At 52.5% G+C, this 57,671-nt stretch carries 46 protein-coding genes, 2 pseudogenes and 1 other annotated feature (2 of these 49 only partly in view); of the genes and pseudogenes, 32 read left to right on the top strand and 16 right to left on the bottom strand.

The window, feature by feature from the left end; genetic code table 11:
- The 3 genes from deoA to deoD all read left to right on the top strand — a co-directional run.
- Positions 1–1,200: the 3' portion of a thymidine phosphorylase gene (deoA, locus tag I2123_RS20675; RefSeq protein WP_213051407.1), read on the top strand. 189 nt of this gene lie to the left of the window's left edge; the window shows 1,200 of its 1,389 coding nt (coding positions 190–1,389); its start codon lies beyond the left edge, outside the window; the stop codon is at positions 1,198–1,200.
- Between the two features lie 88 nt (positions 1,201–1,288).
- Positions 1,289–2,512 carry a phosphopentomutase gene (gene deoB, locus I2123_RS20670; RefSeq protein ID WP_213051406.1) on the top strand — a complete coding sequence of 408 codons (1,224 nt, stop codon included), beginning with the start codon at positions 1,289–1,291 and terminating at the stop codon, positions 2,510–2,512.
- 84 nt (positions 2,513–2,596) lie between these two features.
- Positions 2,597–3,316 carry a purine-nucleoside phosphorylase gene (gene deoD / locus I2123_RS20665; protein WP_112168176.1) on the top strand — a complete coding sequence of 240 codons (720 nt, stop codon included), beginning with the start codon at positions 2,597–2,599 and terminating at the stop codon, positions 3,314–3,316.
- 107 nt (positions 3,317–3,423) lie between these two features.
- On the opposite strand, the gene I2123_RS20660 is transcribed toward deoD, so the two are convergent.
- On the bottom strand, positions 3,424–4,215 hold the full coding sequence (locus I2123_RS20660) for a YtjB family periplasmic protein (protein WP_112168177.1): 792 nt from the start codon (positions 4,213–4,215) through the stop codon (positions 3,424–3,426).
- 146 nt (positions 4,216–4,361) lie between these two features.
- On the opposite strand from I2123_RS20660, the gene serB reads away from it, so the two are divergent.
- From serB to I2123_RS20635, 5 genes are all read left to right on the top strand, one after another.
- The gene (gene serB / locus I2123_RS20655; protein ID WP_112168178.1) at positions 4,362–5,327 is read left to right on the top strand and encodes a phosphoserine phosphatase; all 966 of its coding nucleotides are present in this window, start codon (positions 4,362–4,364) and stop codon (positions 5,325–5,327) included.
- Positions 5,328–5,366: 39 nt separating this feature from the next.
- Positions 5,367–6,749: a DNA repair protein RadA gene (radA, locus tag I2123_RS20650; protein ID WP_213051405.1), complete on the top strand. Its 1,383-nt coding sequence runs from the start codon at positions 5,367–5,369 to the stop codon at positions 6,747–6,749.
- Positions 6,750–6,821: 72 nt separating this feature from the next.
- A complete protein-coding gene (gene nadR, locus I2123_RS20645; protein ID WP_112168180.1) occupies positions 6,822–8,081 on the top strand; it encodes a multifunctional transcriptional regulator/nicotinamide-nucleotide adenylyltransferase/ribosylnicotinamide kinase NadR in 1,260 nt (419 codons plus the stop codon).
- Positions 8,082–8,457: 376 nt separating this feature from the next.
- Complete coding sequence (locus I2123_RS20640; RefSeq protein WP_213051404.1) at positions 8,458–10,050, top strand: DUF3300 domain-containing protein; 1,593 nt, start codon at positions 8,458–8,460, stop codon at positions 10,048–10,050.
- 17 nt (positions 10,051–10,067) lie between these two features.
- The gene (locus I2123_RS20635) at positions 10,068–10,925 is read left to right on the top strand and encodes a DUF2950 domain-containing protein (protein ID WP_213051403.1); all 858 of its coding nucleotides are present in this window, start codon (positions 10,068–10,070) and stop codon (positions 10,923–10,925) included.
- 69 nt (positions 10,926–10,994) lie between these two features.
- On the opposite strand, the gene I2123_RS20630 is transcribed toward I2123_RS20635, so the two are convergent.
- Positions 10,995–11,996 carry a zinc-binding alcohol dehydrogenase family protein gene (locus I2123_RS20630; protein WP_112168182.1) on the bottom strand — a complete coding sequence of 334 codons (1,002 nt, stop codon included), beginning with the start codon at positions 11,994–11,996 and terminating at the stop codon, positions 10,995–10,997.
- 108 nt (positions 11,997–12,104) lie between these two features.
- Between I2123_RS20630 and I2123_RS20625 the strand changes: the two genes are divergently transcribed.
- A complete protein-coding gene (locus I2123_RS20625; protein WP_213051402.1) occupies positions 12,105–13,013 on the top strand; it encodes a LysR family transcriptional regulator in 909 nt (302 codons plus the stop codon).
- Positions 13,014–13,072: 59 nt separating this feature from the next.
- Here I2123_RS20625 and ettA read toward each other — a convergent pair whose 3' ends face one another.
- The 3 genes from ettA to I2123_RS20610 all read right to left on the bottom strand — a co-directional run bounded on the left by ettA (position 13,073) and on the right by I2123_RS20610 (position 18,697).
- Positions 13,073–14,740 carry an energy-dependent translational throttle protein EttA gene (ettA, locus tag I2123_RS20620; RefSeq protein ID WP_213051401.1) on the bottom strand — a complete coding sequence of 556 codons (1,668 nt, stop codon included), beginning with the start codon at positions 14,738–14,740 and terminating at the stop codon, positions 13,073–13,075.
- A gap of 218 nt (positions 14,741–14,958) precedes the next feature.
- On the bottom strand, positions 14,959–15,642 hold the full coding sequence (rcsA, locus tag I2123_RS20615) for a transcriptional regulator RcsA (RefSeq protein ID WP_244207756.1): 684 nt from the start codon (positions 15,640–15,642) through the stop codon (positions 14,959–14,961).
- Positions 15,643–15,958: 316 nt separating this feature from the next.
- Entirely contained in the window at positions 15,959–18,697 is a 2,739-nt protein-coding gene (locus tag I2123_RS20610; protein ID WP_112168185.1) for a cation-transporting P-type ATPase, read from the bottom strand.
- A gap of 631 nt (positions 18,698–19,328) precedes the next feature.
- On the opposite strand from I2123_RS20610, the gene sltY reads away from it, so the two are divergent.
- Positions 19,329–21,248 carry a murein transglycosylase gene (gene sltY / locus I2123_RS20605; protein ID WP_213052583.1) on the top strand — a complete coding sequence of 640 codons (1,920 nt, stop codon included), beginning with the start codon at positions 19,329–19,331 and terminating at the stop codon, positions 21,246–21,248.
- 55 nt (positions 21,249–21,303) lie between these two features.
- A complete protein-coding gene (gene trpR, locus I2123_RS20600; RefSeq protein ID WP_112168187.1) occupies positions 21,304–21,654 on the top strand; it encodes a trp operon repressor in 351 nt (116 codons plus the stop codon).
- Positions 21,655–21,676: 22 nt separating this feature from the next.
- Here the strand turns inward: trpR and yjjX are convergent, their stop codons facing one another.
- Entirely contained in the window at positions 21,677–22,210 is a 534-nt protein-coding gene (gene yjjX / locus I2123_RS20595; RefSeq protein WP_112168188.1) for an inosine/xanthosine triphosphatase, read from the bottom strand.
- A 51-nt stretch (positions 22,211–22,261) separates the two neighbouring features.
- Here yjjX and gpmB point away from each other — a divergent pair, with 51 nt between their 5' ends.
- On the top strand, positions 22,262–22,909 hold the full coding sequence (gpmB, locus tag I2123_RS20590) for a 2,3-diphosphoglycerate-dependent phosphoglycerate mutase GpmB (RefSeq protein ID WP_112168189.1): 648 nt from the start codon (positions 22,262–22,264) through the stop codon (positions 22,907–22,909).
- Between the two features lie 12 nt (positions 22,910–22,921).
- Here the strand turns inward: gpmB and robA are convergent, their stop codons facing one another.
- Positions 22,922–23,785 (bottom strand): MDR efflux pump AcrAB transcriptional activator RobA, encoded by an 864-nt coding sequence (gene robA / locus I2123_RS20585; RefSeq protein ID WP_112168190.1) that lies wholly within the window; start codon positions 23,783–23,785, stop codon positions 22,922–22,924.
- Positions 23,786–23,993: 208 nt separating this feature from the next.
- Here robA and creA point away from each other — a divergent pair, with 208 nt between their 5' ends.
- Complete coding sequence (gene creA / locus I2123_RS20580) at positions 23,994–24,476, top strand: protein CreA (protein ID WP_112168191.1); 483 nt, start codon at positions 23,994–23,996, stop codon at positions 24,474–24,476.
- Positions 24,477–24,594: 118 nt separating this feature from the next.
- On the opposite strand, the gene arcA is transcribed toward creA, so the two are convergent.
- Positions 24,595–25,311, bottom strand: a complete 717-nt coding sequence (gene arcA / locus I2123_RS20575) for a two-component system response regulator ArcA (RefSeq protein WP_112168192.1) — start codon at positions 25,309–25,311, stop codon at positions 24,595–24,597.
- A 668-nt stretch (positions 25,312–25,979) separates the two neighbouring features.
- Here arcA and I2123_RS20570 point away from each other — a divergent pair.
- From I2123_RS20570 to thrC, 5 genes are all read left to right on the top strand, one after another.
- A complete protein-coding gene (locus tag I2123_RS20570) occupies positions 25,980–26,666 on the top strand; it encodes a tRNA/rRNA methyltransferase (protein WP_112168193.1) in 687 nt (228 codons plus the stop codon).
- A gap of 216 nt (positions 26,667–26,882) precedes the next feature.
- On the top strand, positions 26,883–26,951 hold the full coding sequence (thrL, locus tag I2123_RS20565; protein ID WP_071823645.1) for a thr operon leader peptide: 69 nt from the start codon (positions 26,883–26,885) through the stop codon (positions 26,949–26,951).
- Positions 26,890–27,007 (top strand) — a sequence feature (Thr leader region). Its footprint overlaps the gene before it by 62 nt.
- Before the next feature lie 37 nt (positions 27,008–27,044).
- The gene (gene thrA / locus I2123_RS20560) at positions 27,045–29,504 is read left to right on the top strand and encodes a bifunctional aspartate kinase/homoserine dehydrogenase I (RefSeq protein WP_112168194.1); all 2,460 of its coding nucleotides are present in this window, start codon (positions 27,045–27,047) and stop codon (positions 29,502–29,504) included.
- A gap of 1 nt (position 29,505) precedes the next feature.
- On the top strand, positions 29,506–30,435 hold the full coding sequence (gene thrB / locus I2123_RS20555; RefSeq protein WP_213051400.1) for a homoserine kinase: 930 nt from the start codon (positions 29,506–29,508) through the stop codon (positions 30,433–30,435).
- Positions 30,436–30,459: 24 nt separating this feature from the next.
- Complete coding sequence (gene thrC / locus I2123_RS20550) at positions 30,460–31,749, top strand: threonine synthase (RefSeq protein WP_112168196.1); 1,290 nt, start codon at positions 30,460–30,462, stop codon at positions 31,747–31,749.
- 69 nt (positions 31,750–31,818) lie between these two features.
- On the opposite strand, the gene yaaA is transcribed toward thrC, so the two are convergent.
- On the bottom strand, positions 31,819–32,592 hold the full coding sequence (gene yaaA, locus I2123_RS20545; protein ID WP_213051399.1) for a peroxide stress protein YaaA: 774 nt from the start codon (positions 32,590–32,592) through the stop codon (positions 31,819–31,821).
- 112 nt (positions 32,593–32,704) lie between these two features.
- Positions 32,705–34,132, bottom strand: coding sequence for an alanine/glycine:cation symporter family protein (locus I2123_RS20540; protein ID WP_213051398.1), 1,428 nt, complete (start codon positions 34,130–34,132; stop codon positions 32,705–32,707).
- 272 nt (positions 34,133–34,404) lie between these two features.
- On the opposite strand from I2123_RS20540, the gene tal reads away from it, so the two are divergent.
- The 3 genes from tal (at position 34,405) to I2123_RS20525 (ending at position 37,579) form a co-directional block, all read left to right on the top strand.
- Positions 34,405–35,358 carry a transaldolase gene (tal, locus tag I2123_RS20535; protein WP_112168232.1) on the top strand — a complete coding sequence of 318 codons (954 nt, stop codon included), beginning with the start codon at positions 34,405–34,407 and terminating at the stop codon, positions 35,356–35,358.
- Positions 35,359–35,527: 169 nt separating this feature from the next.
- Positions 35,528–36,115, top strand: a complete 588-nt coding sequence (gene mog / locus I2123_RS20530) for a molybdopterin adenylyltransferase (RefSeq protein WP_112168199.1) — start codon at positions 35,528–35,530, stop codon at positions 36,113–36,115.
- Positions 36,116–36,256: 141 nt separating this feature from the next.
- Positions 36,257–37,579, top strand: coding sequence for an MFS transporter (locus tag I2123_RS20525; RefSeq protein ID WP_213051397.1), 1,323 nt, complete (start codon positions 36,257–36,259; stop codon positions 37,577–37,579).
- 70 nt (positions 37,580–37,649) lie between these two features.
- Here I2123_RS20525 and satP read toward each other — a convergent pair whose 3' ends face one another.
- Positions 37,650–38,249, bottom strand: a complete 600-nt coding sequence (gene satP, locus I2123_RS20520) for an acetate uptake transporter (RefSeq protein ID WP_112168201.1) — start codon at positions 38,247–38,249, stop codon at positions 37,650–37,652.
- Between the two features lie 331 nt (positions 38,250–38,580).
- Between satP and dnaK the strand changes: the two genes are divergently transcribed.
- The 4 genes from dnaK (at position 38,581) to nhaR (ending at position 44,087) form a co-directional block, all read left to right on the top strand.
- Complete coding sequence (dnaK, locus tag I2123_RS20515) at positions 38,581–40,482, top strand: molecular chaperone DnaK (RefSeq protein ID WP_112168202.1); 1,902 nt, start codon at positions 38,581–38,583, stop codon at positions 40,480–40,482.
- A gap of 100 nt (positions 40,483–40,582) precedes the next feature.
- A complete protein-coding gene (gene dnaJ / locus I2123_RS20510; RefSeq protein ID WP_112168203.1) occupies positions 40,583–41,719 on the top strand; it encodes a molecular chaperone DnaJ in 1,137 nt (378 codons plus the stop codon).
- Positions 41,720–41,954: 235 nt separating this feature from the next.
- Positions 41,955–43,130, top strand: coding sequence for a Na+/H+ antiporter NhaA (gene nhaA / locus I2123_RS20505; protein WP_213051396.1), 1,176 nt, complete (start codon positions 41,955–41,957; stop codon positions 43,128–43,130).
- Positions 43,131–43,196: 66 nt separating this feature from the next.
- Complete coding sequence (gene nhaR / locus I2123_RS20500) at positions 43,197–44,087, top strand: transcriptional activator NhaR (RefSeq protein WP_112168205.1); 891 nt, start codon at positions 43,197–43,199, stop codon at positions 44,085–44,087.
- Between the two features lie 80 nt (positions 44,088–44,167).
- Here nhaR and rpsT read toward each other — a convergent pair whose 3' ends face one another.
- Positions 44,168–44,431, bottom strand: coding sequence for a 30S ribosomal protein S20 (rpsT, locus tag I2123_RS20495; RefSeq protein WP_056776784.1), 264 nt, complete (start codon positions 44,429–44,431; stop codon positions 44,168–44,170).
- 439 nt (positions 44,432–44,870) lie between these two features.
- Here rpsT and ribF point away from each other — a divergent pair, with 439 nt between their 5' ends.
- The 5 genes from ribF (at position 44,871) to ispH (ending at position 50,604) form a co-directional block, all read left to right on the top strand.
- On the top strand, positions 44,871–45,809 hold the full coding sequence (gene ribF, locus I2123_RS20490) for a bifunctional riboflavin kinase/FAD synthetase (RefSeq protein ID WP_213051395.1): 939 nt from the start codon (positions 44,871–44,873) through the stop codon (positions 45,807–45,809).
- A 62-nt stretch (positions 45,810–45,871) separates the two neighbouring features.
- Entirely contained in the window at positions 45,872–48,688 is a 2,817-nt protein-coding gene (ileS, locus tag I2123_RS20485; protein WP_213051394.1) for an isoleucine--tRNA ligase, read from the top strand.
- Complete coding sequence (gene lspA, locus I2123_RS20480; RefSeq protein ID WP_112168208.1) at positions 48,688–49,194, top strand: signal peptidase II; 507 nt, start codon at positions 48,688–48,690, stop codon at positions 49,192–49,194. The genes ileS and lspA overlap by 1 nt, the downstream gene beginning before the upstream one ends.
- Positions 49,195–49,199: 5 nt before the next feature.
- Positions 49,200–49,670 (top strand): FKBP-type peptidyl-prolyl cis-trans isomerase, encoded by a 471-nt coding sequence (fkpB, locus tag I2123_RS20475; protein WP_213051393.1) that lies wholly within the window; start codon positions 49,200–49,202, stop codon positions 49,668–49,670.
- The gene (gene ispH / locus I2123_RS20470) at positions 49,651–50,604 is read left to right on the top strand and encodes a 4-hydroxy-3-methylbut-2-enyl diphosphate reductase (protein WP_112168210.1); all 954 of its coding nucleotides are present in this window, start codon (positions 49,651–49,653) and stop codon (positions 50,602–50,604) included. Before fkpB ends, ispH begins: the two co-directional genes overlap by 20 nt.
- 72 nt (positions 50,605–50,676) lie before the next feature.
- Here ispH and I2123_RS20465 read toward each other — a convergent pair whose 3' ends face one another.
- The 4 genes and pseudogenes from I2123_RS20465 to I2123_RS25830 all read right to left on the bottom strand — a co-directional run.
- On the bottom strand, positions 50,677–51,552 hold the full coding sequence (locus I2123_RS20465; RefSeq protein ID WP_213051392.1) for an SMP-30/gluconolactonase/LRE family protein: 876 nt from the start codon (positions 51,550–51,552) through the stop codon (positions 50,677–50,679).
- 146 nt (positions 51,553–51,698) lie between these two features.
- Positions 51,699–52,850 (bottom strand): annotated as a pseudogene (locus I2123_RS20460) (porin).
- Between the two features lie 368 nt (positions 52,851–53,218).
- Positions 53,219–53,431: a hypothetical protein gene (locus I2123_RS25590; RefSeq protein ID WP_244879862.1), complete on the bottom strand. Its 213-nt coding sequence runs from the start codon at positions 53,429–53,431 to the stop codon at positions 53,219–53,221.
- Positions 53,432–53,593: 162 nt separating this feature from the next.
- Positions 53,594–53,647, bottom strand: a pseudogene (locus tag I2123_RS25830) (hypothetical protein); the annotation flags it as partial.
- 903 nt (positions 53,648–54,550) lie between these two features.
- On the opposite strand from I2123_RS25830, the gene I2123_RS20450 reads away from it, so the two are divergent.
- Together I2123_RS20450 and I2123_RS20445 are read left to right on the top strand one after the other, a co-directional pair.
- A complete protein-coding gene (locus tag I2123_RS20450) occupies positions 54,551–56,695 on the top strand; it encodes a type I secretion system permease/ATPase (RefSeq protein WP_213052582.1) in 2,145 nt (714 codons plus the stop codon).
- A gap of 36 nt (positions 56,696–56,731) precedes the next feature.
- Positions 56,732–57,671, top strand: the 5' portion of a protein-coding gene (locus tag I2123_RS20445) for an HlyD family type I secretion periplasmic adaptor subunit (RefSeq protein ID WP_213051391.1). Its footprint extends 494 nt past the window's final position; only the first 940 of its 1,434 coding nucleotides appear in the window; it begins with the start codon at positions 56,732–56,734; the stop codon falls past the right edge of the window.

Raw genomic sequence — 57,671 nt, 5'->3', positions numbered from 1 at the left:
ATGACTATCTATTTCAACGACATGACCATGAATGAGCGCGTTTCGCTGACCATGGCCATGCGCGATTCCGGTACCGTTTTGAACTGGAAAAGCCTGAACCTGAACGGCCCGATTGTGGATAAACATTCCACCGGCGGCGTGGGTGACGTGACGTCTCTGATGTTAGGCCCGATGGTTGCCGCCTGTGGCGGTTACGTACCGATGATCTCAGGCCGTGGCCTGGGCCATACCGGCGGTACGTTGGATAAACTCGAAGCTATTCCTGGCTTTGATATCTTCCCGGATGACAGCCGTTTTCGCAGCATTATTCAGGACGTCGGCGTGGCGATTATCGGCCAGACCAGCTCGCTGGCACCGGCGGACAAACGGTTCTACGCGACCCGCGACATTACCGCGACCGTGGATTCCATTCCGCTTATCACGGCGTCGATCCTCGCGAAGAAACTGGCTGAAGGTCTGGATGCGCTGGTCATGGACGTCAAAGTCGGTTCCGGTGCATTTATGCCGACCTACCAGCTGTCCGAAGATCTGGCCCAGTCAATTGCCGATGTGGCAAATGGCGCAGGCTGCAAAACCACCGCGCTGCTCACCGACATGAATCAGGTGCTGGCTTCGAGTGCCGGTAATGCAGTCGAAGTGCGCGAAGCCGTGCGCTTCCTGACCGGCGAATACCGCAATCCGCGCCTGCTCGAAGTGACCATGGCGCTTTGCGTAGAAATGCTGATCTCCGGCGGTCTGGCAACAGACGACGCCGACGCCCGCAGCAAACTGCAGGCTGTGCTGGATAACGGCAAAGCGGCAGAAATCTTTGGCCGCATGATTGCGGCACAGAAAGGTCCGGCGGACTTTATCGAGAATTACGATCGCTATCTGCCACAGGCCACACTGAGCAAACCGGTGTTCGCCGAAACCAACGGCATCGTCAGTGCGATGGATACCCGCGCGCTGGGTATGGCGGTGGTGTCACTGGGCGGTGGTCGTCGTCGTGCCAGCGATCCTATCGACTACAGCGTCGGTCTGACCCATATGGCGCAGCTCGGCCAGCAGGTCGATACGCGCCAGCCACTGGCGATGATCCACGCCAACAGCGAAAACGCGTGGCAGCAGGCTGCCGCAGAAGTGCGCGCCGCCATTGTCCTGAGTGATAAAGTGCCGGAAAGCACGCCGGTGGTGTATCGCCGGATCGGCGGCAACGCTTGATTTCAGGCGGTCTCGCCCCCATTTAAGACTGATCAGGTACGCGGCAGTTCCGCGTGACCCAATGCGTAACCATTCGCAGGAGAGAAAAATGAAACGTACATTTATCATGGTGTTAGACTCATTCGGTATCGGTGCCAGTGAAGATGCCGAACGCTTTGGCGATACAGGCTCCGACACCCTGGGCCATATCGCGGCTGCCTGTGCGCGTGGCGACGCCGACAAAGGTCGCAAAGGGCCGCTGAATCTGCCGAACCTGACCCGTCTGGGCCTGGCGAAAGCCGCTGAAGAATCTACCGGTAAAATTCCTGAAGGCATGGACGGTGATTCTGAAATCACCGGTGCGTATGCCTACGCCAGCGAATTGTCTTCCGGTAAAGATACCCCGTCAGGTCACTGGGAAATTGCCGGTGTGCCTGTACTGTTCGAGTGGGGCTATTTCAGCGACACCACCAACAGCTTCCCACAAGAGCTGCTGGACAAACTGGTCGAGCGCGCCAATCTGCCGGGCTACCTTGGCAACTGTCACTCCTCCGGTACCGTTGTGCTGGATGATTTAGGCGAAGAACACATGAAAACCGGTAAGCCGATTTTCTACACTTCTGCCGATTCCGTTTTCCAGATAGCCTGCCACGAAGAAACTTTCGGATTAGATCGTCTGTATCAACTGTGCGAAATCGCCCGTGAAGAGCTGACAGAAGGCGGCTACAACATTGGCCGCGTTATTGCCCGTCCGTTCATCGGCGACAAAGCAGGTAACTTCGAGCGTACCGGTAACCGCCACGACTTAGCGGTGGAACCACCGGCACCGACCATCCTGAAAAAGCTGGTCGATGAGAAAAACGGCCATGTGGTGTCCGTTGGTAAAATCGCCGATATTTACGCGCAGGTCGGTATCACCAAAAAAGTGAAAGCCACCGGTCTGGACGCGCTGTTTGATGCGACCATCAAAGAAATGAAAGAAGCCGGCGATAAGACCATCGTCTTCACCAACTTCGTTGATTTTGATTCCTCTTACGGCCACCGTCGTGATGTTCCGGGCTACGCTGCGGCACTGGAGTTGTTTGACCGTCGCATGCCGGAGTTGCTGGAACTGGTGAAAGAAGATGACATCATCATCTTCACCGCTGACCACGGCTGTGACCCGACATGGCGCGGTACGGATCATACCCGTGAGCACATTCCGGTGTTAATCTACGGCCCGAAAGTGAAACCGGGCTCGCTGGGCCACCGCGAAACCTTCGCGGATATTGGTCAGACGGTCGCGAAATACTTCGACTTGTCACCAATGGACTACGGTAAATCCATGCTGTAAGACTTTGCATACGCGGCCAGTACATTGAATACTGGCCGCGTTTTTATGATGAATGTGATACCTCGCTGATTAAGGAATAAAAAGATGGCAACTCCACACATTAATGCTGAAATGGGCGACTTTGCTGACGTAGTGCTGATGCCAGGAGATCCGCTGCGCGCCAAGCACATCGCGGAAACGTTCCTGCAAGACGTTAAGCAGGTGAACGACGTGCGTGGCATGTTGGGTTTCACCGGCACGTACAAAGGCCGCAGAATTTCAGTTATGGGCCACGGCATGGGCATTCCTTCTTGCTCAATTTATGCCAAAGAGTTGATTACCGAATTCGGCGTGAAAAAAATCATCCGCGTGGGTTCCTGTGGCGCTGTGCGTGCAGACATCAAACTGCGCGATATCGTCATCGGTATGGGTGCCTGCACCGATTCCAAAGTGAACCGCATGCGTTTTAAAGACCACGACTATGCCGCAATCGCTGATTACGACATGGTGCGTAACGCCGCTGATGCCGCTAAAGCGAAAGGTATTCACGCCCGCGTAGGTAACATCTTCTCCGCAGATCTGTTCTATACACCAGACCCGCAAATGTTCGATGTGATGGAAAAATACGGCATCCTGGGCGTAGAAATGGAAGCCGCCGGTATCTACGGCGTGGCAGCAGAATTCGGTGCAAAAGCGCTGACCATCTGTACCGTTTCCGACCATATCCGTACTCATGAGCAAACGACCGCTGCTGAACGCCAGACGACCTTCAACGACATGGTTGAAATCGCGCTGGAATCCGTTCTGCTGGGCGATAAAGAATAAGTTCTGCCGCATTGTCGCAGAATTAAAAACGGGCGCCGGAAGGCGCCCGTTTTGCTATGTAATGAGATATGCATTCCCTGAGGTAACGCGTTATCTGATTATTTGAATCACTTAGGTTTGCTGCGTTTCAGGCTACGGTAGGCGGCCTGCGCGGCTTCTTTGGTTTGCGCTTCGGTGGCCGGTTTCGCTGGCGCCACTTCGGCGTCGGGTTCGGTCAGGTTCAGCGTCGGCGGCGGGCCAAAATCGTCAGGAGCTTCTTCTTCCGGCTCATCATCTTCTTTCACCGGTTTACTGGCCGTCAGCAGGAACGGCGATTGCTGCCAGCGTGAACGGCGCCCCTGCAACAGCGTGCGTGCGAGTATAATGCCGACACCCAACGCGGCCAGCATCATCAGGCGCAGCAGGTTGGTGGTGTTATCCACCTGTTTGGATTCGGTCGCCAGCACGTGCGTATCCAGTGTGATGCGCAAAAAACCGCTCGGCCCGCTCTTGTCTTCGATAGGCACCACAATCTGATGGTTGAAGTAGCTGCCCGCGCGTTTGCCGTCGAGTGAAAGACGATCGCGCACCGGCACCTGTTCACCCGCATGGGCGACCAGCGAGCCGTCCGATTCATAAACGCTGGCGTCGAGAATGCGGCTGCCGTCGGTGAGCTGACTCAAAATAGTGGAAATTTGTGCGATATCCGCGCCATCATTGTCGCTGTCCATTAATGGCGCGAGCGAAAATGCCACCTGTTTGGCGAGCGTTTGGGCGAGTTGCTCGACCTGCGTAGATCGGGCGAGCTGATGCCCCAGGCTGAAGTAGGAAGCGCCTTGCATAAGAATGACTAATAACGCCAGGCTAATCAATACGATAGCAGCGCGGTGCAGGCGAAATTTGAGTTTGGCCTTTGCCATTCCGTTTCCTTGCGTTTTTCGATGACTTTAATGTTGCCAGAAGCGGCAGCGATAAGGTAGCTTGATGCCTTCTTTTATCGGCGACGCCCTGCCTTTTCTACCGTTTTTTCATTGTCGTTTTAACAAACCAATCTACCGGAGTAATCATGCCAAACAGTCTGACCTATTGCGATCTTCCCGCGGAGATCCACCAATGGCCGGGACTTCCCCTTTCATTGAGCGGTGATGAAGTAATGCCGCTGGATTACCGGGCAGGACACACCGGGTGGCTTCTGTACGGTAGAAAACTCGATAAAATCAGCATTACACAGTTCCAGCGCCAGTTAGGGCGCGCTCTGGTGATTGTCAGCGCGTGGGCGGTGGAAGGGTATCAGGTGGTGCGTCTGGCCGGGTCACTGACGGCGGATGCGCAAAAACTGGCGGAATCCTTTGAGTTTGACGTCACGCAGCTCGGTAAAGTGCCTTACCTGCGCACGCCGGGCCTGCTGGTGATGGACATGGATTCTACCGCGATTGAGATTGAATGCATCGATGAAATTGCCAAACTGGCGGGCGTCGGTGAACAGGTGTCAGAAGTGACCGAACGCGCAATGCGCGGCGAGCTGGATTTCTCCGCCAGCCTGCGTCAGCGCGTCGCTACGCTTAAGGACGCCGATGCCAGCATTCTGCAACAGGTGCGTGAAACCCTGCCGCTGATGCCGGGGCTGACGGTCATGGTTCAGCGTTTGCAGGAAGCGGGCTGGCACGTGGCGATTGCGTCCGGCGGCTTTACTTATTACGCCGAATACCTGCGCGATAAGCTGAATCTGGTGGATGTGGCCGCCAACGAGTTGGAAATCCGTAACGGCAAACTGACTGGCCGCGTGATCGGGCCGATTGTCGATGCACAATACAAAGCCGATACGCTGCTGAAACTGGCCGAAAAGCTGGAAATCCCGCATGAACAAACTGTGGCGATTGGCGACGGTGCCAACGATCTGAAAATGATGGCCGTCGCGGGCATGGGCATTGCCTATCACGCCAAACCAAAAGTCTACGAACAGGCGGAAGTGTGCATCCGTCATGCGGATTTGCTGGGGGTTTTGTGTATTCTCAGCGGAAGTCAGTCCTAGTCAGCAAATACAGAACGCTAATAAACAAAGAGGTAAGTTGTGGCTAAAGCTCCAAAACGTGCATTTGTGTGTAATGAATGTGGCGCAGACTATCCGCGCTGGCAAGGGCAGTGTAGTGCCTGTCAGGCCTGGAACAGCATTACTGAAATCCGTTTGGCGGCTTCTCCGACCGTGGCGCGCAACGAACGCCTGACCGGTTATGCGGGCGATGCGGGCGTCAGCCGCGTGCAAAAGCTCTCGGACATCAGCCTCGATGAACTTCCGCGTTTCAGCACCGGTTTTAAAGAGTTTGACCGCGTGCTCGGCGGCGGCGTGGTGCCGGGAAGCGCGATTCTGATCGGCGGGAATCCCGGCGCCGGTAAAAGTACCTTGCTGCTGCAAATTCTGTGTCATCTCAGCGAAAACATGAAAACGCTGTACGTCACCGGGGAAGAATCGCTGCAACAGGTCGCGATGCGCGCCCACCGTCTCGGGTTGCCGACGGCCAACATGAACATGCTTTCGGAAACCAGCATCGAGCAGATTTGTGAAATTGCTGATGTTGAAAAACCGAGACTCATGGTCATCGACTCCATTCAGGTGATGCACATGGCGGATATCCAGTCGTCGCCGGGCACCGTGGCCCAGGTGCGTGAAACGGCGGCTTATCTGACACGCTTCGCCAAAACGCGCGGCGTGGCGATCGTGATGGTCGGTCACGTCACCAAAGACGGTTCACTGGCCGGGCCGAAAGTGCTCGAACACTGTATCGACTGTTCTGTACTGCTCGATGGCGATGCTGATTCCCGTTTCCGCACATTGCGCAGCCATAAAAACCGTTTTGGCGCGGTGAACGAGCTGGGCGTGTTTGCCATGACCGAACAAGGTTTACGCGAAGTCAGCAACCCTTCCGCCATCTTCCTCAGCCGCGGCGATGAAATCACCTCGGGCAGTTCTGTCATGGTGCTGTGGGAAGGCACGCGGCCATTGCTGGTTGAAGTGCAGGCGCTGGTCGATCAGTCGATGATGGGCAATCCGCGCCGCGTAGCCGTGGGCCTTGAGCAGAACCGTCTGGCTATCCTGCTGGCCGTTTTGCATCGTCACGGCGGGCTGCAGATGGCGGATCAGGATGTTTTCGTCAACGTGGTCGGCGGTGTGAAAGTCACTGAAACCAGTGCCGATCTGGCGCTGTTGCTCTCGCTGGTGTCGAGCCTGCGGGACAGGCCGTTGCCGCACGATTTAGTGGTCTTCGGCGAAGTCGGGCTTTCCGGGGAAATCCGTCCGGTGCCGAGCGGTCAGGAGCGTATAACCGAAGCGGCGAAGCACGGCTTTAAACGTGCCATTGTGCCGCACGCTAACGTGCCGAAAAAAGTGCCTGCCGGTATGCAGGTGTTTGGCGTCAAAAAACTGGCTGATGCGCTGGCGATCCTCGACGATTTGTAACGGTTATCCGGTGTTCTTTCGCCCTGAGTTTGTGCTATTTTTTGTTTAGTAAAGCAAACATAAGGACAGGGTATGTCTCAGTTCGATTATCTGAAAACCGCGATTAAGCAGCAGGGAAGAACATTACAGCAGGTGGCAGAGGCCAGCGGGATGACCAAGGGTTATCTGAGCCAGCTGTTGAATGCAAAGATAAAAAGCCCCAGCGCGCAAAAGCTCGAGGCGCTGCATCGCTTCCTCGACCTTGAGTTTCCCCGCCGCGAAAAAAATATCGGCGTAGTGTTCGGCAAGTTTTATCCGCTGCACACCGGCCATATCTATCTGATCCAGCGCGCCTGTAGTCAGGTTGACGAACTGCACATCATCATGGGCTACGACGAGCCACGCGACCGCGAATTGTTCGAGAACAGTTCGATGTCCCAGCAGCCGACGGTGAGCGATCGTCTGCGCTGGCTGCTGCAAACCTTCAAATACCAGAAAAACATCCGTATCCACGCCTTTAACGAGGAGGGCATGGAGCCATATCCGCACGGCTGGGATGTCTGGGGGCGCGGCATCAAAGAGTTCATGGGCCAGAAAGGCATTGAACCGAATACCATTTATTCCAGCGAAGAGGCCGATGCGCCGCAGTACCGCGAGCATCTGGGTATTGAAACTGTTTTGATTGACCCGAAACGATCCTTCATGAACATCAGTGGCCGCCAGATCCGTCACGATCCGTTCCGCTACTGGGATTACATTCCGACCGAAGTGAAGCCGTTCTTTGTGCGTACCGTGGCGGTGTTGGGTGGCGAATCCAGCGGAAAATCGACGCTGGTCAATAAGTTAGCCAACATCTTCAACACCACCAGCGCCTGGGAATATGGCCGCGATTATGTGTTCTCACACCTCGGCGGTGACGAGATGGCACTGCAATATTCTGATTATGATAAAATTGCTCTCGGTCAGGCGCAGTATATTGATTTTGCGGTGAAATATGCCAATAAAGTGGCCTTCATCGATACTGATTTCCTGACCACGCAGGCGTTCTGTAAAAAGTACGAAGGCCGCGAGCATCCGTTCGTGCAGGCGCTGATGGACGAATACAAATTCGATCTGGTGATCCTGTTGGAAAACAACACGCCGTGGGTCGCTGACGGTCTGCGCAGTCTGGGCAGCACCACGGACCGCATGTCTTTCCAGAATCTGTTAATCGATATGCTGAAACAAAACAATGTCGATTACGTTCACGTTGAATCGTCGGATTACGACCAGCGTTTTCTGGAATGTATCGAGCTGGTGCAGAATATGCTGGCCGCCGATACCAGCCGGTTGAACGCGCCGTCCTTGTCCTGACCTTCGCCAGCCAGAAAGACTAAAAGGCGCTTACTCTGCGGAGTCGGCGCTTTTTTTATCACTGTCATTTCGGGTTATATAATCATTCATTACATGAATGATTTGGCTACTTTGCATTTTTTATAATTATTAATGAATTCATCTGATTATACTTTAATGGAATTTTATTAATTCTGTTTGTAACGCGGATAAATAAAAAACCAAACTATTTCATACGGTTGAAAAGATATCATTTTTTTCATCATTAATTACGCATTTTATGTGTAAACCCCATTTACGAAATAAAAATACAGTGACGGCCGTTGAGTTTTATTTGTCAGATTATACTCATTCATTGTGCCTCGCATTCCGGCGGAGGCTTTCTAAGGTGATCAGAATGAATTTATCATTCAAGCCCTGGGGTATTTCAGTGCTGTGCGGCGCGGGTGCTTTTGCGCTGGCCAGCGTAATGTTTATGCAGGGTTGGCTGCCGGTCAGTTCACAGGCAGAAACCACCACTCAGACAGCGCCTCCTGCGCCTGTTGCCGCACCAGCGCCTGTTGCCACACCTGTGCCCGCAACGACCAATACGCCTCCCGCTTTTACGCAAGCACAGCTCGATCAGTGGGTTGCGCCCGTTGCGCTCTATCCTGACAGCCTGCTTTCGCAAGTGCTGATGGCTTCGACCTATCCGACTAACGTGATTCAGGCTGTTCAATGGTCGCGTGACCATCCGCAAAGTCAGGGTGATGCCGCAGTTAGCGCCGTGGCGAATGAGCCGTGGGATCCGAGCGTGAAATCTCTGGTGGCGTTCCCGCAACTGCTGGCGCTGATGGGTGAAGATCCGGCATGGGTACAAAATCTCGGCGACGCGTTTCTGGCGCAGCCTGCCGACGTGATGGATACCGTGCAAAAATTCCGTCAGGTGGCGCAAAAGAGCGGAGCGCTGAAAAGCACGCCGCAGCAAAAAGTGACGGTTAAACCGGCGGCGCAAAGCAGCAGTACCACCGTGGTGAAAAGCGCGCCCGCGCAGCAAACCATCATTATTGAATCCGCCGATCCACAGGTCGTTTACGTACCGAGCTACAACCCGAATGTGGTGTATGGCGCCTGGCCGACTCCGGCTTATCCGCCGGTCTATTTGCCGCCGCCTCCGGGACAGCAGTTTGTGAATGGCGTGGTCTCGGGCATCGGTTTTGGTGTGGGCGTCGCCGCGACCTATGCCATTTTCGGCAGCATCGACTGGGATGACGACCACCATCACGACGACTATGATCACCATGACGATCATCATGATGACGGCCATCATGGCGGGGGACAAAATAATTACGTCAACGTTAACGTCAATAATTACAACCGTATCTCCGGTAATAACAATGCGGTGAATCATGCAGGTTCCGCAAATAGCGCAGGCTGGCAGCACAATGCAGCGTTCAACGCCGGTACGCCAAATCGTCCTGCAAACCTCGGCGGTGCCACGCAAAACCGTGCGCTGAGCAATGCCGCGCAGCGTAATAATTATCGCGGTTTTGACGGCAGCGCCGTCGGGCGTAACAATGGCGGGGTGCAGAATCAGAATCTCGATCAGCGCCGTCAGCAGGCGGCGTCGGTGATGAACAGTCATCCGGGTTTTACGCCGGGGCAATCGCATTTATCACCACGCTCGGTACCTGCCAGCCGTCCTGTATCGGCATCTGACAGCCATCATTTTTCAGGTCGTCAGTTACCGCAGCACGATGGGTTATCTCACCAGGGGCAGCTGTCGCAGCACGATGCGTTATCTCATCAGGGGCAGCTGTCGCACCGTCAGCCGTTTTCTCAGCAGACCCAAGGCAACGTGACGCGCAGCACGGCGTTTAGCGGGAATTCCAGCCGTTCGCCGTCGTGGCAACAGCAGCATGCGCGGGGGGATCAGAGTCGTCGTCAGATGCGTGACTTCCAGCCTGCGAGGAACGCCGGTGCGGAAGGTCATCATTTTCAGCGGCGCTAATTTTATGAGGAAAGGTAATGATTAAGTTTAGCCGTCTTCTGATTTCTGCCGGTGCGCTGGTGCTTCCATTGTGCGCTTTCGCCCAGCAGTCCTTCCCGCAGCCGGAGCTGGCCGCTCAGGCACTGGTAAACGCGGTGAGCGGGCATGACGATGCCGCACTGAAACAATTACTGGGTGATGACTGGCAGGTGTATCTGCCGCCAAAGGATGTCGATCCTGAGGAAGTGGCCCGCTTTTTACGCGACTGGAATGTCAGCCACAGTATCGTGACGCAGGGGGACATGGCGCATCTGAACGTCGGTGCGGAAAACTGGCAGTTACCTCTTCCGATGAAACACACTGCGCAGGGCTGGTCATTTGATATGGCCTCGGGTGCGGCAGAGATCGCCACGCGAACCATCGGGCGCAACGAGCTCTCGACCATTCAGGCGGTCGCGGCGTATGCCGATGCTCAGCACCAATTCCAGCAGGGCGCGGGGCAGTATGCGCAAAAGTTTATCAGTACTGACGGGCAGCACGACGGGTTGTACTGGCCGGTGAAAGAGGGCGAAGCCCCCAGCCCGCTTGGTCCTGCCTTTGGTAATGATCAGCCGGGGTCTGCTTATCACGGCTACTACTTCCGCATTCTGACCGCGCAGGGCGCGAATGCCAGCGGCGGGGCTTACAGTTATATCGACAACGGTAAAATGACTAAGGGCTTTGCGCTCATCGCCTGGCCAGTGGATTACGGTCACACGGGCATCACCAGTTTTATGATAAATCAGCAGGGCGAGGTGTATCAGCAGGATTTAGGTGCCGAAACCGACGCAGCGGCGCGGGCGATTAACACGTTTGACCCGGATGCGAATTGGCAGAAGGTCGACGACGGAGAATAGCCGTCGGAAGCGCAGAAAACAGAAAGCCGCCACGCAAGTGACGGCTTTTTTATTTCCAACGGTGTCTGCTTAGAATGCGACGACCACTTTGCCCTGCATATGACCGTCGAGCACTTTGGCGTGCGCGGCTTCGATGCTTTCAACGCTCAGGCCGTGAAGGGTATCGCTCAGCGTGGTCTGCACTTTGCCTTCATCCACCAGCGCGGCGACCTGTTTGAGGATTTCGCCCTGCTGCGCGATGTCCGGCGTATTGAACATGCTGCGGGTGTACATCAGTTCCCAGTGCAGCGCGGCGCTTTTCAGCTTCAGCTGGTTCATATCCAGCGGATGTTCGTTCTCAACGATGGTACAGATGTGGCCCATCGGCGCGATCAGATCGGAAATCGCTGCCCAGTGACCGTCGGTATCGTTCAGGCACAGAATGAAATCCACCTGTTTGATGTCATGCTTCGCCAGTTCGCCTTTCAGATCTTTGTAGTTCACGGTCAGATCCGCCCCGCGATCCAGACACCACTGCACGGATTCCGGGCGTGACGCCGTCGCAATGACTTTCACTTTGCTGCGCAACGACGCGAATGGGATCGCCAGTGATCCAACGCCACCGGCACCGCCGATGATCAGCAGGGTTTTGTCTTCTGAGGCATTCTGAATGTTCAGATGCTCAAACAGTGCTTCCCACGCGGTAAGCGCCGTCAGAGGCATCGCGGCGGATTCCGCCCAGTTCAGGCTTTTCGGTTTGACCGACACAATGCGTGAGTCGATCAGCTGTTCGGTGGCGTTACTGCCGGAGCGGGTGATATCACCGGCGTACCAGACTTCATCGCCCGCTTTGAAATTTTTGACCGCGCTGCCGACGGATTTGACGATACCGCTCGCATCCCAGCCGAGGACTTTCGGCGCATCCAGACCCTTTTTCTGTACGCCTTTATGCACTTTGGTATCGACCGGGTTGACTGACACGGCTTTCACTTCCACCAGCAGATCGTGTTCACCGGCGGCAGGCTGTGGTAATTCGACAGCGATGAAATGCGCCGGGTCTTTCGGGTTTACTGCGATTGCTTTAACAGACATCAGAATTTCTCCGTTTGCTTCTTAGGGTATACAGACAGTCTAGCCCTCCTGCGGTAAGCTGATAAGATGGACAATATCTAACAAAGTGTTCGGCTGAGGTGAACAATCGTGTTTAAACAATTGCAGGACATGGCGCTGTTTGCGCTGGTGGCAGAATGCGGCAGTTTCACGCAGGCGGCGAAACGCGCGGGTTTGCCGAAATCCAGCGTCAGTCAGCGCATCAGCCAGCTGGAAAAATCCCTCGGCCTGCGGCTGCTCAACCGCACCACGCGCCAGCTGAATCTGACTTTCGCCGGTGAACGCTATTTGATTCATTGTCAGGAAATGATGCAGGCCAGTGAGCGGGCGGAGCTGGCGATACGCCGTCTGCGCGACAATCCGAGCGGGCGGTTGCGCATTACCAGCCCGGCGGGACTGGGCGCGACGCTGCTGGCGCGTGTGAACGTCGAGTTTCAGAAGCGGTACCCCGACGTCTCGCTGGAAGTGTCAGTCTCCGATGCGATGGTCGATCTGGTGCAGGAAGGGTTTGATATCGCACTGCGCACCGGCAAACCGCAGGACTCCTCGCTGATTGGCCGTGATCTTGGCCACAGCCCGCGCTATCTGCTGGCATCTCCGGCGTATCTGGAGCAGCATCCGGCGCTCGAATCGCCGCAGCAGCTGGCGTCGCATCACTGTATCGCGCACCGTGCCTGGTCGGAGTGGGTACTGCACCGCGGCGAATCCTATCATCGCTGGCTGTTGCCTTCGACGCATACCACCGACAATCTGCTGTATGCGCGGGAATGCGCGCTGGCGGGGGCAGGCATCACGCTGTTACCGGCATTTTTGTGTCATGACGAAGTGGCGAAAGGCCTGCTGGTGCGGGTGCTGCCTGAGTGGGAAGCAGAGGGCAACGATCTGTATCTGGTCTATCCGGGGAGGAAACTGAATTCTCCGGCGCTGGCCTGTTTTATCGATTTTATGCTGGAAGAGTACGGCTTTGCGAAGAGCTACAATGAGACGCTTGCGGGGTAACCGACAGACATAAAAAAGGCCCGTTTCCGGGCCTTCGCTGAAAAGCATAAGTAAGAAGATTACTTGATGATTTTCTTGTACTTGATGCGTTTTGGCTCTAACGCTTCGGCACCTAAAGTCCGTTTTTTGTATTCTTCGTATTCGGTGAAGTTACCTTCGAAGAATTCCACTTTGCCTTCATCCTGATAATCGAGGATGTGGGTCGCGATGCGGTCGAGGAACCAGCGGTCATGGGAAATGACCATGGCGCAGCCTGGGAATTCCAGCAAGGCGTTTTCCAGCGCGCGGAGGGTTTCGATATCCAGGTCGTTGGTCGGTTCATCGAGCAGCAACATGTTACCGCCAACCTGCAGCAGTTTAGCCAGATGCAGACGACCACGCTCACCACCGGACAGTTCGCCAACGCGTTTGCCCTGATCAACACCTTTGAAGTTAAAGCGGCCAACGTAGGCGCGGCTTGGCATTTCAGTGGTACCGACGCGCATGATGTCCTGACCACCGGACACTTCTTCCCACACGGTTTTGCTGTTGTCCATGGAATCACGGAACTGATCGACGGACGCCAGTTTCACCGTATCACCCAGCTCGATGGTACCGGCGTTCGGTGCTTCCTGACCTGACATCATGCGGAACAGCGTGGATTTACCCGCGCCGTTCGGACCGATGATCCCGACAATCGCGCCTTTTGGCACGGTGAAGGATAAATCATCGATCAGCACACGGTCGCCGTAAGACTTGCTCAGGTTTTTCACTTCAACGACTTTGTCGCCAAGGCGTGGACCCGGTGGAATGAACAGTTCGTTGGTTTCGTTACGTTTCTGGTATTCGGTGCTGTTCAGTTCTTCAAAGCGTGCCAGACGGGCCTTGCCTTTAGACTGACGGCCTTTTGCGCCCTGACGTACCCATTCCAGCTCTTTCTCGATAGATTTACGACGAGCCGCTTCAGAAGAAGCTTCCTGCGCCAGACGTTCATCTTTCTGTTCCAGCCAGCTGGAATAGTTACCTTCCCACGGAATACCTTCACCGCGGTCAAGCTCCAGGATCCATCCGGCTACGTTATCGAGGAAGTAACGGTCATGGGTGATCGCCACAACGGTGCCTTCGAAATCGTGCAGGAAACGTTCCAGCCATGCCACGGATTCTGCATCCAGGTGGTTGGTAGGTTCGTCGAGAAGCAGCATGTCTGGTTTTTCCAGCAACAGGCGGCACAGTGCCACACGGCGGCGTTCGCCCCCTGAGAGGGTCGCGACTTTCGCGTCCCAGTCGGCCAGACGCAGCGCATCGGCGGCGCGTTCCAGCTGGCTGTTAAGGTTGTGGCCGTCATGCGCCTGAATGATCTCTTCCAGACGGCCCTGTTCGGCGGCCAGTTTGTCGAAATCAGCGTCAGGATCGGCATACAGTGTATAGACCTCATCGAGACGTTTTAACGCGCCAACGACTTCGGAAACGGCTTCTTCCACGGACTCACGCACGGTGTGTTCCATGTTCAGCTGCGGTTCCTGCGGCAGATAGCCGATTTTAAGATCCGGTTGTGGGCGCGCTTCACCTTCGATGTCGGTATCAATACCCGCCATGATGCGCAGCAGCGTAGATTTACCTGAGCCATTCAGACCCAGAACACCGATTTTGGCGCCAGGGAAGAAACTCAGGGAGATGTTCTTAAGAATATGACGCTTCGGCGGAACAACTTTGCCGAGGCGGTGCATGGAATATACGTATTGAGCCACGTTGTTTTGAGCCTCTTTCTCTGCGGACCGCGCGTGTGTGCCAGACCAGAGTTCCTGATCCAACGGGCGCTGCGGCGAAATAAGCCAGCCCCGCCTGACTGCGGCATGACTGATAAGGGTTCCGACCGGCAAGTTTAGCGTGTTTCAGTCGTGTTCCCAACCATCAGCTTCACAGTAAGGCGAGAATGTTACCGGAGAAGGGGGAGGCTTAACGTTTTTCACCAACAGGAACCCATGATTTCCCCGGATTCACTGGCAGGGCGCAGCGGGCGGGGGCGGCCAACAAACATGCCGGAAGTCAGGATGTCAGTGAGTTTAACAACATGATAAATCGCCTGTTTATTTTGGGTTTTGACTTTGCGTTTGATATTGCCTTTGTGCGAGGCCACGGTCTTTTGCTTGATATTCAGATGCTGCGAAATGTTCTGCGTATCCAGACCTGACATCCACATTTTCAGAATGCTGAACTCGGTGCGGCTCAGGCTGACCGGCGTAAGATCTAACGGCACGCCGATTTCGATCGCGCGGGAGAGTTGCAGGTTATGGGCGATCAGCTGGTAAATCGTCGTGGTGCGGATCGATTTCGACACAATGATCACGTTGCGCCGGATTGGCACATAGTTCTGATAGTTGAGGTTATCTTTGGAAATGAACACAAAAAACAGCGTATCGGGACGGGCATTGATGACGGCTTTCAGCGCCTGCCCCGACCGCACATCCGACATAAAGCAGTCTTCATTTACAAAGATGATTTCAGGTGTGAGTGACTTGCAGGCGGTTTGCAGCTCGCTGATGTCCTTAAGCGAAAGAATATCTTTCTGGTGTTGTCCGTTCAGTTGCAATAGCGACTGCAATGCCAGTTGCGTGTAATAGCATTTATCTACAATGAGCGATGACATCATGCGTTACCTATTTTTGGCTCCCTGAATCTGCTGGTGCAGAAAGAGCTCGTTGTTATGTGACCGGCTTTGAATCTGTGGGGCGTACCCTGAAAATTGCCGGTAAGCGGCAATACTGAAAAAACTGTGTGCGGGAATACCCTTGGGCAGAGTAATAAGTCGGGGGCGGGTTGATGTAAATCAGTTGTGCGGGCTTTGGGATGTTTTGTGAGAAATTTGAGACGAAATGAGCCTGTGTGACCGTAATGTTTCAGAATTTGTCATATTTTTGAGAAAAAAAACCGGGCTACAGAACATAGCCCGGCAGTTTGCGTAAACGTCAGACTTTCTTGCGGATAAAGCGGTTCACCAGCCATTTCTCCATTTCGACGATGACGAAAATCATCGCCCCGACCACCAGCGTAATACCCCAGAATTTCAGTGGCATTGGCACGGTGCCGAACAGGCTGTTCATCACCGGCAGATAAATAATCGCCAGCTGCAACACCAGCAACACGGCGGAGACCACCCACAGACCTTTGTTGACGAACACTTCGCGGGTCAGCGGGAAACGGTCCATTACGCGACAGTTAAACATGTAGACCCACTGCGCGGTGACCAGCGTCTGCAACAGCACGGTGCGGATAAGGTCGCTGCTGTAGCCGCGCGGCTGCATCCAGGCTTCAAGGATAAAGGCGCTGCAGGCAATCAGGATACCGACGAACGCGATACGCCAGACCGAGTACAGGTCGAGAACATGTTGACCCGGTGCGCGCGGACGGCGACGCATCATGCCTTTCTCTGCCGGCTCGAAGGCCAGACCGAAGGAAAGCGTGGTCGAGGTGGCCATGTTCATCCAGAGGATCTGCACCGGCGTCAGCGGGATCACCGCACCGGCCAGAATTGCCAGAATAATCAGCAGGCCCTGCGCGAGGTTAGTTGGCAGAATAAACAGGATGGTTTTCTTCAGGTTGTCATAAACACGACGCCCTTCTTTCACTGCGCTGGCGATGGTCGCGAAGTTGTCATCAGTCAGTACCATATCAGCCGCTTCTTTGGTGACTTCAGTGCCTTTGATGCCCATTGCGATGCCGACGTCGGCCTGTTTCAGCGCAGGCGCATCGTTCACACCGTCGCCGGTCATGCCGACAACTTCGCCGGTGTCCTGCAAGGCTTTCACCAGACGCAGTTTATGCTCAGGACTGGTGCGGGCGAAGATGTCGTACTGGCTGGCGGCGACCGCCAGTTCTGCGTCGTCCATGTGCTCCAGCTGGTAGCCGGTGATGGAATCGCCGCTGTTGCCGATACCCAGCATTTTGCCGATAGCCATTGCGGTTTCCTGATGGTCACCGGTGATCATTTTGACGCGGATCCCGGCCTGCTGGCACTGGGCAATCGCATCAATCGCTTCCGGACGCGGCGGATCCATCATTCCGGCGATACCGGCGAAAATCAGACCGTCCTGCAAATCGTCATGGTGCAAATCGCCGTTAATTTGAGGCTCATCTTTGAACGCTGCGGCGACCATGCGCAGGCCCTGACGGGCATAGCGCGCCATTTCCTCTTCCCAGTACTCACGACGGAAAGGTTTGATGCCGTCTTCAGTCAGCTCAAATTTCGCCAGCGAGAACAGCACATCCGGTGCGCCGGTCAAAAACAGCTGCGTTTTGCCGTTAATGCGTTGCAGCGTGGACATGTATTTGTGTTTGGAGTCGAACGGGATTTTGTCCAGCGGCTCAATTTTGCCGGTATTCAGGTTTGATTTTGCCGCCAGCACTTTCAGCGCGCCGGAGGTTGGTCCGCCAGTGATGCCCCAGTGGCCTTTGTCGTCCTGCATCAGCTGGCTGTCGTTACAGATATCCACGGCGGTGATAAAGGTGTTGAGCACCGGCGTGTTAATGACATCGATCTGCTGCTGCGTCACGGCATCAACAATACGGCCTTTTGGCTGGTAGCTTTCGCCTTCGACGTTGTAGACGTGGTCGGCCAGGATTACGGCCTTGACGGTCATTTCATTCATCGTCAGGGTGCCGGTTTTATCCGAGCAAATGACGGTCATGGATCCGAGGGTTTCGACGGTCGGCAGCTTGCGGATGATGGCGTGATTTCGTGCCATCGACTGGACGCCCAGGGACAGAATAATTGAGATAATCGCCGGTAAACCTTCCGGTACGGAGGCGACCGCCAGACTGATCAGCGACAGCAGCAGTTCGCCGAGTGGCATATCACGCAGGATGAAGGCGAAAACGAACAGGAACGCCATCATCAGTAAAATCAGGGCGAAAATGCCTTTGCCCAGTTTATCGATTTGCTGCAACAGCGGGGTGCGCTGCGGCTTAATCTCAGACATCATTTGGTTGATGTGGCCGAGTTCAGTTTCTTTACCGGTGGCGTAAACCACACCGGATGCGGTTCCGCCGCTTATCATTGTGCCGGAGAACAGCAGATTGTGGCGGTCACCAATCATCACTTCGCCGTCAATGACGTGGGCGTTTTTGGTGACGACGGTGGATTCGCCGGTCAGGATCGCTTCTTCGACCTGCAGATTGTGGGCGCTGATGATGCGCAGATCAGCCGGGATCTTGTCGCCCGGACGCAGCTGCACGATATCACCGGGCACCAGCTGGTCAGCATTGATCGTTTGCACTTGTCCGTCGCGCAGGACGACGGCCTGGCTTGACAGCATATTCTGAATACTTTTCAGTGACTTCTCTGCGCTGTTTTCTTGCAAAAAGCCGATCAGCGCGTTGACGACCGCCACACCCAGGATCACAAAGGTATCAACCCAGTGTCCCATCGCGCCGGTCACAACCGCCGCGGCCAGCAGGATATAAATCAGGACATCATTAAAGTGCGCCAGAAAACGCATCAGCGCGCTTTTGGTTTGTTTTTCCGGCAGGGCATTTGGGCCATATTCATTCAGACGCTGAGTGGCGTCCTGAGGGCTCAGACCATTTTCGTCTGTGCCCAAACGTAGCATGGCTTCTTTACCGCTCAGCTGATACCAGGTTTTGTTTTCTGGCGAAGTTGAAGAGGAAGGACTGGCATTGGTTTTCACAACAGGTGATGAAGGATTCATAACGTTTTCCATAAGCGATTAAAAGAGTGTCGCAGATTTATTAATTCATCAGAGTAATTGCGGGAAATATCAAGCCGCTTTTACAATATGGGGGAGATGATAATTTAATACGGGAAAGCGGTTTTGATCTGAGTTAAGAAATACTTTGTTACGTGGGTTTTTAATATTTTTGTCTTTTAAAAACAATAAATTATAGAAATTAGGATTATCTGTATTTTTAACTTTTCATTTAACCTTTGTTTAGGAAGTAATTAATTAAGTAAATTAGCGTAAACAAAAATCAGGTTTGTCAGTGCATCTATTATAATTGTGATAGTAAGGTTGCTATCTTTTATCGCGAATAATCCTAAGAATATTTTAATTCACCTGTTAATAATAAGGTCATTATGCAGCCAATGTAAAAACGTCCCGGGATGTCTGGTAAGCATCCAACGTATGCACCACACTGTGTAAAGTTTGTGATGTCACGGCGGCATTACTTCAATTTTAAAAATGAATCGATTAGCGTAGGCGAGGTCTACAGTACGCAGAACAGTTTCGACATGAAAATCAGATCGTCTGTAGCGTTATACCTGTGCAATCTGCGCAGTAAGAAAGACAACCCGCGAGGATAAAGGTAAGTATGGTCAAGGTGGACAAGTGGTACTCGCTGGCAATGAGCGTGTTGCTGGTGACGGCGTCGGGCGCGGCGAAGGCAGATTCCCTCGACGCACAGCGTCAGCACTACATGCAGATTAAACAGGCGTGGGACAGCAACCAGATGGACGTCGTCAGTCAGCTGATGCCGACGCTGGAAGACTATCCGCTTTATCCTTATCTGGAGTACCGCCAGCTGACGCAAAATTTGGGCGAAGCGACGCCGGCTCAGATCAATGCTTTCGTGAAAGCTAATCCGACATTACCGCCTGCGCGCTCTTTACCTGCCCGTTTCGTGAACGAGCTGGCGAACCGTCAGGACTGGAACAGTTTACTCTCCTTCAGCCCGCAGGCACCGAAACCGGTCGCTGCGCGTTGTAACTTCTATTACGCCAAATGGGCGACCGGCGATCAGAAAACCGCCTTCGATGGTGCAAAAGACATCTGGCTCACCGGCACATCGTTGCCGAACGCCTGCGACAAGCTGTTCAGCGTCTGGCAGGGAGCCGGTAACCAAACCGCACTGACCACGTTGCAGCGAATTGGCCTGGCGATGAAAGCCGGGAATACCAATCTGGTGAATTTCCTCGCCAAACAGCTGCCGCCGGATTACCAGACCATGCGTGATGCGCTGCTGGATCTGCAAAACAACCCGAACACCATTGAAAGCTTTGCGCGCAGCGTCGGGCCGACCGATTTTACCCGTAATGCCACCAGCATCACATTCGCCCGCATCGCACGCGATGATTCAGAAAATGCGCGCTCGATGATCCCGGTGCTGGCGCGCTTGCAGAAAATGAGCGACAGCGATCGTCTGGAACTGGAAGAAGCCGTTGCCTGGCGCTATATGGGTAGCGATGTGACCCCGGAACAGGCGGCATGGCGCGACAACGTGATTCTGCGCAGCCATTCCACCACGCTGGTCGAACGTCGTATCCGCATGGCGCTGGCCGCAGGCGATCGTCAGGGATTAAGCCAGTGGCTGGATCGTTTGCCGTCGGAGGCTTTGGAGGAAGACGAATGGCAGTACTGGCGTGCGTCGGTGATGATCGATAAAGGTCAGAAATCGCAGGGCGAGGCGATGCTGCGAACGTTAATGAAAGGCCGTGGTTTCTACCCGATGGCGGCCGCGCAAAAGCTGAATATCGCGTACCCGATGCAGATTTCTGTCGCCGCCAAACCGGATGCCAGCATCGGCAAGCTGCCGGAAGTGGCACGCGTGCGTGAGCTGATGTACTGGCAGATGGATAATCTGGCGCGCACCGAGTGGAGCTATCTGGTGAGCAGTCGCAGTGAAACACAGCAGTCGGCGCTGGCGCGTTATGCTTTCGAGCAGAAATGGCCCGATCTGAGTGTGCAGGCGACCATCACCGGCAAGCTGTGGGATTATCTGGAAGAGCGTTTCCCGCTGGCGTGGCCGGATGAATTCCGCCGTGCAACCAATGACAAAGGTATTACCCAAAGCTATGCGATGGCGATTGCCCGTCAGGAAAGTGCGTGGAATCCGAAAGCCCGCTCGCCGGTGGGCGCAGCCGGTCTGATGCAGGTGATGCCTGCCACCGCGCAGCATACGGTGGATATGTTCAGCCTGCAGGGCTACAGCAATCCGGCGCAGCTGCTCGATCCGCAGATGAACATAACCATCGGCACCAGCTATCTGGAATATGTCTATCAGATGTTTGGCCGCAACCGAATTTTGGCCAGTGCTGCCTATAATGCCGGTCCGTCACGTGTGAACACCTGGCTGGGTAACAGCGCGGGCAGAGTGGATTCCGTGGCTTTCATCGAGAGTATCCCTTTCTCTGAAACGCGCCGATATGTTAAAAATGTGTTGGCATATGATGCGTTTTATCGTTACTTTTTACATCAACCCGCCAAGATTTTGACGGATGCCGAATGGCAGAGGCGTTACTGATCTCCGGTTGTCTATGTTAAGCTGCTGTACTAGTTCAATAGTATGGCAGCCTAACATGACTCAACGACCGCTCAATGACCCTGCTCTTTCCCAACAAGGCAATGAGGACTGGCAGTGCTTTCTGGCACTGCTACAGCAATCTTTTGCTGAAAATTTGCATCAGGATTTGCTGCAACTGCTTCTGACGCCCGACGAGCGTGCGGCGCTGGGTACGCGGGTGCGGATTATTCAGGAGCTGATGCGCGGAGAGATGAGTCAGCGGGAGCTGAAAAGCCAGTTAGGTGCAGGGATTGCCACGATCACGCGCGGTTCTAACGGTCTGAAGACCGCACCGGCACCGCTGAAAGCCTGGCTGGGAGAGCAACTGTTGACGGACACGTCATCGACAAACAAAACGGACGACTGATGCGTCCGTTTTGGGCTTAAATTTAGTGAGTTTGCGCTCGGATCTGATACACCGAATTATGGAAGGGCGCTAACGCCAGTACCAGTGCCTGATGATAAACACTGGTGCGGGTGAGTTTTCCTGCTGTAAACACGCCAATGGCACCGCCTTTGCGTTTCACTTCTGCGATACCCGTCAGCTTTTCCATCTCATCACCCAGTTCACTGCCCTGGTTAATTCCCTGTAAAATGATTTCAGGTAACATCAGGCTGGCTGAACGGGATTCGCCGCGCTGGTGCATGTTTTCAATCACCATCCATGCGAATGTCATATTGTCTTCGATACCGGCTTCAACGCCGACCCAGAAGTCAGCTTCCGGGCGAACCTGACGTGCGCCGATCACGCGGTGACGTGCACCGGTGCGGGTTTCGTTGCTGCCGATGGGCTGATTGGGAACACCACTATCGACGTCAACGCCTTCGATGCGAAATGCCTCAGCGCCGAAAATATCTTCAAAAGCCATGGCGATAGCTTTGATCTTTGCCGGGTTAGTGGTTGCAGCGACAACATGGTACATAGAGTTTTAGCATCCTTTAGCAAATTTCACGCAGTATAACGGAAAACACACATGTTACAGGTATATCTCGTCCGTCATGGCGAAACAGAATGGAACGCAGCGCGCCGTATTCAGGGGCAGTCAGACAGCCCTTTAACGGCAAAAGGTCTTTTTCAGGCCCGTCAGGTGGCGGAGCGTGTGCGCAAAGAAGGGATCACACATGTCATCACCAGTGATTTGGGGCGTACCCGTCACACCGCGCAAATTATCGCTGATGCCTGCGGCTGTGAAGTGATCGAGGAACCGCGCCTGCGCGAGCTGCATATGGGCGTACTCGAAGAGCGCATTCTGGATGGACTGACGGAGCAGGAAGAGGTCTGGCGCAAGCAGATGGTGGACGGTTCGCCAAAAGGACGCATTCCCGAAGGTGAAACCATGACCGAGCTGGCCACGCGCATGCGCGCCGCGCTCGACAGTTGTCTGGAACTGCCCGCGGGCAGTAAACCTCTGCTGGTGAGCCACGGGATTGCGCTGGGCAGTCTTATCAGTACGATCCTGGGGTTGCCTGCTTATGCTGAGCGTCGTCTGCGCCTGCGTAACTGCTCGCTGTCGCGGGTCGATCATCAGGAAAGCGCCTGGCTGGCGAGTGGCTGGATTGTTGAAACAGCGGGCGATATCTCACATCTGGATCAGCCCGCACTGGACGAGTTACAGCGCTAATACCCGAAGGTATTAGCGGCGGATTGGGATCAGGTAATCACACTCTACTTCGGTCGGCGTCGTACCCGGTGCGCGGCCATTAGTGTAGAAGCGTTCGATGTCCTGTCCCTTTCTGCGTGTCAGTTTCAGCGTCGGTAAACAGGTGCTGTACAAGGTCAGAATGAATTCCTGTAAATGCTCAGGCGTGCCGTGGTAGTGGAACATGGCATATTCCCCTTCCTGCAACACAATCGGCTGACCTTCGACGTTTTCCGGCAAATGATTCGGTTCCAGCGCCGTGGTGTACATCACTTCCTGCTCATCATCCTTTTCCTGGCTTGGACGAGAATGGTGCAGGCCGTACAAGATCGGCGGCAGCGTTTTCGCTTCGCCAATGTACTGACGCCAGAAGTGACGGCGCATTTCGTTACGGTACGTGGTAATTTGCTCCAGCGTACAGGCGTAGCTCTGCGTCATCCCAATCAGATGTTGTTCTGGCAGTGAGATATACTCAGGCTGCGGCAGAATAAACGCACCGAGGCGGATCGGCGGACAAATGCCGAAGGAATGCCAGTCTTCAGCACGACGATACAGTGCGGGAGTCTGTGCAAACTGCTTTTTGAAAGCCCGGGTAAACGTTTGTTGCGAGTCAAAACGGTACTGAAGGGCAATATCTAAAATCGGGCGGCTGGTCAGGCGCAGTGCGACAGCCGCTTTGGAGAGACGACGGGCACGGATATACGCACCGATGGCATTATTAGTGACATCTTTAAACATTCGCTGCAGGTGCCACTTGGAATAGCCCGCCTTGGCGGCGACATTGTCGAGTGACAAAGGCTGGTCTAAATGGGTTTCTAACCAGCTAAGAAGGTCACGAATGATTCCTGCTTGATCCATAGATCGTCCTCGTTGAGCTAAGATAAATGCACAGAATGATGGCCAGCATAATAGCAACTTTTTACTGATAAGACTTCTTAAGAATTTTTTGGCTATCTGTGCTATTTACAGGTGTTACAGAGTATTTCATTCCAAAAGTGTGAATACACGCTTTCTGAATGGGGTTTCTTTAAAAAACAACGTCATGTTCATGACGTGGAGTAACTTAATGAATAAGTGTTGGATTTTTGTTTTTGGGATGTTTGTTTTTTGTTCTGGCACAGCCCATGCTGAGCAAGTGGGATCGGTGGATACGGTTTTCAAACTCTTCGGTCCGGATCACAAAATCGTGGTTGAGGCCTTTGATGATCCTGATATTAAAAATGTAACCTGTTATATCAGCCGTGCAAAAACCGGCGGTATTAAGGGAGGGCTGGGTCTGGCAGAAGATACGTCCGACGCAGCGATTTCCTGCCAGCAGGTTGGGCCTATCGAATTAAGCGATAAGATTAAGCAGGGCCAGGACAAAGGTACGGTCGTATTTCAGAAACGCACGTCTCTGGTGTTTAAAAAGCTCCAGGTGGTGCGTTTTTATGATGAGAAACGTAACGCACTTATTTACCTGAGCTATTCCGACAAAGTCGTTGATGGCTCACCGAAAAACGCGCTGAGTGCCGTGCCGATCATTCCGTGGGGTCATCCGGCACCGTAAGTCAGCGTATTTTTCCTGCAAGATATCGCATAAAAGAAAAGGCCAGCTTTCGCTGGCCTTTCACGTTGACTCACTCTGCAACAGAACGGTTGGCAACCCTCTGCGTGCGTCGGTGGGATCAGTCTTCCAGATCGCCGCAGAAACGGTAGCCTTCGCCGTGAATGGTGGCGATGATTTCCGGCGTATCAGGCGTCGCTTCGAAGTGTTTACGAATGCGGCGGATCGTGACGTCCACGGTACGGTCATGTGGTTTCAGTTCGCGGCCAGTCATTTTCTTCAGCAGATCGCCACGGGTTTGGATCTTGCCAGGGTTTTCGCAGAAGTGCAGCATGGCGCGGAATTCACTGCGCGGTAACTTGTATTGCTCGCCCTGCGGGCTGACCAGTGAACGGCTGTTGATGTCTAATTCCCAGCCATTGAATTTGTAGCTTTCAACCAGACGACGTTCTTCACCGGTAGTACCCAGGTTCATCGTGCGGGAAAGCAGGTTGCGAGCGCGGATAGTCAGCTCACGCGGGTTGAATGGCTTGGTGATGTAATCATCAGCGCCGATTTCAAGGCCCAGAATTTTATCGACTTCGTTGTCGCGGCCAGTCAGGAACATCAGTGCTACGCTGGCTTGTTCACGCAGTTCGCGCGCCAGCAGCAGGCCATTTTTGCCTGGCAGGTTGATGTCCATGATCACCAGATTGATGTCATTTTCGGACAGGATGTGGTGCATTTCTGCGCCATCATTGGCTTCATGTACCATGTAGCCTTCGGCTTCGAAAATGCTCTTTAACGTATTACGTGTCACTAACTCGTCTTCGACGATCAGAATATGTGGGGTCTGCATGATTGCTACCTAAGATTGCCAACAAATAGAAAATAGGAGTACAGAAGTCCTTGTTATCCCGATGAAATTCGACAGCTTACAGGCTATCTCACTCGTTACATGACTAAAGTACGTAAATGCGTTCTCGATGCAATTTCCATTAACGGCAACCACATCGCAAGCTTGGTCAGGGATTCCACTTTCTGCAGTTCCACGTGGTCCTAAAGCGGCGCACATCCTAACCTTATTAACAGCAATATAACAGCGAGTGCCGAAATTACCACCCAACAAAACTACGATTTGTTGACATATATCAAGTTCAATTGTAGCACGGTAACAGAAACGTGAAAAACACTTATAAGAATGCACGCTTGAGTCACATTTCGTCCATTATTGTACACGATTCAGCAAATCCAGAAGTAAGCGCAGATAAATGAGAAAATGACCATGGGCGGTATTATATATCCCTATGAAAAACATTGATTTAAATTTACATGAGCTTTGCTTAACCGCGCCAGCCGCTTTTTTACCTGTCAGCTAAGGTTTTCCGATAAAATGGATGAATATATTAGGTCGGCTGTTAAGTTCTTGTGAATAATATAAGCGTTGAATAGGTTCTGGCGCAGGATAAAAATTCATCGCTGAACAACACACGACAATTTCTTTCTCACTCTTTTCGAAGGTACGACATGCAACTTCATATTATTTTGGTTTCCCCTGCGCGCCCTGAAAATGTTGGGGCGGCGGCGCGTGCCATGAAAACCATGGGCTTCGCATCTTTGCGTATCGTCGACAGTGAAGCACATCTCAAACCTGAAGCCGGCTGGGTCGCGCACGGCTCGCAGGAAATCCTGCAAAATGCCCGGCATTTCGCGACGCTGGCTGATGCGCTGGTCGATATCGATTTCACCGTGGCGACCACGGCCCGCAGCCGCGCCCGTTTCCACTACTACTGCACGCCTCCGCAATTGCTGACGCAGCTTGAAGAGAAAAGCCACTGGGTGAATCATGCGGCGCTGGTGTTCGGTCGTGAAGATTCCGGGCTGACCAACGAAGAGCTGGAGCTGGCCGATATTCTGACCGGCGTGCCGATGGTGGCGGATTATCCTTCATTGAACCTGGGGCAGGCGGTGATGGTGTTCTGCTATCAGCTGTCATCACTCAATCAGGTTGCCGCCGTGCGTCCTGAAAATGCCGAGGCCGGGCAGCTAAACGCGTTGCGTTCCAGAGTGGGCCGGTTACTGCAAAATGTCGGCGCAGAAGATGACCAAAAACTGGCCGACTGGGTGCAGCAGCGGCTCGGACTTTTAGAGCAGCGGGATGCCGCCATGCTGCATACTTTGCTGCATGACATCGAAAAAAAGCTGAACTCATGATGTGAGGGCTTTTTTCTTTCAGGCAGTGTAATGTTCCGCTAGATGCGTTCATCCCTGTGAATTGCGCTGGAATTATTTTTAAATGCAGCGGATTGTTCATTTTGTACCGCCGATGGCTGAAGGTGTAAAATCAGAAAAAAATTGACTTGTTGTGCCTTATGCTTTAGCTAATAGAGGCAGACAGCGTAAAAACTCTAAGACAGACAGAAAATAAAAATGCGAATCATCAGCCTGAACACAACAATTATTACCACCACCGATACCACAGGTAACGGGGCGGGCTGACGCGTACAGGAAAAAAGAAAAAAAGCCCGCACCTAACCAGTGCGGGCTTTTTTTTTAACACTTTAAACGACGAGCTTCAGGAGAGAATCAGAAATGCGAGTGTTGAAATTTGGCGGGACCTCAGTAGCAAACGCAGAACGCTTTTTGCGGGTTGCGGACATTATGGAAAGCAATGCGCGTCAGGGACAGGTCGCAACGGTATTATCTGCACCTGCCAAAATTACCAACTCTCTGGTCGCCATGATTGAACGAACTGTCGCAGGACAGGATATTCATACCATCATGAGTGATGCAGAAAGCATTTTTGGACAGCTGATCGCCGGCCTGGCGGATGCGCAGCCGGATTTCGATCTGCCAAAAGTGAAAGCCTATGTCGACCACGAATTTGCCCAACTCAAGCAGCTGTTACACGGCATCGCCCTGCTGGGGCAGTGCCCGGACAGCGTTAACGCTTCTATCATCTGTCGCGGCGAAAAGCTTTCCATTGCCATTATGGAAGCGGTATTCATAGCCAAAGGTTTCGGCGTCACTGTCATCAATCCGGTTGAGAAGCTGCTGGCGCAAGGCCACTACCTTGAATCTACCGTCGATATCAACGAATCCACCCGCCGTATTTCGGCAAGCGCGATCCCGGCTGACCACATCGTGCTGATGGCCGGTTTCACCGCAGGCAACGACAAAGGCGAACTGGTGGTGCTCGGGCGTAACGGCTCCGACTATTCCGCCGCCGTGCTGGCTGCCTGTTTACGCGCAGACTGTTGCGAAATCTGGACCGACGTCGACGGCGTATATACCTGCGATCCGCGCATCGTTCCCGATGCACGTCTGCTGAAATCGATGTCGTATCAGGAAGCAATGGAGCTGTCGTACTTTGGTGCGAAAGTGCTTCATCCAAGAACTATCCTGCCGATTGCTCAGTTCCAGATCCCTTGCCTTATCAAAAACACCACCAACCCGCAGGCGCCCGGCACCCTGATCGGCAGCGAAAGCCTGGGTGACAATACGCCGGTCAAAGGCATCACCAACCTGAATAATATGGCGATGATCAACGTCTCCGGGCCTGGGATGAAAGGGATGATTGGCATGGCGGCGCGCGTTTTTGCCGTGATGTCCCGCTCAGGGATTTCAGTGGTGCTGATCACGCAGTCTTCTTCTGAGTACAGTATCAGCTTCTGCGTACCGCAAAACGAACTGGAGCGCGCACGTAAGGCGCTGGAAGACGAATTCTATCTTGAGCTGAAAGACGGCCTGCTGGAGCCGCTGGACGTGATGGAGAAACTGGCGGTCATTTCAGTCGTCGGTGACGGCATGCGTACCCTGCGCGGCATCTCAGCCAAATTTTTCTCCGCACTGGCGCGTGCCAACATCAACATCGTGGCCATTGCGCAGGGCTCTTCCGAGCGTTCGATCTCCGTCGTCGTCAATAATGAAGACGCGACTACCGGCGTACGCGTCAGCCACCAGATGCTGTTCAACACCGATCAGGTAATCGAAGTCTTCCTGATTGGCGTCGGCGGTGTCGGCGGTGCGTTGATCGAACAGATCCGCCGCCAGCAGGCATGGCTAAAAACCAAACATATCGACCTGCGCGTGTGCGGCATTGCCAACTCCCGCGCGTTGTTAACCAACGTGCACGGTATTGCCCTCGAGAGCTGGCAGGACGAGTTGGCGGCGGCGAAAGAGCCGCTGAATCTGGGTCGCCTGATCCGTCTGGTGAAGGAATATCATCTGCTGAACCCGGTGATCGTGGACTGTACCTCCAGCCAGGAAGTAGCCGATCAGTACGCGGATTTCCTGACTGACGGTTTCCACGTCGTCACGCCGAACAAAAAAGCCAATACCTCGTCGATGAACTATTACTATCAGCTGCGTAAAGCAGCGGATGGCTCGCGCCGTAAGTTCTTGTACGACACAAACGTCGGTGCCGGTTTGCCGGTGATTGAGAACCTGCAAAACCTGCTGAACGCCGGTGATGAACTGCTGCGTTTCTCCGGTATCCTTTCTGGTTCACTGTCGTTCATCTTCGGCAAGCTGGATGAAGGGATGTCCCTGTCTGCGGCCACGTTGCAGGCGCGCGATATGGGCTACACCGAGCCTGATCCGCGTGATGACCTGTCTGGCATGGACGTGGCGCGTAAGCTGCTGATTCTGGCGCGTGAGGCCGGATACATACTGGAACTGAGCGATATCGACGTGGAATCCGTTTTACCGCCTTCTTTCAATGCCGAAGGGGATGTGAATACCTTCGTCGCGCGTTTGCCGGAACTGGATGCGGAATTTGCGAAACGCGTTGCTCAGGCAACCGCTGAAGGCAAAGTGTTGCGCTATGTCGGTGCCATCGAAGAAGGGCGCTGCAAAGTAAAAATCGACGCCGTCGATGGTAATGACCCGCTTTATAAAGTAAAAAATGGTGAGAATGCGCTGGCGTTTTATAGTCGCTATTATCAGCCGTTGCCGCTGGTTCTGCGCGGTTACGGTGCCGGTAATGATGTGACGGCGGCAGGTGTGTTTGCCGATCTTTTGCGAACGCTGTCATGGAAGTTAGGAGTTTAATATGGTTAAGGTATATGCCCCGGCTTCAATTGGGAACGTCAGCGTCGGTTTCGACGTTCTGGGCGCAGCGGTTTCTCCGGTGGACGGAACGCTGCTCGGCGACTGTGTATCGGTCGAAGCAGCGACAGAATTCAGCCTGAAAAGCGAAGGCCGGTTTGTCTCCAAACTGCCGGATCGCATGGAAGACAATATCGTTTATCAGTGCTGGCAGCGTTTCTGTCAGGAGATTGGCAAAGACGTGCCGGTAGCGATGACGCTGGAAAAAAACATGCCGATTGGCTCAGGTCTCGGTTCCAGTGCCTGTTCGGTAGTCGCCGGTTTGATGGCGATGAACGAGTTCTGTGGTAAGCCGCTGAGTGAAAACCAGATGCTGGCGCTGATGGGCGAACTGGAAGGGCGTATTTCCGGCAGTGTGCATTTTGATAACGTCGCGCCGTGCTATCTCGGCGGCATCCAGCTGATGCTGGAAGAGCTGGATATTATCAGCCAGAACGTCCCCAGTTTTGACGACTGGCTGTGGGTGATGGCGTATCCGGGAATTAAAGTCTCAACGGCGGAAGCGCGCGCGATTTTACCGGCGCAGTATCGCCGTCAGGATTGCATCAGCCACGGGCGTTATCTGGCGGGCTTTATTCACGCCTGCCACACGCAGCAACCCTTGCTGGCTGCGAAGCTGATGAAGGACGTGATTGCCGAGCCGTACCGTACCCGTTTGCTGCCGGGCTTTGCACAAGCGCGCAGCGCCGCCGAAGAAATTGGCGCACTGGCGTGCGGGATTTCCGGTTCCGGTCCGACGCTGTTTGCGGTCTGTAATGACAGCGCAACGGCGAAACGTATGGCTGACTGGTTGCAGACGCACTATCTGCAAAATGACGAAGGCTTTGTTCATATTTGTCGTCTTGATACCGCCGGTGCGCGCGTGTTGGGATAACTCGAAAATTTATTGGGATAACAAATGAAACTGTACAACCTGAAGGATCACAACGAGCAGGTCAGCTTTGCTCAGGCCGTCAAACAAGGTTTGGGTAAACAGCAGGGCTTATTCTTCCCGCTGGACTTGCCGGAGTTTGAACTGACCGAAATCGACCGTCTGCTGGAACTGGATTTCGTGACCCGCAGCAGCCGCATTCTCTCTGCTTTCATCGGCGATGAAATTCCTGAAGACGAGTTACATCAGCGCGTCAAAAATGCGTTTGCTTTCCCGGCGCCGGTCGCCAAAGTGGAAGAAGACATCGCCTGTCTGGAGCTGTTCCACGGCCCGACGCTGGCGTTTAAAGATTTCGGTGGCCGCTTCATGGCTCAGATCCTGACGCAGGTGTCAGGCGACCAGCCGGTGACCATTCTGACCGCGACCTCTGGTGATACCGGCGCGGCTGTCGCACATGCATTCCACGGCATGAAAAATGTGCGTGTGGTGATTCTGTATCCGCGCGGCAAAATCAGCCCGTTACAGGAAAAACTGTTCTGTACCCTCGGTGGCAACATTCATACCGTGGCGATCGACGGCGATTTCGATGCCTGCCAGGCGCTGGTGAAACAGGCATTTGATGACGAAGAACTTAAACACGCGCTGAAACTGAACTCGGCGAACTCGATCAATATCAGCCGTCTGCTGGCGCAGATTTGTTATTACTTTGAAGCAGTTGCCCAGTTGCCTCAGGAAGCGCGCAATCAGCTGGTGGTGTCGGTGCCAAGCGGTAACTTTGGTGACCTGACGGCCGGTTTGCTGGCCAAATCCCTCGGCCTGCCGATCAAACGTTTCATCGCTGCCACTAACGCCAATGACACCGTGCCGCGTTTCCTGTCTAACGGGGAATGGGAACCGAAGAAAACCGTCGCAACGCTGTCGAATGCGATGGACGTCAGCCAGCCAAACAACTGGCCGCGCGTGGAAGAGTTGTATCGCCGCAAAATCTGGCAGCTGAAAGATCTCGGGTTTGGTGCGGTCAGCGATGACACCACTGAAGACGCGATGCGCGAACTGGCGGACATCGGCTATATCTCTGAACCGCACGCCGCGATTGCTTACCGGGTGCTGCGCGATCAGCTGCAACCTGGCGAATTCGGTCTGTTCATCGGTACCGCACACCCGGCGAAATTCAAAGAAAGCGTGGAGTCGATTCTGGGTCAGGACATCGGTCTGCCGAAAGAACTGGCTGAGCGCGCTGACCTGCCGCTGTTGTCGCATAACCTGCCGGCCAATTTCAGCGAAATGCGTGCTTTTCTGATGGCGCTGCCTGAATAACTACGCGGTCTTCTGAAATGCAAAAACCCTCTTCACGAGGGTTTTTTTATGCCTGTCGCATTGTAAAAATCAGCGCTCAGGGCGGGTAAATACCAGTTCGTTACCCTGCGAACGCGATTCATCAAAGGAATAACCTTCCAGGTTAAAATCCTGCAACTGCTTCGGTTTATCCAAACGCTCTTTGATGATGAAGCGGCTCATCAGGCCGCGCGCTTTTTTGGCATAGAAGCTGATGACTTTGTATTTGCCATTTTTCTCATCGAGGAAAACCGGCTTGATGATTTCGCCATCCAGCAATTTGGGTTTTACCGCTTTGAAGTATTCATCGGACGCCAGATTCACCAGCACTTTGCTTTTCTGTTCGTTTAAAAGCAGGTTAAGTTTTTCCGTCAGCAGTTCGCCCCAGAAGGCATACAGATTCGCACCCTGCGGATTTTCGAGGCGGATTCCCATTTCCAGACGGTAAGGCATCATCAAGTCCAGCGGGCGCAGCAGGCCATATAAGCCGGACAACATACGCAGATGTTTCTGGGCAAAATCGAAATCTTTCTCGCTGAAATCTTCTGCCTGCAAACCGGTATAAACATCACCTTTGAAGGCCAGCAGCGCCTGACGCGCATTCTTTGGCGTGAAATCAGGATGCCATTCGTTAAAGCGCTCGGCGTTCAGATGCGCGAGTTTATCGCTGATCCCCATCAAAGAAGAGATCTGCGCAGGCGACATTTTGCGCGCTACGGCGATCAGTTCGCTGGATTTATCCAGCAGCTCGGGCTGGGTATAGCGCGTTGTCGCAAGCGGGCTTTCGTAATCGAGCGTTTTGGCAGGAGAAATAATGGTCAGCATAGTGCGTCCGTTTGGTCAGTGACGGTTCAGATTCGGGAAATTTTCGTTGCTCTACTGTAGCAAAAAAGTCATTGAAATGGCGCGCGGGCGAAAATAACAACGATAGGCACAATCATTTTTGATGCGGATTTTTCCCCCAGATCCCCGGCTCAAGCTGGCCGCGTAACTCAGGAAAATGGTTCGGATTGAAAACAGGGATTTTCCCCATTCGTTGCTGACGTTCGTAGTCTTTCACGACTTTGACAGCGACGCCCGACAGTAACAGCAGGGCGGTCAGATTAAGCAGCGCCATCAGCGCCATAAAGATATCCGCCAGCTTCCAGAGAACCTGCAATTCCATCAGGCAGCCGATGAAAACAATAGCGATCACGAGCAGACGGAAAATCAGTAACTTCCCTGTGGATGCGACGCGTATGAAGCCCAGATTATTTTCCGCATAGGTGTAATTCCCTGTAATCGACGTAAACGCAAAGCAAAACACCAGCAGCGCGAGCACGATGTTGCTCCAGCCTGACATCGTCGGGGTAAGGGCCAGATGTAACAGTGAAATACCGGAAGGCGCACCGGGATTATCGAGCGCGCCGGAGGTCAGAATGATCAGCGCCGTCGCCGTGCAAATCACCACGGTATCGATAAATACCGCCAGCATCTGATTAAAACCGAGTGCCGCCGGATGGCTGACAGAGGCCATTGCAGCGGCATTAGGCGAGGAGCCGACACCCGCTTCGCTGGCGAATACGCCGCGCTGCATGCCCTGGGTGATAGCCTGCGTAATCCCAAACGCCAGCGCCCCGGAGGCTGCTTCCTGCAAGCCAAACGCGCTTTTGAATACCAGCGCCAGCACCTGTGGCAGTTTTTCCACGTTGTGACCAATCACCCAGACCGCCAGCAGCAAATATCCCAGCGCAATAAGCGGGATTAAGCCACGAGCCACCCGCGTAACAGAACGGATGCCGCCAAAAATAAGCAAGGCCGTCAGCGCGGCGAGTACAAAGGCAGTGGTCAGTGCCGGAGTATGCAACAGATGGAAAGAGGCTTGCGCGATGGCGTTGGCCTGTAAGGCAATGAAAATAAATCCGCAGGAAATCACGATCAAAAAAGAAAACAGAATGCCCATCCAGCGCATTCCCAGCCCTTTTTCCATGTAGTCAGCCGGTCCGCCACGGAATTTGCCGTTGAGTCCGGTGCTCTTATAAATCTGCGCCAGCGTATTTTCGATCATTGCCGTCGCCATGCTGAACATCGCGATGACCCACATCCAGAATATTGCGCCGGGGCCACCGAGTGTCACGGCGATGGCGACGCCGGTCAGATTCCCCGTACCAATACGCGACGAAAGGCTCAGGCAGAGCGCACTCCAGACGGTGGAACCTCTGTGGTCGGGATGATGTTTGAAAAGCGTGCAGGAAAACATATGGCGGAAGCGGCGAAACTGGATGAAACCGAGGCGAATACTGAGATAAATGCCGGTTCCCAGTAACAGATAAATCAGGATAGAGCTCCAGAGAACGGTATCGAAAAATTCCAGTAACTCGTTCATGACGTATCCTTGTTTGATTTACCGTTCATCGTTTTAAATCGGGCCGGGCGTACACCTCGCGCCGGAGGGGTAACATACCTTTTTTAACTAACAGGGAACATATGCATTTTGGCTAAATTTGTGTGTTTTGGAAGGTAGAAAAATCCATGATGTTCGTAGCCGAGCATGCCGTGATATGCGCCTTGCGCGTGGCTTTTTGCATGTTATCATCAGCCAAAGGCAAGGCATGAAAATGCCTATACGAAAACGTCCAAACGATGAGATATGCCAAAATGACCGATAAACTGACTTCCCTACGCCAAATGACTCAGGTTGTTGCTGACACCGGAGATATCGCGGCAATGAAGTTGTACCAGCCGCAGGATGCGACCACCAATCCGTCACTGATCCTGAGCGCTGCACAAATTCCTGAATACCGTAAACTGATCGACGAAGCAATCGCCTGGGCACGTGACCAGAGCAGCGATCACGCTCAGCAGATCACTGATGCCGCTGACAAGCTGGCAGTGAACATCGGTCTTGAAATTCTGAAACTGATCCCAGGCCGCATTTCGACTGAAGTCGATGCGCGCATGTCTTACGACACCGACGCCAGCATTGCCAAAGCTAAACGCCTGATCAAACTTTACAACGAAGCGGGCATCAGCAACGACCGCATCCTGATCAAACTGGCTTCTACCTGGCAGGGCATCCGCGCGGCGGAGAAACTGGAAAAAGAAGGCATCAACTGTAACTTGACGCTGCTGTTCTCCTTCGCACAGGCTCGCGCGTGTGCTGAAGCGGGCGTCTTCCTGATCTCTCCATTCGTTGGCCGTATTCTTGACTGGTACAAAGCCAATGGCGACAAAAAAGAGTTCGCGCCGAATGAGGATCCAGGCGTTGTGTCTGTGACCGAAATCTACGAATACTACAAACAACACGGCTATGAAACTGTCGTGATGGGCGCAAGCTTCCGTAACATCGGCGAAATCATCGAACTGGCTGGCTGTGACCGTCTGACCATCGCACCTGCACTGCTGAAAGAGCTGGCAGAGAGTGAAGGCCCGCTGGAACGTAAGCTGTCCTTCTCCGGAGAAACCAAAGCGCGTCCTGCACCACTGACTGAATCTCAGTTCTACTGGGATCATAATCAGGATCCAATGGCGATCGACAAACTGGCTGACGGCATCCGTAAGTTTGCTGTAGACCAGGGCAAACTGGAAAAAATGATTTCTGACCTGCTGTAATCAGCCTTCAGTTTTCAGTGAAAAGCGGCCTCTGAGCCGCTTTTTTTGTGCCTGAAATTCGGGGCTGCGGTAAAAATTTGTCTGAGTGATAAAACCCGCGTGCCGTTACCGATATACTGAGGGCTGATGACGGTAGCTTTTGCCGGGAATAATTCAGGGGAAACAGGACATGGATAAATTGCGAATTGGTCTGGTGTCAGTGTCAGATCGCGCGTCGAACGGCATTTATCAGGATAAGGGGATCCCGGCGCTAGAAGCGTGGCTTGAAAAAGCGCTGATTACGCCGTTTACGCTGGAAAAGAAATTAATCCCCGATGAGCAGCCTTTGATTGAGCAGGCCATCAGCGAGCTGGTGGACGAAAGTGGTTGTCATTTGGTGCTGACCACCGGCGGCACCGGTCCGGCGCGCCGTGATGTGACGCCGGACGCCACGCTGGCCATCGCCGACCGTGAGATGCCGGGCTTTGGCGAACAGATGCGTCAGATTAGCCTGCACTTTGTGCCGACGGCGATTTTGTCCCGTCAGGTGGGCGTGATCCGCAAACAGGCATTGATCCTAAATCTGCCGGGCCAACCGAAATCTATTCAGGAAACGCTCGAGGGCCTGAAAGATGCCGAGGGTAAAGTGATTGTGTCCGGTATTTTTGCCAGCGTGCCGTACTGCATTCAGCTGCTGGATGGGCCGTATATAGAAACGCATGACGACGTCGTAGCAGCTTTTCGCCCGAAGAGTGCCCGCCGCGATACAAAAAACTGAATACCGACGGTTTTTGAAAATATGCTGACATAAGATTCAGGCTCACTGGTGTGAAAATTATTTGCCGCTATAGTAATGATTACTTTACATGAGGCGGCAAAACCTTTTTCCAATTCACACTCTGGTGTCACACGGACTCTTATGCAACACGCACAATCGCGCCGGCTGAACCGGCAGGATTTCAAAACGCTGTCCCTGGCTGCGCTGGGCGGCGCCCTCGAATTCTACGACTTCATCATTTTCGTCTTCTTCGCTGCGGTTATCGGCGATCTTTTCTTCCCTGCGGATATGCCCGACTGGTTACGTCAGGTTCAGACGTTTGGGATCTTTGCTGCCGGTTATCTGGCGCGTCCGCTCGGCGGCATTATCATGGCGCACTTTGGCGATTTGGTTGGCCGTAAACGTATGTTCAGCCTGAGTATTTTACTGATGGCATTGCCGACGCTGGCGATGGGTTTGCTGCCAACGTATGCTTCTATCGGCATTGCGGCTCCGTTGCTCTTATTGCTGATGCGCGTATTACAGGGTGCGGCGATTGGTGGCGAAGTGCCAGGGGCGTGGGTCTTTGTGGCTGAACATGTGCCGAGAAACCGTATTGGCTTTGCCTGCGGCACGCTGACCGCCGGACTGACGGCAGGTATTCTGCTCGGTTCGCTGGTGGCAACCGTGCTGAACAGCGCGATGACGCCTGCGGCAATCAGCGATTTTGGCTGGCGTATTCCGTTCTTTCTTGGCGGTATTTTTGGCCTGTTCGCGATGTATTTACGCCGCTGGTTGCAGGAGACGCCGATCTTCCTTGAGATGAAAGCGCATAAAACGCTGGCCGAAGAACTGCCGCTAAAATCAGTGGTGGTCAATCATAAGAAAGAAATCGTGGTGTCGATGCTGATGACCTGGCTGCTGTCTGCGGGGATTGTGGTTGTCATTCTGATGACGCCGACTTATCTGCAAAAACAATTCGGCATTCCGGCGGCTCAGGCGTTGCAGGCTAACAGTCTGGCGACCATTGCGCTGACCTTTGGGTGTATCGCGGCGGGCTGGATTGTTGACCGTCTGGGTGCCAGCAAAACGTTTATTGTCGGCAGCCTGTTCCTCGGTATCTGCAGCTGGTCATTCTATCATTCTGTGGCCGCTGACCCTTCTATGCTGATGGGCATGTACGCGCTGGTCGGCTTCAGCGTCGGGATCGTCGGTGCGGTGCCTTACGTGCTGGTTCGCGCTTTCCCGGCCGAAGTGCGCTTTACCGGGATCTCATTCTCTTACAATGTCGCCTACGCCATCTTTGGTGGACTGACGCCGATCTTCGTAACACTGATTATGCGCGTGACGCCAATGGCACCCGCGTATTACGTTCTGGCGCTCTCCGCGATTGGTTTGCTGACCGGCATCTATTTAACCCGCGATCTCAACAGTGAAACGACTCAGCCCGCAAAGTTTGATGAGCAGGCAGCGTCAGGAAACTGACGTCATTTCTGCGGGCACAAAAACAAAAGGCCCCGCATTCGCGAGGCCTTTTTGATCGGGCAGAGTTTAATTACGCAGCAGCAACCGCCGCGTTGACTGCGTGATTTTTCGGTTCACCGATAGGTAAGACGGTCCGGCCATACTGTTCGTTCAACACTTCTGCCATCGCCAGATAAATGGCGCTGGCGCCACAGAAGATGCCTTCGAAACCTGCAAAATGTAGCACGGTGGTATTGCCGGTCATGTTACCGAAGCACAGCAGGGCGAACAAAATGGTCAGGCTGCCGAAAACAACCTGCAAGCCACGGTTGGCTTTCAATGTGCCGAAAAACATGAATAAGGTGAAAACGCCCCAAAGTCCGAGGTATGCGCCGAGGAAACTTTCGCTGCTGGCGTCAGCCAGGCCCATGCGTGGCAGCATCAGGATGCCCACCAGGCTCAGCCAGAAAGCGCCGTAAGAGGTAAAGGCAGTGGTGCCGAAGGTATTCCCTTTTTTGAATTCCATCATGCCCGCCAGAATCTGGATCAGGCCGCCATAGAAAATGCCCATGCTGACGATAACAGCGGTCAGTGGGAAGAAACCTGCGTTGTGTAAATTCAATAAGATAGTGGTCATACCGAAGCCCATTAACCCGAGCGGGCCTGGATTTGCCAACGTTTTACTCTGCATAGATCCTCTGAATTAAAATATTACGAATAGATAACTGGGGGATATCCGCTTGCGAAATGGGTAAAAATCCCACATATCTTCAGAAGCGCGCGGCATCATAATGAGGTGGCGTCGGGTAAACATTGATCTGGCGTAACAGCAATTGAAGATTTTTTTTCATCTCGCCCCTTGATGCTGCGTTGCATGGCCCCATCTTATTCCCAACCGCAGTTGTTACCGTCGGTAAAGCCGCAATATCGGGCAGTTGAAATCGAACTATTGAAATCGAAAACATTGCCCGCATATACAGTAGCAACATGATCGAATATGAATTTTAAGTGGAGACGTTTAAATGGGTAAAATTATTGGGATCGACCTGGGTACTACCAACTCTTGTGTAGCTATTATGGATGGCACTACTGCACGTGTGCTGGAGAATGCTGAAGGCGACCGCACCACTCCTTCCATCATCGCTTATGCGGCAGATGGTGAGACTCTGGTGGGTTCTCCGGCTAAACGTCAGGCTGTGACTAACCCACAGAACACCCTGTTTGCGATCAAGCGCCTGATTGGCCGTCGCTTCCAGGACGAAGAAGTACAGCGTGACAAAGGCATCATGCCTTACCAGATCGTAGGCTCCGACAACGGCGACGCCTGGATCGACATCAAAGGTCAGAAAATTGCACCTCCGCAGATTTCTGCTGAAGTGTTGAAGAAAATGAAGAAAACTGCTGAAGATTACCTGGGCGAACCGGTAACTGAAGCTGTTATCACCGTACCTGCATACTTCAACGATGCTCAGCGTCAGGCAACTAAAGATGCTGGCCGTATCGCAGGTCTGGAAGTAAAACGTATTATTAACGAACCTACCGCAGCGGCACTGGCTTATGGCCTGGATCGCGAAGTGGGTAACCGCACTATCGCGGTATACGACCTGGGTGGTGGTACTTTCGATATTTCTATTATCGAAATCGACGAAGTTGATGGCGAAAAAACCTTCGAAGTTCTGGCAACCAATGGTGACACTCACCTCGGTGGTGAAGACTTCGATAGCCGCCTGATTAACTACCTGGTTGAAGAGTTCAAGAAAGAACAAGGTATGGATCTGCGTAACGATCCGCTGGCAATGCAACGTCTGAAAGAAGCCGCTGAAAAAGCGAAGATCGAGCTGTCTTCTGCTCAGCAAACTGACGTGAATCTGCCGTACATCACTGCGGATGCGACTGGTCCTAAGCACATGAACATCAAAGTGACCCGTGCAAAACTGGAATCTTTGGTAGAAGACCTGGTTAACCGTTGTATCGATCCGCTGAAAGTCGCGCTGAAAGACGCAGGTCTGTCAGTGTCCGATATTCAGGACGTGATCCTGGTCGGTGGTCAGACGCGTATGCCAATGGTTCAGAAAAAAGTGGCTGAATTCTTTGGTAAAGAACCACGTAAAGACGTGAACCCGGACGAAGCTGTTGCTATCGGTGCAGCGGTTCAGGGCGGTGTGTTGGCAGGTGACGTGAAAGACGTTCTGCTGCTGGACGTTACCCCGTTGTCACTGGGTATCGAAACCATGGGCAGCGTAATGACTCCGCTGATCACCAAAAACACCACTATCCCGACTAAACACAGCCAGGTGTTCTCAACTGCAGAAGACAACCAGTCTGCGGTAACCATCCATGTGTTGCAGGGTGAGCGTAAACGTTCGAGCGATAACAAATCTCTGGGTCAGTTCAACCTGGACGGTATTCAGGCAGCACCGCGCGGTCAGGCACAGATCGAAGTTACCTTCGACCTCGACGCCGACGGTATCCTGCACGTGTCTGCGAAAGACAAGACGACCGGCCGTGAGCAGAAGATCACCATCAAGGCATCTTCTGGTCTGACGGAAGAAGAGATCCAGAAAATGGTTAACGATGCCGAAGCGAATGCTGAGTCTGACCGCAAGTTCGAAGAACTGGTCCAGACCCGCAACCAGGCAGACCATCTGATCCACGGTACCCGTAAGCAACTGGAAGAAGCCGGCGACAAACTGCCAGCGGAAGACAAAACCGCAGTTGAAGAAGCCCTGAAAGCACTGGAAGTTTCTGCTAAAGGTGAAGACAAGGCTGATATCGAAGCGAAAATCCAGGCGCTGGTGCAGGTTTCCGGTAAGCTGATGGAAATGGCTCAGCAGCAGGGTCAGGCTGAAGGCGGCGATAACAGCGCTCAGAAAGATGATGACGTTGTTGACGCTGAATTCGAAGAAGTCAAAGACAAGAAATAATCGCCCTTAAGCGGGCACAGTAAGAGTTCATTACTGAAAACCAGCACGGGCGTCGAGGAAACTCTGCGCCCGTGCACGCATGTTGAGGGTAGGTTAAAGCATGGCGAAGCAAGATTTTTATGAGATTTTAGGCGTATCCAAAACAGCGGATGAGCGTGAAATCAAAAAGGCCTATAAGCGCCTGGCTATGAAGCATCACCCTGACCGTAATCAGGGCGACAAAGCTTCCGAAAGCAAATTCAAAGAAATTAAAGAAGCGTATGAAATTCTGACTGATGCGCAAAAGCGTGCGGCCTACGACCAGTACGGTCATGCAGCCTTTGAACAAGGTGGCATGGGCGGCGGCGGTGGGTACGGCGGTGGCGGCGGTGCAGATTTCAGCGACATCTTTGGTGACGTCTTTGGCGACATCTTTGGCGGCGGTCGCCGTCAGCGTGCGAGCCGGGGGTCAGACCTGCGTTACAACATGGATCTGACGCTGGAAGAGGCCGTTCGTGGTGTCACCAAAGAAATCCGCATTCCTACGCTGGATGAATGTGACGTCTGCCACGGCAGCGGCGCGAAAGCGGGCAGTTCTCCGGCCACCTGTCCTACCTGCCACGGTGCGGGCCAGGTTCAGATGCGTCAGGGCTTCTTCACGGTTCAACAAGCGTGTCCGACCTGTCAGGGGCGCGGTAAGGTCATTAAAGATCCTTGCAGCAAATGCCACGGTCATGGCCGCGTAGAGCGTTCGAAAACCCTGTCCGTGAAAATCCCGGCGGGTGTGGATACCGGCGACCGTATTCGTCTTGAAGGTGAAGGTGAAGCGGGTGAGCATGGCGCACCGTCAGGCGATCTGTATGTTCAGGTTCAGGTAAAAGCGCACAAAATCTTTGAGCGTGAAGGCAATAACCTGTACTGCGAAGTCCCTATCAACTTCGCCATGGCTGCCTTAGGTGGTGAAATCGAAGTCCCAACGCTTGATGGCCGCGTAAGCCTGAAAATTCCTGCGGAAACGCAGACCGGCAAAATGTTCCGTATGCGTGGGCGCGGTGTGAAATCCGTCCGTGGCGGTGCTCAGGGCGATTTAATGTGCCGCGTTGTGGTCGAAACGCCGGTCAGCCTGAGCGACAAACAGAAGCAGCTGCTGCGTGATCTGGAAGAAAGCTTTGGTGGCGTATCGGGTGAGAAAAACAGCCCGCGTTCCAAAAGCTTCCTGGACGGCGTGAAAAAGTTCTTTGATGATTTGACGCGCTAATCAGTTCCTGACAACAGGCACTGGCAGTCCAGCAAAATCCCCGGCAGCGGTTCGCTCCGGGGATTTTTTTATGCGTGTTACGGACAACGCTATGGCAGGTTGAAAAATGACTCGTAAAAACCGAGCTATACTCCAGATATAATCGACTTTTTACGAGTTGATGGGTTATGTACAATTCGCGCATTCCATTGTGGCAATCCTTTTACCGCCACTGTTTTTCTACAGGAGAGTCAGAATGTCGAATTTAATTCGTCAGTTTTTACGCTTGGAAGCCGCAGGGGGGATCGTACTGATCCTGGCCGCCATCTTGGCATTAATCATGGCCAACAGTCCGCTACAGGGCGCTTATCAGGCATTTCTGGATATTCCGGTCACCGTGCGTTTTTCCGAGTTGCTGATTGATAAACCCCTTTTACTGTGGATTAACGACGGTCTGATGGCAGTATTTTTCCTGATGATCGGTCTCGAAGTGAAGCGTGAGCTTTGCGAAGGCGCGCTGGCGAACCGCGACCAGGCATTATTCCCGGCCATTGCTGCCGTGGGCGGCATGATTGTTCCGGCCCTTATTTACTTACTGTTCAACGGCAGCGATGAGATTGTCCGTCAGGGCTGGGCTATTCCGGCGGCCACTGACATTGCCTTTGCACTGGGCGTGATGGCGTTGCTGGGTTCCCGCGTACCGACTGGCCTGAAAGTCTTCCTGCTGGCACTGGCGATCATTGACGATCTCGGGGCGATTGTGATCATTGCACTGTTCTATAGCCACGATGTTTCCATGATGGCGTTAGGACTTTCTGCGGTTTGCATCGCGGCATTGGCTTTCATGAATTGGCGTGGGGTGACAAAACTGACGCCATATCTGGTTGTCGGCGCGGTGTTCTGGGTCTGCGTGCTGAAGTCTGGCGTTCACGCCACGCTCGCCGGTGTGATCCTCGGGTTCCTGATCCCGCTCAATACCAAAGATAAAAAACCGTCACCGGCGCGTCGTCTGGAGCACGGTATTCATCCTTACGTTGCGTGGTTTATTTTGCCGGTGTTTGCGTTTGCCAACGCGGGCATTTCATTAGAGGGCGTTTCTGCTGCCGGTGCTTTCTCCCTGTTACCGATGGGTATCGCTGCCGGATTGCTGTTAGGTAAACCGCTGGGCATCATTCTTTTTAGCGGCATAGCGCTGAAATTGGGAGTGACCCGTATGCCATCGGGCATTACTTTTAGCCAGATAGCCGCCGTGTCAGTGTTGTGCGGTATCGGCTTTACGATGTCGATTTTCATCGGCTCACTGGCCTTTGCAACGCGTGATCCTGCACTGCTGACTTACGCAAAAATGGGCATCCTGATGGGCTCTGTTGCTTCTGCGGTATTGGGTTACATATTACTCAGTCGTTCTTTGCCTAAAAAAGCCCTCAAATAGTGATGAACAGTCTGCATCAGGCATGCAGCCTGATGCAGACTTCATATTTCTGGAGCGGATGAAAACATGCCTCATATTAACTACAACCATTTGTATTATTTTTGGCACGTCTGTAAATCAGGTTCTGTCGTAGGTGCCGCCGAGGCGCTCTATCTGACGCCACAGACCATCACCGGGCAGATTAAATCGCTTGAGGAACGGTTAGGTGGCAAACTTTTCAAACGTCAGGGCCGCGGTCTGGTGCCCTCTGAGCTGGGGCAGCTGGTATATCGCTATGCCGATAAGATGTTCACCCTCAGTCAGGAAATGCTGGATATCGTTAACTATCGCAAAGAGTCGAGCCTGTTGTTTGACGTGGGTGTTGCCGATGCGCTGTCGAAACGGCTGGTCAGCCGTGTGCTGAAAGCTGCCGTGCCGGACAACGCACAAATTCATTTGCGATGTTTTGAATCCACCCACGAAATGCTGCTGGAACAGCTGAGCTTGCATAAGCTGGATATGATTCTGTCGGACTGCCCGGTGGATTCAACGCAGCAGGAAGGTTTGTTCTCCGTCAAGCTGGGCGAGAGTCCGATCAGCTTCTATTGCTGCAATCCCCCTGCGGGTGTCGATTTTCCTGCTTGTCTGGAGCAGCGTCCGCTGCTGATCCCCGGGCGTCGTTCGATGCTGGGACGAAAATTGCTGAACTGGTTTAATACGCAGGGATTGAAAGTGAACATTCTCGGTGAGTTCGATGATGCGGCACTGATGAAAGCGTTCGGGATGAACAACGATGCAATATTTGTCGCGCCAGCGATTTACTCTTCTACTGAGTTTCAGGATGAAAAAATTGTTGAAGTGGGGCGCGTGGAGGGGATTCTGGAAGAGTACTACGTGATTTTTGCCGAACGTATGATCCAACATCCTTCGGTTCAGCGGATTTGTCACACTGACTTTTCGGCGCTGTTTGAGTTGTAGTTAACGCAGATACTCAAATTTTAGGTATAAAAAAACCGGCGTAAGCCGGTTTTTTTATCAAGCATATCAGCGTAATGCAATTATTGCATTGCGTTGATTTGCGCAGTCAGATTTGACTTATGACGCGCTGCTTTGTTCTTGTGGATCAGGCCTTTACAAGACTGACGATCCACAATTGGTTGCATTTCGTTAAATGCATTTTGTGCAGCAGCTTTGTCGCCTGCTGCAATAGCCGTGTATACCTTCTTGATAAAGGTACGCATCATTGAACGGCGGCTCGCGTTATGCTTACGACGTTTTTCTGACTGTACGGCGCGTTTCTTAGCTGATTTGATATTAGCCAAGGCCAACTCCCAAATATTTTTCTATTGATGAACAATTCAAAGGCCGAGGAATATGCCTTTTCGGTCTTCTGTTGTCAACGGATTTGTGCAAATAAGCGGCGTTTTAAAGCGTGAACTTTACACGTCACTTGTTACGTTGTGATGGCGCAGGATTTTAACAGCTTCCGGCATCGGAATACAGTCTTTCGCGAGAAAAATCGACAGGAGAGTGTACAAACTGCCCACGGCGGCCATTAACGCTTTGTTTATGCGAAAAGTCACGCATTCCCTGCTCGAAAGGAAAGATTTTCATCGCCACGCCGCCATTTGAACCGCAATATCTGCCGTATGCAAGAGAGAATGGTGTGATCCTGCGAATCGCTGGTTAACCTTGCGGGCTGTACAAGGTATAATCCGCCGATTTCCATCTTTATGAGTCAGCATTGGATTTGAGCCAGCTATGGAGCTAATTCGCGGAATACACAATATTCGAGCACGCCATCATGGATGTGTGCTGACTATTGGCAATTTTGATGGTGTACACCGGGGCCATCAGGGCCTGATCGAACAGCTGAAGCTGGAAGGTCAGCGTCTGGGGCTGCCGGTAATGGTGATGATTTTTGAACCACAGCCGCTGGAACTGTTTGCGGGTGATAAAGCCCCTGCACGGTTAACCAGCCTGCGTGACAAAGCCAAGTATCTGGCCGAGTGTGGCGTAGATTATCTTTTATGTGTGCATTTCGACCCCCGGTTCGCTGCACATATGGCGCAGGCGTTTGTTTCTCAGCTGCTGGTCGAAAAGCTGGGCGTCAAATTCCTGACCGTCGGGGATGATTTCCGCTTTGGTGCGGGTCGTCTGGGCGATTTTGAGCTGTTGCAGAAAGCCGGGAAAGAGTATGGCTTCGAAGTGATCAGCACCCAGACCTTCCGTGAAGGCGGAAATCGCATTAGCAGCACTGCTATCCGCGATGCGCTGCGTGACGATGATTTAGCGCTGGCCGAAAATTTACTGGGCCATCCGTTCAGTATCTCAGGGCGGGTCGTCCATGGTGATAAGCTGGGGCGTACTATTGGGTTCCCGACGGCCAACGTGCCGTTAAAGCGCGTGGTCTCACCGGTTCGCGGCGTGTATGCCGTAGAAGTTCTCGGCCTTGGCCCGGAACCTTTGCCGGGCGTTGCCAATATTGGCATTCGTCCGACGGTCGGTGGCGTGCGCAAGCAGTTGGAAGTTCATCTGCTCGATGCCACATTAGATTTATACGGGCGCCACATTGACGTGGTGCTCCGCGCAAAATTGCGCAATGAACAGCGTTTCTCCTCGCTTGATGCGTTAAAGCAACAAATTGCGAACGATGAGGTGACGGCCCGGGAATTCTTCGGGTTAAAGACACCACGCTAAACTTGTACTGACAGGCGTGTCACAACGCCTGGAATCCAGCCGAAAAACGGAACCGAGAATCTATGAGTGACTACAAGAACACCCTGAATTTGCCGGAAACAGGGTTCCCGATGCGTGGCGATCTGGCCAAGCGTGAACCTGACATGCTGAAGAATTGGTATGACCAGGATCTGTACGGGATTATTCGTGCTGCCAAGAAAGGCAAGAAAACCTTTATCTTGCATGACGGCCCTCCGTATGCGAACGGCAGCATTCATATTGGTCACTCAGTAAACAAAATTCTTAAAGACATGATCGTTAAGTCCAAAGGACTGGCGGGCTTCGATGCGCCGTATGTTCCGGGCTGGGATTGTCATGGTCTGCCGATTGAACTGAAAGTTGAACAGCTGATCGGTAAGCCGGGCGAAAAAGTCACGGCGGCGGAATTCCGTGAAGCCTGCCGCAAGTACGCTGCTGAACAGGTTGAAGGTCAGAAGAAAGACTTCATCCGTCTGGGCGTGCTCGGTGACTGGGATCATCCGTACCTGACCATGGACTTCAAAACAGAAGCCAACATCATTCGTGCGCTGGGTAAAATCATCGGCAACGGTCACCTGCATAAAGGTGCGAAACCTGTTCACTGGTGTACCGATTGCGGATCTTCATTGGCTGAAGCCGAAGTCGAATATTACGACAAAGTGTCTCCGTCTATCGACGTGACGTTTAATGCGACGGATGCCGCCGCTGTTGCTGCGAAATTCGGTGCCACTGCTTTCAATGGCCCGGTTTCTCTGGTCATCTGGACCACCACCCCGTGGACCATGCCAGCTAACCGCGCGATTTCACTCAACGCTGAGTTCTCTTATCAGCTGGTGCAGATTGAAGGTCAGTGCCTGATCCTGGCCACCGATCTGGTGGAAAGCGTGATGAAGCGCGCCGGTATCGCTGAGTGGTCTGTGCTGGGCGAATGTAAAGGTGCGGGTCTTGAATTGCTTCGATTCCAGCATCCGTTCCTCGGTTTCGATGTTCCGGCGATCCTTGGCGATCACGTTACTCTCGATGCCGGTACCGGTGCTGTACATACCGCACCTGGCCACGGTCCTGATGACTTTGTCATTGGCCAGAAATACGGTCTGGAAGTCGCAAACCCGGTTGGACCGAACGGCTGCTACCTGCCGGGCACTTATCCGACGCTGGATGGCAAATTCGTCTTTAAAGCGAATGATCTGATCGTTGAACTGCTGCGTGAGAAGGGCGCACTGCTGCACGTTGAGAAAATGAACCACAGCTATCCGTGCTGCTGGCGTCACAAAACGCCGATCATCTTCCGCGCTACGCCACAATGGTTCATCAGCATGGATCAGAAAGGTTTGCGTCAGAAGTCTCTGGAAGAGATCAAAGGCGTGCAGTGGATCCCTGACTGGGGTCAGGCGCGTATCGAAAACATGGTCGCTAACCGTCCTGACTGGTGTATCTCCCGCCAGCGTACGTGGGGCGTACCGATGTCTCTGTTCGTGCATAAAGATACCGAACAGCTTCATCCGCGCAGCCTTGAGCTGATGGAAGAAGTGGCAAAACGCGTGGAAGCCGATGGCATTCAGGCATGGTGGGATCTGAACCCTGAAGAGATTTTGGGTGCAGACGCTGCCGATTACGTCAAAGTGCCGGATACGCTGGACGTCTGGTTTGACTCCGGTTCCACGCACTCCTCCGTTGTGGATGTGCGCCCTGAGTTCAACGGTCATTCACCGGATCTGTATCTGGAAGGTTCTGACCAGCATCGCGGCTGGTTCATGTCTTCTCTGATGATTTCTACGGCGATGAAAGGCAAAGCGCCTTACAAACAAGTACTGACTCACGGTTTCACCGTCGATGGTCAGGGCCGTAAAATGTCTAAATCCATCGGTAACACCATCGCGCCTCAGGATGTGATGAATAAGCTGGGTGGCGACATCCTGCGTTTGTGGGTGGCATCTACGGATTACACCGGCGAAATCGCCGTGTCCGACGAAATCCTCAAACGTGCTGCCGATTCTTATCGCCGTATCCGTAACACCGCGCGCTTCCTGCTGGCGAACCTTAACGGTTTCGATCCGGCGCTGCACAGCGTGGCACCGGAAGAGATGGTTGTGCTGGATCGCTGGGCGGTTGGCCGCGCGAAAGCTGCACAAGACGAGATCATTGCTGCGTACGAAGCCTATGATTTCCACGGCGTTGTTCAGCGTCTGATGCAGTTCTGCTCGATCGAAATGGGTTCGTTCTATCTGGATATCATTAAAGATCGCCAGTACACCGCGAAGAGCGACAGCGTTGCGCGCCGCAGCTGCCAGACCGCGCTGTATCACATCTGCGAAGCACTGGTTCGCTGGATGGCGCCAATCATGTCCTTCACTGCCGATGAAATCTGGGCTGAACTGCCAGGTCATCGCGAGAAGTTCGTCTTTACTGAAGAATGGTACGACGGTCTGTTTGGCCTGATCGGTAACGAATCCATGAACGATGCGTTCTGGGATGAGCTGCTGAAAGTGCGTGGCGAAGTGAACAAAGTGATCGAACAGGCGCGTGCTGATAAACGTCTGGGCGGTTCTCTGGAAGCAGCCGTGACCTTATATGTAGACGACGCGCTGGCAACAGACCTGCGTTCTCTGGGTAACGAACTGCGTTTTGTGCTCCTGACTTCCGGTGCGAAAGTCGCCGCGCTGTCTGAAGCTGATGATTCTGCGCAGGCCAGCGAATTGTTGAAAGGACTGAAAATTGGTCTGGCGAAAGCAGAAGGCGAGAAGTGCCCGCGCTGCTGGCATTTCACCACTGATATCGGCCAGAATGCGGAACACAGCGACATCTGTGGCCGTTGTGTGACTAACATTGCCGGTGACGGCGAAGAGCGTAAGTTTGCATAATGACTAAACCTTTCTGTTCTACCGGACTCCGCTGGCTTTGGCTGGCGGTTCTCGTCGTTATCGTCGATCTCGGCAGTAAGTTTCTGGTCATGGGGCATTTTCAGCTCGGTGAGTCCATGCCGCTGATTCCGTTCTTTAATCTGACCTACGCTCACAATCCGGGCGCGGCGTTCAGCTTCCTGGCGGATAAAGGTGGCTGGCAGCGCTGGTTCTTCACGGCGATTGCGCTGGTTATCGTGGTGGTGCTGCTGGTGCTGATGTACCGCAGCAGTGCAAAGCAGCGTCTGAATAACATCGCATTTGCGATGATTATTGGTGGCGCGCTCGGCAACATGTTTGACCGTATGGTGCACGGCTTTGTGATCGACTTTATCGATTTCTACGTGAACGACTGGCACTACCCGATCTTTAATCTGGCCGACAGCTTTATCTGCGTCGGCGCAGTGCTGGTCGTGCTGGAAGGTTTCCTCGCGAAACCTAACGAAGCGGCGAAGACCAAAGGATAAGAAATATGTCTCAACAGGTGAAACACGACAGCGCCGTGCTGGTACATTTTACGTTGAAGCTTGAAGATGGCTCGACGGCAGAATCTACCCGCGCCAATGGAAAACCTGCGCTGTTTCGCCTCGGCGACGGCAGCCTGTCTGACGCGCTGGAAAATCAGCTGACCGGATTGAGCGTTGGGGACAAGCATGCTTTCACGCTGTCCCCGGAAGCGGCTTTCGGTACCAAAAGCCCGGATCTGGTGCAGTTCTTCTCGCGTCGTGATTTCCAGGAAACAGGGGTGCCGGATGTCGGCACCATCATGCTGTTCAGCGGTCGTGACGGCAATGAAATGCCGGGCGTAGTACGTGAAGTGACAGAGGATTCTATCACTGTCGATTTCAATCATCCGCTGGCGGGACAGTACATCGATTTCGATATCGAAGTGCTGGAAATCGACCCGCAACTGGAGGAGAAACATGCAGATATTGCTGGCTAACCCACGCGGTTTTTGTGCGGGTGTTGATCGCGCCATCAGCATTGTTGAACGTGCGCTTGAGCTTTATGGCGCACCGATTTATGTGCGTCATGAAGTGGTACATAACCGCTATGTGGTCGACAGCCTGCGTCAGCGCGGTGCCATTTTCATCGAGCAAATCAGCGAAGTGCCGGACGGCTCAATTCTGATTTTCTCCGCTCATGGGGTTTCCCAGGCGGTGCGGGCAGAAGCCAAAGAACGCGACCTGACGATGCTCTTTGATGCCACCTGTCCGCTGGTGACCAAAGTGCATATGGAAGTGGCACGCGCCAGCCGTAAAGGCACTGAAGCGATTCTGATTGGCCACGCCGGTCATCCGGAAGTTGAAGGCACCATGGGCCAGTACAGCAATCCGAAAGGCGGCATGTATCTGGTCGAGGCGCCGGAAGATGTTTATAAATTGCAGGTGAAAGATGAAAACAACCTGTGCTTTATGACGCAAACCACGCTCTCGGTAGATGACACGTCGGCCATCATTGATGCGTTGCGCGATCGTTTTCCGAAAATTATCGGGCCGCGTAAAGATGATATTTGCTACGCCACCACTAATCGTCAGGAAGCCGTACGAACGCTGGCCGATGACGCGGACGTGGTGCTGGTTGTTGGGTCGAAAAACTCCTCCAACTCCAACCGGCTGGCGGAGCTGGCTCAGCGCGTAGGCGTGCCTTCTTACCTGATCGACTCTGCCGCGGATATTCAGGAAAGCTGGCTGAAAGATGCCAAAAGCATCGGCGTCACAGCGGGGGCTTCCGCTCCGGATATTCTGGTGCAGGATGTGATCAGCAAGCTGAAAACCTTTGGCGGGGTGGATGTGATTAACATCGAAGGGCGCGAAGAGAATATCGTTTTCGAAGTGCCCAAAGAACTGCGTGTGGATGTGAAACAGATCGACTGATTTGTTTCTGGCATCGTGCATAAAAAAACCGGCTCAATCGTGGCCGGTTTTTTTATGCGCGTTCTGGCCGCTTTAACCCTTTTGCAGTTTGAAAAGATTCTGCGGCACACCCACCGTTGACGTTTGTACATGCAGCAAAGCACCTTCCAGTGCATGCGGTGCATCGAGATTTTTACGTGCCGATGTGATGTACAGATCGGTCATGTCAGGACCTCCAAAAGTACAGCAACTCGGCTGCGTTACAGGTAACGGCACGGTATCGAGAGTAAGCAATTCACCCTGATTGATTTGCTGGCGTAACAAACATTTCGATCCCCAGCAGGCGGTGATCATCCACCCATTTTGCGCCAGCGCTGAACCATCCGGAGATTTATCGCCGGAAGAGAAGCAGGAGATTTTCTGCGGATTAATGCGGCGGGCGTTAGCAGAGTAGAAGCGGTTTTTCTTCGTATCAGCAAACCAGACTTTGCCTTCATGCCAGACCAGGGTGTTGGTGATCCCCACGTTATCAAGCATGATTTCAGGCGCATCGGTTCCGGCTTCATAGCGATACCAGGCGCCATTATTTTTTTCCTCTTTGATATCCAGCGTGCCAAACCACAGCGAACCGTCCGGCGCGATCGCGGCTTCGTTCGGTCGTGTACCTTCTGCACCGGGATACCCGCACAATGTCTGGCGGCTTTTGTTTTCGTAATCGTACAAATGGATCCCATCCTGAGAGACGAGTAAAAACAGATTCCGTTTCTCCGTCATCAGAACGGCGCTGGTCACGCTGGGCAAGTCGTGGATTTCAGTTTTCCTGGTCTCAGGCCAGTAGCGCAAAACGCGCTGAGCCAGAATATCGACCCACAACAATGATTGAGTGCGCTGGCACCAGACGGGCGTTTCACCTAATTCGGCTCGATAATCGCCAATGGCGGTCACGTCGGACCGGAATAATACGGACATCGTAAAGCTCTCCTTGAAGGATAAGATGTGGCTGTATTCAGTCTAGTCCGGCTTTGCCCGCGTGGGATAGGAGAAAAGGTGTAAAAATAAAGGGCCGGTACGTTAATAAGACGTAAACCAGCCCCTGAACTTAGAGCTTTTAAGATTTAGAAATCGTATCTCAGGCGAACGAGGTTCATGTCACCACGGTCATCGGTGGTGGAGCTAAACACGTGTTCGTAATCGACGCGGAAACCGTAATCCATCTGAACAGACAGACCCAGACCATTATCGATACGCTGATAATTACGGCCAGTGACGTAAGTCATACGGTCGCCCATGAAGTACGGCTGAACGGTTTTCACTGCGTACTGATTGATTGGGAATGCGTAGCCCAGGAAGTATTCCAGACCGTAAGCGTCGCCCGCGAAGTAGTTATTATCCGTTTTCTTTTTGGTGGTCAGGAAGTTGTTGTAATAACCCCCACCGAAAGAGGCTGTCCAGTTGCCCGGTTTCCAGCTCAGCGCAGTACCGACAATATTCTGGTCGTAATTCGTGGAGCTGTGCTGCCCAGGGTTTTTCATTTCTGCGTTGGTATAGTTATACGCAGTACCCCATGTCAGATCTTTTGTGATGTGGTAGTCCACACCCACAGAGCCGCCGCCTTTACGTTTGTAACGCAGACCGTCGCCTGTCAGCAAATCGTTATCGGAGAACAGGTAAGAGGCGTAAACATCCGCCTAACCGAAGGTGTTTTTGTATTTCAGCATTTTACGTGAACGGTAAGACCCGTCGTAATCGCCGTTCACACCATTGCCTGGCGCCTGGCCGAGCATATCGTAATCCCAGATATCGGTTTTGGCACCGACCACATCGTAGTACACGCTGTTTTGCTGACCATAGGTCAGCTGACCGTAGGTTTTGCTTTTCAGGCCAGTGTACAGCTGACGACGTGTGGTGTTGTGAGCACCATCTGCGTAGTGATCGTCCCAGCCCATCAGGGCAGGGAAGTTCACACCCAGTTCGTAGTAGCTGACCCAACTGATATCATCAAACAGATAATAATCAGCGGAGAAACGGAAGCGGGAGCCGCCGTCGAAGCCATTATTTTTATACGAACCCTTGTCTTTATCGCCGGTTTCCATATTCCACTGTGGACGAATACTCCCGCCAATCTGGAAATTCAAACGGCTCAACGGATCGTTAGGTTGTGGATCTTGTTTGATCAGGGTGATTTCTGCGTGTGAAGCAAAAGAGGCCAGACCGAATAACAGGCCAGCCGTCGCCACTTGCGTGACTTTGTTTAATTTGAAGTTCATATAAGTCCCTGTGCCAATCCACAGTTTGAAATAACTACCTGTTTTTAAGTCACTAACAGTGAGATTGGCCGTGTGTGTTTTTGTATTTTCCCCTCACTCATAACAATCTGGTAAGGGTGAAGACGCGCCTCATACCTTCAGGCTACTTAATTTTCGACCGGTCAGAAATTAAATTTCGCCGGTTAAAATTAGCTGGCTATTTATTATCATATTCATTGATTTAATCAATATGATTTGGTGCCATATAATAAAAAATTAATGATTCAGATCCGAAAATCTGCGCAATTGCTGGATTTGTCTGCGATGGCTGCCGTGCGAGGGAGTGAGAAGGGTTCCCCTGAGCAATGCTCTCAGGGGAACTTATTGAGTTAAGAATGTGACCAGTAATCTGAACTGTTGAGCATCTGCATACTTGCCTTCATCTGGTCGGGTTGCATTGCCGTGACGCTTTGGCCGGCTGTAAATACCGCCATCGCATCAACCAGTTGCTGTAGCTGAGTAGCTTCCTGGGATTTCCTGTCAGCGACGCTGATGACTTTGTTTTGCGAGGTAGAGCCAGAGAACCAGTTATCAAGCGTCATAGAATCATTTGATCCTATTTCGCTGATCATTAAATGGCTATTGCTGCGTGAGAACCAAAGATCCTGAACGCCGGTATCGGTGAATTGGGTCGAATCAACATCTCTTGTGTTTTGCTTGCTGTCAGTGACAACATCGTGATGATGACCTTTGGCAAAGAGGTATGTGTCAGAGCCCGCACCGCCGAAAAGTGTGTCGTTACCGGCACTGCTGGTAAATAAATCCCATGCTGACCAGCCGGTGAGTTTGTCTTTTCCTTCGGTTCGGTACCGTTGACCACCATAGTCATGGCTTCGAGATTAGCCAGGCAGATAGGTATTGTGTGTTTTTCGTTAAATGCAATATAAACAGAGCTCTATTGATTCTATTTATGTAACCTCCGAGCGTCTTGTCTTATGATTCTAAATCAACAATGGAAACTACTTTTTTATTTTTGAGATCAAACACAGTAACTTTACCAAAGAGCATTAATAATATCATTATTAATTGTTAGTGCTTTATTGTTATCGTTCTCTGGAAAAATTCCAAAAAATAATCATCAGGATCATCTACCTTCAAAATTATCTTACTTAAATCTAAGTTTTTTCTTAAATAACCAGTTTTTTCAGTCGACGATAAACTATCGTTAGGTTGTGGAGTGGAGGTGAGTATTTCCTCTTTTAAATATGCAGGTTTTATTGTGAAAAGTGTGGAATCTCTGGATTTTTCCGCTGCAAAACCATGAGTTGAAGAAACGAAAGCAGTAAACCTGCACAGAGTGATTTTGTTCTGGCGTTCATCATGATGAAGTACCTTGTAAATGTGATTTAATAGTTAATAGCAAGTGCCATAGCGTCTTTGGGATATATTACGTATATCTAAAATATAAATGTATTAAATCATTAATGCCAGAGTGCATTATTCTTGATTCTGTAATTTTTATCTCTCAATTAGTCACCATACTTATTATTGTTTTGTATGGTTTATGCATATACATATATAAATTACTATAGATTAAAAATACACGGGGGATTAGTCAGTTAAATGTTGAGTTTGAAGTGGGTTTTAGTTTTAAATACGCTGACTTAAAAAGTGCTTCAGGGATGCTTCAAACCATTTTATAGGGAATGAAAAAAACTAATATGTTTTCGTATGAAAATGAACTCAGCACAGCGCCGAAAATTCAGCCTGATTTTTCTTTATCTGCATTGGTTATTCTTGCTCAGTATCACGGCATAGCTGCCAATCTGGAGGATATCAAGCACCAGTTCAGTGATGAAACAGGTTCTCTGTCTTCTACTCAGTGGTTATTAGCAGCAAAATCAATAGGTCTGAAAGCAAAGTTAATCAATAAAAAAATTGATCGCCTCCATTTGATCAGCTTACCCGCAATGGTGTGGAGCGATGATGGCGAGCATTTTATTCTGGCTAATATGGATAATGATAAGTATTTAATACAGGACTTTGCGGCAGGTCATCCGGTTGTACTGTGTCGTGAGGAATTTGAACAACGCTACACCGGTAAACTGATGCTGGTGACATCCCGGGCATCGGTACTGGTCAGTCTGGCCAAATTCGATTTCACCTGGTTTATTCCAGCAGTGATTAAATACCGTAAAATTTTGTTAGAAGTTCTGGCAGCCTCCGCCGTTATTCAATTTTTTGCCCTGATAACCCCGATGTTTTTTCAGGTAGTGATGGATAAAGTCCTGGTGCACCGCAGTTTCAGTACGCTGGACGTGGTCGCTGTGGCGCTTTTAGTCATCGTATTATTTGAAGTCACGCTTGGCGGCCTGCGAACGTATATTTTTGCCCATACTACCAGCCGGATAGACGTCGAGCTTGGAGCCCGGCTCTTTCGTCATCTCTTTTCCCTGCCGCTGGCCTGGTTTGAAAAGCGGCGCGTAGGCGATACCGTTGCCCGTGTGCGTGAGCTGGAACAAATACGTAATTTCCTCACCGGTCAGGCCCTCACCTCGGTAATGGATCTCTGCTTTTCATTCATCTTTCTCATCGTGATGTGGTTCTACAGTGGCTGGCTGACGCTGGTTGTGCTCATCTCGCTGCCTTGTTATGCCATCTGGTCCGCTACCATCAGCCCGGTATTGCGAGCCCGTTTAAACGAAAAGTTTGCGCGCAATGCGGACAGCCAGTCATTTCTGGTGGAGTCGGTGACGTCTGTTGGCACAATTAAAGCGATGGCGGTTGAGCCTCAGATGACGCGTAACTGGGATCAGCTGTTGGCGTCATATGTTCATGCGGGTCTGAAGGTTACCCGGCTGGCGACCATCGGACAGCAGGGTGTTCAGCTTATTCAAAAACTGGTCATGGTATCAACGCTGTGGCTGGGCGCACGGTTGGTGATTGGTGGCGATTTAACGGTCGGGCAACTGATCGCCTTTAATATGCTCGCCGGGCAGGTGGCAGCGCCGGTTATTCGTCTCGCTCAACTGTGGCAGGATTTCCAGCAAGTCGGTATTTCAGTGGCACGGCTTGGGGATATTTTGAATACGCCTACGGAGCAAACTGCCAGCCGTTTAGCCTTACCTGAAATCACAGGAAAGATAGATTTTGAGCAGGTAAATTTCCGCTATCGGCCGGAGGGTTATGAAGTATTAAGGGATCTGACGCTGACCATTAATGCGAATGAAGTCATCGGCATCGTAGGCCGTTCAGGTTCCGGGAAAAGTACGCTGACAAAACTGGTGCAACGTTTATATGTGCCCGGGCGCGGAAGGGTGCTGGTTGATGGGAACGATTTAGCACTGGCTGACCCGGCGTGGTTACGACGTCAGATAGGCGTGGTGTTGCAGGACAATGTTTTATTAAACCGTACCGTGCGGGAAAATATCGCGCTATCCGAACCCGGTATGCCGTTGGAGAGAATTATTAATGCTGCAAAACTGGCGGGTGCCCATGAGTTTATTATGGAACTGGCGCAAGGATATGACACCGTGGTCGGAGAGCAAGGTGCGGGGCTTTCTGGTGGGCAGCGGCAGCGGGTGGCGATTGCAAGAGCGCTGGTCGGGGAGCCAAAAATCTTAATACTGGACGAAGCGACCAGTGCTTTAGACTATGAGTCGGAACGGGCGATTATGCAGAATATGCAGGCGATTTGTCGTCAGCGTACAGTGCTTATTATTGCCCACCGTCTTTCGACCGTCCGTTTCGCGCAAAGAATTATCGCCATGGATAAAGGCGAAATTGTCGAACAGGGAACCCACGAAGATCTGTTGCAAATAGAAAATGGTTATTACCGTTTCCTGCATGATCTTCAATCGGCGTGATTTTTTTAAAACATTAAAATTCTATTCATCATAAATATGAAAATTTTTATTCATGCATCAAAAGAATTATGCGGTAAATATTATCGGGTATGGCGAGAGATCTGGAAATTACGAACCCGCTTAGATCCGCCGAAGCGTGACGGCGATGAGCGGGTATTTCTCCCTGCGAACCTGGAAATTACAGAGACGCCGATTTCTGCCGCGCCTAAATATATTGCACGGACAATTATATTTTTTACGATTATTGCTTTCCTGTGGGCCCTGATTGGGAAGATTGATATTGTGGCGGTAACACAAGGAAAAACAATTGTTACGGGGCACAGTAAACAAATTCAATCGCTGGAAACCTCAGTTGTTAAAAATATTTATGTCAAGAACGGGGATTATGTCCGTGCAGGGCAAAAAATTATTGAGCTAAGCGGAATTGGCTCTGACAGTGACTCTGAGCAATCCAGGCGTGCTTTGGAAGCGGCGCAGCTGACAAAATTGCGTAACGATGCCCTGATGGAAGTTATAGAGAAAGGCGGAGTGATAAAAATTGATAAATCTGAAGCCAGACTGGCGGCATTAAAAGAACCCGAGGTGATAGCCGCAGAGGAATTAGCGAGAAATCAATTCGAGGCATGGTCGGCGGAGAATGACAAGTTACAGGCGATTCTCAGCCAACATTTAGCAGAGTTGCGTTCTAATCAGGATCAGGTTCATAAACTTGAGCAAATAAAAAAAATAGAACTACAACGTTCAAAAGATTATCAGGCGCTTCTTGAAAAGAAATATCTCTCTCAGCATGAGTATTTTGAGCAGGACAGTAAGACTATTCAGAACGAGCATGATCTCAGAAGTTTGCGCAATCAAACGCAACAAATTGAAGAAAGCATTCATCAGGCTGAACAGGAAAAACGCCTGAATATTCAAACGTTCCACCGCGATACGCTGGACGCACTTCGTGAGGCTAATGAACAAATTCCTCAACTGC

It is taken from the genome of Rahnella inusitata (assembly GCF_018288855.1).
In the GTDB taxonomy this organism is placed as follows: domain Bacteria; phylum Pseudomonadota; class Gammaproteobacteria; order Enterobacterales; family Enterobacteriaceae; genus Rahnella; species Rahnella inusitata.
The sequence above is the reverse complement of the archived record's forward strand: the minus strand, read 5'-3'. Positions and strand labels throughout refer to the sequence as shown.

What these genes read in the sequence shown, in the direction of transcription:
- deoB (WP_213051406.1), top strand. Translation starts at nt 1,289, where the DNA reads ATGAAACGTACATTTATCATGGTGTTAGACTCATTCGGTATCGGTGCC.
- deoD (WP_112168176.1), top strand. Translation starts at nt 2,597, where the DNA reads ATGGCAACTCCACACATTAATGCTGAAATGGGCGACTTTGCTGACGTA.
- I2123_RS20660 (WP_112168177.1), bottom strand. Translation starts at nt 4,215, where the DNA reads ATGGCAAAGGCCAAACTCAAATTTCGCCTGCACCGCGCTGCTATCGTA.
- serB (WP_112168178.1), top strand. Translation starts at nt 4,362, where the DNA reads ATGCCAAACAGTCTGACCTATTGCGATCTTCCCGCGGAGATCCACCAA.
- nadR (WP_112168180.1), top strand. Translation starts at nt 6,822, where the DNA reads ATGTCTCAGTTCGATTATCTGAAAACCGCGATTAAGCAGCAGGGAAGA.
- I2123_RS20640 (WP_213051404.1), top strand. Translation starts at nt 8,458, where the DNA reads ATGAATTTATCATTCAAGCCCTGGGGTATTTCAGTGCTGTGCGGCGCG.
- I2123_RS20635 (WP_213051403.1), top strand. Translation starts at nt 10,068, where the DNA reads ATGATTAAGTTTAGCCGTCTTCTGATTTCTGCCGGTGCGCTGGTGCTT.
- I2123_RS20630 (WP_112168182.1), bottom strand. Translation starts at nt 11,996, where the DNA reads ATGTCTGTTAAAGCAATCGCAGTAAACCCGAAAGACCCGGCGCATTTC.
- rcsA (WP_244207756.1), bottom strand. Translation starts at nt 15,642, where the DNA reads ATGATGTCATCGCTCATTGTAGATAAATGCTATTACACGCAACTGGCA.
- I2123_RS20610 (WP_112168185.1), bottom strand. Translation starts at nt 18,697, where the DNA reads ATGAATCCTTCATCACCTGTTGTGAAAACCAATGCCAGTCCTTCCTCT.
- trpR (WP_112168187.1), top strand. Translation starts at nt 21,304, where the DNA reads ATGACTCAACGACCGCTCAATGACCCTGCTCTTTCCCAACAAGGCAAT.
- yjjX (WP_112168188.1), bottom strand. Translation starts at nt 22,210, where the DNA reads ATGTACCATGTTGTCGCTGCAACCACTAACCCGGCAAAGATCAAAGCT.
- gpmB (WP_112168189.1), top strand. Translation starts at nt 22,262, where the DNA reads ATGTTACAGGTATATCTCGTCCGTCATGGCGAAACAGAATGGAACGCA.
- robA (WP_112168190.1), bottom strand. Translation starts at nt 23,785, where the DNA reads ATGGATCAAGCAGGAATCATTCGTGACCTTCTTAGCTGGTTAGAAACC.
- creA (WP_112168191.1), top strand. Translation starts at nt 23,994, where the DNA reads ATGAATAAGTGTTGGATTTTTGTTTTTGGGATGTTTGTTTTTTGTTCT.
- arcA (WP_112168192.1), bottom strand. Translation starts at nt 25,311, where the DNA reads ATGCAGACCCCACATATTCTGATCGTCGAAGACGAGTTAGTGACACGT.
- I2123_RS20570 (WP_112168193.1), top strand. Translation starts at nt 25,980, where the DNA reads ATGCAACTTCATATTATTTTGGTTTCCCCTGCGCGCCCTGAAAATGTT.
- thrA (WP_112168194.1), top strand. Translation starts at nt 27,045, where the DNA reads ATGCGAGTGTTGAAATTTGGCGGGACCTCAGTAGCAAACGCAGAACGC.
- thrB (WP_213051400.1), top strand. Translation starts at nt 29,506, where the DNA reads ATGGTTAAGGTATATGCCCCGGCTTCAATTGGGAACGTCAGCGTCGGT.
- thrC (WP_112168196.1), top strand. Translation starts at nt 30,460, where the DNA reads ATGAAACTGTACAACCTGAAGGATCACAACGAGCAGGTCAGCTTTGCT.
- yaaA (WP_213051399.1), bottom strand. Translation starts at nt 32,592, where the DNA reads ATGCTGACCATTATTTCTCCTGCCAAAACGCTCGATTACGAAAGCCCG.
- I2123_RS20540 (WP_213051398.1), bottom strand. Translation starts at nt 34,132, where the DNA reads ATGAACGAGTTACTGGAATTTTTCGATACCGTTCTCTGGAGCTCTATC.
- tal (WP_112168232.1), top strand. Translation starts at nt 34,405, where the DNA reads ATGACCGATAAACTGACTTCCCTACGCCAAATGACTCAGGTTGTTGCT.
- mog (WP_112168199.1), top strand. Translation starts at nt 35,528, where the DNA reads ATGGATAAATTGCGAATTGGTCTGGTGTCAGTGTCAGATCGCGCGTCG.
- I2123_RS20525 (WP_213051397.1), top strand. Translation starts at nt 36,257, where the DNA reads ATGCAACACGCACAATCGCGCCGGCTGAACCGGCAGGATTTCAAAACG.
- satP (WP_112168201.1), bottom strand. Translation starts at nt 38,249, where the DNA reads ATGCAGAGTAAAACGTTGGCAAATCCAGGCCCGCTCGGGTTAATGGGC.
- dnaK (WP_112168202.1), top strand. Translation starts at nt 38,581, where the DNA reads ATGGGTAAAATTATTGGGATCGACCTGGGTACTACCAACTCTTGTGTA.
- dnaJ (WP_112168203.1), top strand. Translation starts at nt 40,583, where the DNA reads ATGGCGAAGCAAGATTTTTATGAGATTTTAGGCGTATCCAAAACAGCG.
- nhaA (WP_213051396.1), top strand. Translation starts at nt 41,955, where the DNA reads ATGTCGAATTTAATTCGTCAGTTTTTACGCTTGGAAGCCGCAGGGGGG.
- nhaR (WP_112168205.1), top strand. Translation starts at nt 43,197, where the DNA reads ATGCCTCATATTAACTACAACCATTTGTATTATTTTTGGCACGTCTGT.
- ribF (WP_213051395.1), top strand. Translation starts at nt 44,871, where the DNA reads ATGGAGCTAATTCGCGGAATACACAATATTCGAGCACGCCATCATGGA.
- ileS (WP_213051394.1), top strand. Translation starts at nt 45,872, where the DNA reads ATGAGTGACTACAAGAACACCCTGAATTTGCCGGAAACAGGGTTCCCG.
- lspA (WP_112168208.1), top strand. Translation starts at nt 48,688, where the DNA reads ATGACTAAACCTTTCTGTTCTACCGGACTCCGCTGGCTTTGGCTGGCG.
- fkpB (WP_213051393.1), top strand. Translation starts at nt 49,200, where the DNA reads ATGTCTCAACAGGTGAAACACGACAGCGCCGTGCTGGTACATTTTACG.
- ispH (WP_112168210.1), top strand. Translation starts at nt 49,651, where the DNA reads ATGCAGATATTGCTGGCTAACCCACGCGGTTTTTGTGCGGGTGTTGAT.
- I2123_RS20465 (WP_213051392.1), bottom strand. Translation starts at nt 51,552, where the DNA reads ATGTCCGTATTATTCCGGTCCGACGTGACCGCCATTGGCGATTATCGA.
- I2123_RS25590 (WP_244879862.1), bottom strand. Translation starts at nt 53,431, where the DNA reads ATGACGCTTGATAACTGGTTCTCTGGCTCTACCTCGCAAAACAAAGTC.
- I2123_RS20450 (WP_213052582.1), top strand. Translation starts at nt 54,551, where the DNA reads ATGTTTTCGTATGAAAATGAACTCAGCACAGCGCCGAAAATTCAGCCT.